The sequence below is a fragment of the Glycomyces lechevalierae genome, from assembly GCF_027622945.1.
In the GTDB taxonomy this organism is placed as follows: domain Bacteria; phylum Actinomycetota; class Actinomycetes; order Mycobacteriales; family Micromonosporaceae; genus Glycomyces; species Glycomyces rutgersensis.
Window position 1 is genome coordinate 1 of sequence record NZ_JAPZVQ010000019.1, and the last position, 55,066, is coordinate 55,066.

The 55,066-nt window shown below is 69.7% G+C and carries 54 protein-coding genes and 3 pseudogenes; 20 read left to right on the forward strand and 37 right to left on the reverse strand.

What is annotated here, in order from left to right; genetic code table 11:
• The first annotated feature begins 102 nt into the window (after positions 1–102).
• On the forward strand, positions 103–561 hold the full coding sequence (locus tag O2L01_RS22225) for a DUF2871 domain-containing protein (protein ID WP_270124222.1): 459 nt from the start codon (positions 103–105) through the stop codon (positions 559–561).
• 39 nt (positions 562–600) lie between these two features.
• Here O2L01_RS22225 and O2L01_RS22230 read toward each other — a convergent pair whose 3' ends face one another.
• Positions 601–1,548: an NADP-dependent oxidoreductase gene (locus O2L01_RS22230; RefSeq protein WP_270124223.1), complete on the reverse strand. Its 948-nt coding sequence runs from the start codon at positions 1,546–1,548 to the stop codon at positions 601–603.
• Positions 1,549–1,776: 228 nt separating this feature from the next.
• On the opposite strand from O2L01_RS22230, the gene O2L01_RS25795 reads away from it, so the two are divergent.
• Positions 1,777–2,343 (forward strand): cellulose binding domain-containing protein, encoded by a 567-nt coding sequence (locus O2L01_RS25795; RefSeq protein WP_374727661.1) that lies wholly within the window; start codon positions 1,777–1,779, stop codon positions 2,341–2,343.
• A 9-nt stretch (positions 2,344–2,352) separates the two neighbouring features.
• Here O2L01_RS25795 and O2L01_RS25800 read toward each other — a convergent pair.
• From O2L01_RS25800 to O2L01_RS22245, 4 genes and pseudogenes are all read right to left on the reverse strand, one after another.
• A pseudogene (locus O2L01_RS25800) lies at positions 2,353–2,811 on the reverse strand (OsmC family protein); the annotation flags it as partial.
• Positions 2,812–2,955: 144 nt separating this feature from the next.
• Positions 2,956–3,993 (reverse strand): annotated as a pseudogene (locus tag O2L01_RS25805) (winged helix DNA-binding domain-containing protein); the annotation flags it as partial.
• A 4-nt stretch (positions 3,994–3,997) separates the two neighbouring features.
• A complete protein-coding gene (locus tag O2L01_RS22240; protein ID WP_270124225.1) occupies positions 3,998–4,822 on the reverse strand; it encodes an NAD(P)H-binding protein in 825 nt (274 codons plus the stop codon).
• Between the two features lie 206 nt (positions 4,823–5,028).
• Positions 5,029–5,361: an SRPBCC family protein gene (locus O2L01_RS22245; protein WP_270124226.1), complete on the reverse strand. Its 333-nt coding sequence runs from the start codon at positions 5,359–5,361 to the stop codon at positions 5,029–5,031.
• Between the two features lie 143 nt (positions 5,362–5,504).
• Here O2L01_RS22245 and O2L01_RS22250 point away from each other — a divergent pair, with 143 nt between their 5' ends.
• The 3 genes from O2L01_RS22250 to O2L01_RS22260 all read left to right on the forward strand — a co-directional run bounded on the left by O2L01_RS22250 (position 5,505) and on the right by O2L01_RS22260 (position 7,661).
• Positions 5,505–5,867, forward strand: a complete 363-nt coding sequence (locus O2L01_RS22250) for an effector-associated constant component EACC1 (RefSeq protein ID WP_270124227.1) — start codon at positions 5,505–5,507, stop codon at positions 5,865–5,867.
• A complete protein-coding gene (locus tag O2L01_RS22255) occupies positions 5,868–6,986 on the forward strand; it encodes a caspase, EACC1-associated type (protein ID WP_270124228.1) in 1,119 nt (372 codons plus the stop codon).
• Positions 6,987–7,079: 93 nt separating this feature from the next.
• Complete coding sequence (locus O2L01_RS22260) at positions 7,080–7,661, forward strand: pyridoxamine 5'-phosphate oxidase family protein (protein WP_270124229.1); 582 nt, start codon at positions 7,080–7,082, stop codon at positions 7,659–7,661.
• A gap of 52 nt (positions 7,662–7,713) precedes the next feature.
• Here the strand turns inward: O2L01_RS22260 and O2L01_RS22265 are convergent, their stop codons facing one another.
• Positions 7,714–8,838, reverse strand: a complete 1,125-nt coding sequence (locus O2L01_RS22265) for an FAD-dependent monooxygenase (RefSeq protein ID WP_270124230.1) — start codon at positions 8,836–8,838, stop codon at positions 7,714–7,716.
• A gap of 161 nt (positions 8,839–8,999) precedes the next feature.
• Between O2L01_RS22265 and O2L01_RS22270 the strand changes: the two genes are divergently transcribed.
• On the forward strand, positions 9,000–9,944 hold the full coding sequence (locus O2L01_RS22270; protein WP_270124231.1) for a GntR family transcriptional regulator: 945 nt from the start codon (positions 9,000–9,002) through the stop codon (positions 9,942–9,944).
• Positions 9,945–9,948: 4 nt separating this feature from the next.
• Here the strand turns inward: O2L01_RS22270 and O2L01_RS22275 are convergent, their stop codons facing one another.
• Positions 9,949–10,539, reverse strand: coding sequence for a TetR/AcrR family transcriptional regulator (locus O2L01_RS22275; protein ID WP_270124232.1), 591 nt, complete (start codon positions 10,537–10,539; stop codon positions 9,949–9,951).
• Positions 10,540–10,604: 65 nt separating this feature from the next.
• On the opposite strand from O2L01_RS22275, the gene O2L01_RS22280 reads away from it, so the two are divergent.
• From O2L01_RS22280 to O2L01_RS22295, 4 genes are all read left to right on the forward strand, one after another.
• Positions 10,605–11,528, forward strand: a complete 924-nt coding sequence (locus tag O2L01_RS22280) for an NAD-dependent epimerase/dehydratase family protein (RefSeq protein ID WP_270124233.1) — start codon at positions 10,605–10,607, stop codon at positions 11,526–11,528.
• A gap of 75 nt (positions 11,529–11,603) precedes the next feature.
• Entirely contained in the window at positions 11,604–11,915 is a 312-nt protein-coding gene (locus O2L01_RS22285) for a DUF4190 domain-containing protein (RefSeq protein ID WP_270124234.1), read from the forward strand.
• A 33-nt stretch (positions 11,916–11,948) separates the two neighbouring features.
• Positions 11,949–13,100: a trypsin-like serine peptidase gene (locus O2L01_RS22290; RefSeq protein ID WP_270124235.1), complete on the forward strand. Its 1,152-nt coding sequence runs from the start codon at positions 11,949–11,951 to the stop codon at positions 13,098–13,100.
• Positions 13,101–13,112: 12 nt separating this feature from the next.
• Positions 13,113–14,126: a hypothetical protein gene (locus O2L01_RS22295; RefSeq protein ID WP_270124236.1), complete on the forward strand. Its 1,014-nt coding sequence runs from the start codon at positions 13,113–13,115 to the stop codon at positions 14,124–14,126.
• A 43-nt stretch (positions 14,127–14,169) separates the two neighbouring features.
• Here O2L01_RS22295 and O2L01_RS22300 read toward each other — a convergent pair whose 3' ends face one another.
• The 6 genes from O2L01_RS22300 to O2L01_RS22325 form a co-directional block, all read right to left on the reverse strand.
• Entirely contained in the window at positions 14,170–14,886 is a 717-nt protein-coding gene (locus O2L01_RS22300; protein WP_270124237.1) for a polysaccharide deacetylase family protein, read from the reverse strand.
• A 98-nt stretch (positions 14,887–14,984) separates the two neighbouring features.
• Entirely contained in the window at positions 14,985–15,776 is a 792-nt protein-coding gene (gene proC, locus O2L01_RS22305) for a pyrroline-5-carboxylate reductase (protein ID WP_270124238.1), read from the reverse strand.
• A gap of 57 nt (positions 15,777–15,833) precedes the next feature.
• On the reverse strand, positions 15,834–16,343 hold the full coding sequence (locus O2L01_RS22310) for a DUF1990 family protein (protein WP_270124239.1): 510 nt from the start codon (positions 16,341–16,343) through the stop codon (positions 15,834–15,836).
• Between the two features lie 2 nt (positions 16,344–16,345).
• On the reverse strand, positions 16,346–16,870 hold the full coding sequence (locus O2L01_RS22315) for a GNAT family N-acetyltransferase (RefSeq protein ID WP_270124240.1): 525 nt from the start codon (positions 16,868–16,870) through the stop codon (positions 16,346–16,348).
• 584 nt (positions 16,871–17,454) lie between these two features.
• Entirely contained in the window at positions 17,455–17,970 is a 516-nt protein-coding gene (locus O2L01_RS22320; protein ID WP_270124241.1) for a GNAT family N-acetyltransferase, read from the reverse strand.
• Between the two features lie 41 nt (positions 17,971–18,011).
• Positions 18,012–19,007 carry a hypothetical protein gene (locus O2L01_RS22325; RefSeq protein ID WP_270124242.1) on the reverse strand — a complete coding sequence of 332 codons (996 nt, stop codon included), beginning with the start codon at positions 19,005–19,007 and terminating at the stop codon, positions 18,012–18,014.
• A 178-nt stretch (positions 19,008–19,185) separates the two neighbouring features.
• Between O2L01_RS22325 and O2L01_RS22330 the strand changes: the two genes are divergently transcribed.
• Together O2L01_RS22330 and O2L01_RS22335 are read left to right on the forward strand one after the other, a co-directional pair.
• Complete coding sequence (locus O2L01_RS22330; protein WP_270124243.1) at positions 19,186–20,292, forward strand: sensor histidine kinase; 1,107 nt, start codon at positions 19,186–19,188, stop codon at positions 20,290–20,292.
• Entirely contained in the window at positions 20,289–20,957 is a 669-nt protein-coding gene (locus O2L01_RS22335; RefSeq protein ID WP_270124244.1) for a response regulator transcription factor, read from the forward strand. Before O2L01_RS22330 ends, O2L01_RS22335 begins: the two co-directional genes overlap by 4 nt.
• An 842-nt stretch (positions 20,958–21,799) precedes the next feature.
• Here the strand turns inward: O2L01_RS22335 and O2L01_RS22340 are convergent.
• Positions 21,800–22,495 carry a class I SAM-dependent methyltransferase gene (locus tag O2L01_RS22340; RefSeq protein WP_270124245.1) on the reverse strand — a complete coding sequence of 232 codons (696 nt, stop codon included), beginning with the start codon at positions 22,493–22,495 and terminating at the stop codon, positions 21,800–21,802.
• 207 nt (positions 22,496–22,702) lie between these two features.
• Between O2L01_RS22340 and O2L01_RS22345 the strand changes: the two genes are divergently transcribed.
• The 4 genes from O2L01_RS22345 (at position 22,703) to O2L01_RS22360 (ending at position 27,631) form a co-directional block, all read left to right on the forward strand.
• Positions 22,703–24,433: an ABC transporter transmembrane domain-containing protein gene (locus tag O2L01_RS22345; protein ID WP_270124246.1), complete on the forward strand. Its 1,731-nt coding sequence runs from the start codon at positions 22,703–22,705 to the stop codon at positions 24,431–24,433.
• Positions 24,430–26,190 (forward strand): ABC transporter ATP-binding protein, encoded by a 1,761-nt coding sequence (locus O2L01_RS22350; protein ID WP_270124247.1) that lies wholly within the window; start codon positions 24,430–24,432, stop codon positions 26,188–26,190. The genes O2L01_RS22345 and O2L01_RS22350 overlap by 4 nt, the downstream gene beginning before the upstream one ends.
• Before the next feature lie 172 nt (positions 26,191–26,362).
• On the forward strand, positions 26,363–26,818 hold the full coding sequence (locus O2L01_RS22355) for a hypothetical protein (RefSeq protein WP_270124248.1): 456 nt from the start codon (positions 26,363–26,365) through the stop codon (positions 26,816–26,818).
• Between the two features lie 99 nt (positions 26,819–26,917).
• Positions 26,918–27,631, forward strand: coding sequence for a MerR family transcriptional regulator (locus tag O2L01_RS22360; RefSeq protein WP_270124249.1), 714 nt, complete (start codon positions 26,918–26,920; stop codon positions 27,629–27,631).
• Positions 27,632–27,897: 266 nt separating this feature from the next.
• Here O2L01_RS22360 and O2L01_RS22365 read toward each other — a convergent pair whose 3' ends face one another.
• On the reverse strand, positions 27,898–28,311 hold the full coding sequence (locus O2L01_RS22365; RefSeq protein WP_270124250.1) for a hypothetical protein: 414 nt from the start codon (positions 28,309–28,311) through the stop codon (positions 27,898–27,900).
• A gap of 293 nt (positions 28,312–28,604) precedes the next feature.
• On the opposite strand from O2L01_RS22365, the gene O2L01_RS22370 reads away from it, so the two are divergent.
• A complete protein-coding gene (locus tag O2L01_RS22370; protein WP_270124251.1) occupies positions 28,605–29,849 on the forward strand; it encodes an endo-1,4-beta-xylanase in 1,245 nt (414 codons plus the stop codon).
• A gap of 49 nt (positions 29,850–29,898) precedes the next feature.
• Here the strand turns inward: O2L01_RS22370 and O2L01_RS22375 are convergent, their stop codons facing one another.
• The 4 genes from O2L01_RS22375 to O2L01_RS22390 all read right to left on the reverse strand — a co-directional run bounded on the left by O2L01_RS22375 (position 29,899) and on the right by O2L01_RS22390 (position 34,986).
• On the reverse strand, positions 29,899–30,228 hold the full coding sequence (locus O2L01_RS22375) for a TfoX/Sxy family protein (protein ID WP_270124252.1): 330 nt from the start codon (positions 30,226–30,228) through the stop codon (positions 29,899–29,901).
• 68 nt (positions 30,229–30,296) lie between these two features.
• Positions 30,297–31,991 (reverse strand): hypothetical protein, encoded by a 1,695-nt coding sequence (locus O2L01_RS22380; RefSeq protein WP_270124253.1) that lies wholly within the window; start codon positions 31,989–31,991, stop codon positions 30,297–30,299.
• A 187-nt stretch (positions 31,992–32,178) separates the two neighbouring features.
• Positions 32,179–33,879, reverse strand: a complete 1,701-nt coding sequence (locus O2L01_RS22385) for a hypothetical protein (RefSeq protein WP_270124254.1) — start codon at positions 33,877–33,879, stop codon at positions 32,179–32,181.
• Between the two features lie 228 nt (positions 33,880–34,107).
• Positions 34,108–34,986, reverse strand: coding sequence for a 5'-methylthioadenosine/S-adenosylhomocysteine nucleosidase family protein (locus O2L01_RS22390; RefSeq protein WP_270124255.1), 879 nt, complete (start codon positions 34,984–34,986; stop codon positions 34,108–34,110).
• Positions 34,987–35,093: 107 nt separating this feature from the next.
• On the opposite strand from O2L01_RS22390, the gene O2L01_RS22395 reads away from it, so the two are divergent.
• Positions 35,094–35,783, forward strand: a complete 690-nt coding sequence (locus O2L01_RS22395; protein WP_270124256.1) for an NUDIX hydrolase — start codon at positions 35,094–35,096, stop codon at positions 35,781–35,783.
• Here O2L01_RS22395 and O2L01_RS22400 read toward each other — a convergent pair whose 3' ends face one another.
• On the reverse strand, positions 35,784–36,116 hold the full coding sequence (locus O2L01_RS22400) for a TfoX/Sxy family protein (protein ID WP_270124257.1): 333 nt from the start codon (positions 36,114–36,116) through the stop codon (positions 35,784–35,786).
• A 45-nt stretch (positions 36,117–36,161) separates the two neighbouring features.
• Positions 36,162–38,084, reverse strand: coding sequence for a glycoside hydrolase family 127 protein (locus O2L01_RS22405; protein WP_270124258.1), 1,923 nt, complete (start codon positions 38,082–38,084; stop codon positions 36,162–36,164).
• A 307-nt stretch (positions 38,085–38,391) separates the two neighbouring features.
• Between O2L01_RS22405 and O2L01_RS22410 the strand changes: the two genes are divergently transcribed.
• Positions 38,392–40,494, forward strand: coding sequence for a PhoX family protein (locus O2L01_RS22410; protein ID WP_270124259.1), 2,103 nt, complete (start codon positions 38,392–38,394; stop codon positions 40,492–40,494).
• Between the two features lie 56 nt (positions 40,495–40,550).
• Here O2L01_RS22410 and O2L01_RS22415 read toward each other — a convergent pair whose 3' ends face one another.
• From O2L01_RS22415 to O2L01_RS22430, 3 genes and pseudogenes are all read right to left on the reverse strand, one after another.
• Positions 40,551–41,048, reverse strand: coding sequence for an anthrone oxygenase family protein (locus O2L01_RS22415; protein WP_270124260.1), 498 nt, complete (start codon positions 41,046–41,048; stop codon positions 40,551–40,553).
• Positions 41,049–41,053: 5 nt separating this feature from the next.
• Positions 41,054–41,631: pseudogene (locus O2L01_RS22425) on the reverse strand (dihydrofolate reductase family protein).
• 5 nt (positions 41,632–41,636) lie between these two features.
• Entirely contained in the window at positions 41,637–42,221 is a 585-nt protein-coding gene (locus O2L01_RS22430) for a dihydrofolate reductase family protein (RefSeq protein WP_270124263.1), read from the reverse strand.
• An 83-nt stretch (positions 42,222–42,304) separates the two neighbouring features.
• Here O2L01_RS22430 and O2L01_RS22435 point away from each other — a divergent pair, with 83 nt between their 5' ends.
• Positions 42,305–42,880: a TetR/AcrR family transcriptional regulator gene (locus O2L01_RS22435; RefSeq protein WP_270124264.1), complete on the forward strand. Its 576-nt coding sequence runs from the start codon at positions 42,305–42,307 to the stop codon at positions 42,878–42,880.
• Positions 42,881–42,889: 9 nt separating this feature from the next.
• On the opposite strand, the gene O2L01_RS22440 is transcribed toward O2L01_RS22435, so the two are convergent.
• The 13 genes from O2L01_RS22440 to O2L01_RS22500 all read right to left on the reverse strand — a co-directional run bounded on the left by O2L01_RS22440 (position 42,890) and on the right by O2L01_RS22500 (position 54,995).
• A complete protein-coding gene (locus tag O2L01_RS22440; protein ID WP_270124265.1) occupies positions 42,890–43,489 on the reverse strand; it encodes an ADP-ribosyltransferase in 600 nt (199 codons plus the stop codon).
• Positions 43,489–43,749: a hypothetical protein gene (locus tag O2L01_RS22445; RefSeq protein ID WP_270124266.1), complete on the reverse strand. Its 261-nt coding sequence runs from the start codon at positions 43,747–43,749 to the stop codon at positions 43,489–43,491. The genes O2L01_RS22440 and O2L01_RS22445 overlap by 1 nt, the downstream gene beginning before the upstream one ends.
• Positions 43,736–44,548: a hypothetical protein gene (locus O2L01_RS22450; RefSeq protein WP_270124267.1), complete on the reverse strand. Its 813-nt coding sequence runs from the start codon at positions 44,546–44,548 to the stop codon at positions 43,736–43,738. Before O2L01_RS22450 ends, O2L01_RS22445 begins: the two co-directional genes overlap by 14 nt.
• Positions 44,541–45,032, reverse strand: coding sequence for a WXG100-like domain-containing protein (locus tag O2L01_RS22455; RefSeq protein WP_270124268.1), 492 nt, complete (start codon positions 45,030–45,032; stop codon positions 44,541–44,543). The genes O2L01_RS22450 and O2L01_RS22455 overlap by 8 nt, the downstream gene beginning before the upstream one ends.
• Before the next feature lie 38 nt (positions 45,033–45,070).
• On the reverse strand, positions 45,071–45,388 hold the full coding sequence (locus O2L01_RS22460; RefSeq protein ID WP_270124269.1) for a WXG100 family type VII secretion target: 318 nt from the start codon (positions 45,386–45,388) through the stop codon (positions 45,071–45,073).
• Between the two features lie 11 nt (positions 45,389–45,399).
• On the reverse strand, positions 45,400–45,804 hold the full coding sequence (locus tag O2L01_RS22465) for a hypothetical protein (protein ID WP_270124270.1): 405 nt from the start codon (positions 45,802–45,804) through the stop codon (positions 45,400–45,402).
• A gap of 44 nt (positions 45,805–45,848) precedes the next feature.
• The gene (locus O2L01_RS22470; RefSeq protein WP_270124271.1) at positions 45,849–47,894 is read right to left on the reverse strand and encodes a hypothetical protein; all 2,046 of its coding nucleotides are present in this window, start codon (positions 47,892–47,894) and stop codon (positions 45,849–45,851) included.
• Positions 47,895–47,945: 51 nt separating this feature from the next.
• Positions 47,946–48,269: a hypothetical protein gene (locus O2L01_RS22475; RefSeq protein ID WP_270124272.1), complete on the reverse strand. Its 324-nt coding sequence runs from the start codon at positions 48,267–48,269 to the stop codon at positions 47,946–47,948.
• 359 nt (positions 48,270–48,628) lie between these two features.
• Positions 48,629–49,507 carry a carbohydrate ABC transporter permease gene (locus O2L01_RS22480; RefSeq protein ID WP_270124273.1) on the reverse strand — a complete coding sequence of 293 codons (879 nt, stop codon included), beginning with the start codon at positions 49,505–49,507 and terminating at the stop codon, positions 48,629–48,631.
• Positions 49,504–50,442 (reverse strand): carbohydrate ABC transporter permease, encoded by a 939-nt coding sequence (locus O2L01_RS22485; protein WP_270124274.1) that lies wholly within the window; start codon positions 50,440–50,442, stop codon positions 49,504–49,506. The genes O2L01_RS22480 and O2L01_RS22485 overlap by 4 nt, the downstream gene beginning before the upstream one ends.
• Positions 50,439–51,788 (reverse strand): ABC transporter substrate-binding protein, encoded by a 1,350-nt coding sequence (locus O2L01_RS22490; protein WP_270124275.1) that lies wholly within the window; start codon positions 51,786–51,788, stop codon positions 50,439–50,441. Before O2L01_RS22490 ends, O2L01_RS22485 begins: the two co-directional genes overlap by 4 nt.
• Before the next feature lie 55 nt (positions 51,789–51,843).
• Complete coding sequence (locus O2L01_RS22495; protein WP_270124276.1) at positions 51,844–52,887, reverse strand: LacI family DNA-binding transcriptional regulator; 1,044 nt, start codon at positions 52,885–52,887, stop codon at positions 51,844–51,846.
• Positions 52,888–52,973: 86 nt separating this feature from the next.
• Entirely contained in the window at positions 52,974–54,995 is a 2,022-nt protein-coding gene (locus O2L01_RS22500) for a glycoside hydrolase family 31 protein (RefSeq protein WP_270124277.1), read from the reverse strand.
• Positions 54,996–55,066: the final 71 nt, after the last annotated feature.

Consider the following 55,066-nt stretch of genomic DNA (forward strand, 5'->3'; position numbering starts at 1 on the left):
CCCCCCCGGGGGGGGGGGCCCCCCGCTTCCCGGAGGCTCGGGGAGCGCTACGGTGATCCCGCAACTCCAGCATCATCCGCCCCCGAGCCCCCGAGGAACCCCGTGAAACTGCTCTTCCACACCGCGAACATCTACATGATCCTGGGCCTGGTCAGCGGCCTGTACTACCGCGAGCTCACCCACCTCACCGAGTTCGAGGGCGAGACGCGCCTCAGCGTCGTCCACACCCATGTGCTCGCGCTGGGCATGCTGTTCTTCCTCATCGCCCTCGCGCTCGAGAAGGTCTTCGCGCTCAGCGAGAGCCGCCTCTTCAAGTGGTTCTTCTGGGTCTACAACATCGGCCTGATCATGACGGTCGGCGTCCTGACCCTGCGCGGGACCCTCACCGTGCTCGACAACGAGCCGACCGGCGCCGCCGACTCCGCGCTCGCCGGCATCGCCGGGCTCGGGCACGTCGTGCTGACCGTGGGCCTCATCCTGTTCTTCCACACCATCGAGAAGCGCATCAAGGCCGAGAAGTCCGAGAAGGCGCCGGCCGAGACCGAACCGGCCGCGGTGTGAGCGGACGGGGCCGGAGGCGAGCGCCTCCGGCCCCGCTCGCTATGCGGCCTCGATGGTGAGCACGGTCTTGCCACGGGACTTGCCGGCCTTCAAGCGCGCCAACGCTTCCGCGGCGTCCTCGAGCGGGACCTCGTAGTCGATGCGCAGCCGCAGCTGGCCCAGCTCGACCGCTTCGGCGAGGGACGCGAGCGTCGCCGGCCTCGCGTTCGCGTAGAGGTTCGCGCCGCGCAGGCCGCGCGAGGCGAGCACTTCGGCGTCGACCGCGCCGTTCGAAGAGACGATGACGCCGTTCGGCTTGAGCAGCGCCGCGATCGGCTCGATCTCGCCCGGACCAGAGATGAGGTCCACAATGGCGTCGATGCCGCCGGGGTGGGCGAGGCGCACCTGATCGGCCGTGGGGCCGACGGTGAAGTCCACGGTCTCAGCAGCACCCAGTTCCCGCAGGTACGCGGCGGTCTCGGGGTCGGTCGTGCCGATGACGCGCACCCCCTGCGCGGCGGCGAGCTGCACGGCGGCCTGGCCGACCCCGCCCGAAGCGCCGTTGATGAGGAGCGTGGCGCCCGGCCCGATGCCGGTGCTCTCCACGAAGTCGTGGGCGGCCGCGCCCGCCGTGGGCAGCGCGGCGGCGGTGTCGAACGGGAGGTCGGCGGGCAGGCGGGCGAGCTTGGCGGCGTTCGTGATCGCGTACTCGGCGTAGGAGCCGCGGCCGTGCCGCACGTCCATGAACTGGCCGAAGACCCGCTCGCCGGGCTCGAACTCGACGCCCTCGCCCACGGCCGCGACGGTCCCCGCGCCGTCCGAGCCGAGCACGAGCGGGAAGGCGTGCTCGACCGAGTCGCGCATCGCGCCCTCGACGACCTTCCAGTCGAAGGGGTTCACACCGGCGGCGGCGAGCCGCACGAGCACTTCGCCCGGGCCGGGTTCAGGGACGGGCAGCTCGGCGAGGCTCGGTTCGGTATCGAAATCGGTGATTACGACGGCACGCATGGACATCCCTTCCGTTCCGCCCGAATCTACACCGGTCGTGAGTGCGGTTCAGGCGTTCGGCCCCGCGCCGCGCGGCCTTGTACGCTTCATCCTGGCTCTGCACAATAGAGCCTGGCACCCCAGGCCAGAGGCCGCAAAAGCCTCGAATGCCCGATCCCCTTGGAGGAGTTCACCATGCGCCCATGGATGGACCGCGCCATGCTGCGCGGACGAATCCACGGCCGCCTCATGCTCGTGCTCGTCGCGGTCGCCGTCCTCGTCTCGGCCCTCGCGGTCTGGCAGTTCAGCACCCTGCGCGACGACCACGACCCCGACCTCGCGCAGTTCGAGAACCAGGAGACCGCCGCCGCGGCCGCGAGCGACGCGACCGACCCGGACGCCGCCGAGGCGGCCACCCCGGACGGGCCCTCCCCCACGACGAGCGAGTCGCCCTCCGAGTCGGCGTCGGCGAGCGAGTCCGCGAGCGAACCGGCGGGGACCTCGGAGGCCGCCGCCAACGGTCCACAGTGCACGGCCTCGCTCACGCTCGACAACGAATGGGACCAATCGGTCTCGGTCACCGTGACCGTGGCCAACACCGGCGCCGACCCGATCGACGGCTGGGAGGTCCAGATCGGGATCAAGCACCTCACGGTGACCACGACCTGGGGCCTCTCCCACATCGAGGGCGAACGCTACGGCGACATCCTCCTCAACGCCGCCCTCGACACCGGCGCCAGCGTCGACGCGAGCTTCCAGGCGGACGTCCAAGGGCGGTACGAGATCCCGGAGACCGTGCCCTGCACGCCCGTCTAAGCCCGCGAGGATCGTCGGGTTGTGGTGCACGGGGAAGTTCACCGAGTTCGCGATGAAGCAGTCCCTGTTCGCGTCGTGGTGCAGCGCCATCGCGCGATCGGCCTTCTCGGGGTCGGCGATCGTCACCACGGGAGCCAGCGTCACCTCCGTGAAGCGCCCGCCGTTGCCGTCCTGGAGTATCGTGCCGGTCGCGGTGTCCTCGTACGAGATGACGACGATGCGTTCGAGCGCGCACAGCGCCAGGTACGTGAGCATGTGGCAGTCCGCGAGGCTCGCGACCAGCAGCTCCTCGGGGTTCCACCGCTCGGGCTGACCCCGGAACGCCGGGTCGGCGCTCGCCTGGATCACCGGCTTGCCCTCCACGACGAGGTCGTGGTCGCGCCCGTATTCGCGGTAGTTCACCGTGCCCTTGCCGGTATTGCCGGTCCAGCGCATCGTGACCTCGTAATGGTGCTCGCGGCCGCTCATGGCGCGCTCCTTCCGATCGCGGGGGTGGAGCCGAAAGCCTAACCGAGCGGCGAGCCGCACCGTCTCGCCAGCGGGCAACCGCTTCCACCAGTGGTGGTAGCGGCCGTACACCGCGGGGTCGCGGTCGGCGAGGAACGCCGCCAGCGCCTCGGCCTCGGCGGCGAGCCCGGCCCAGTCCTCGTCCGTGAGCGGCCGGAACGCGGTCGCCTCGATGCCTTCGGCGGTGGCGCGCCAGACGCCGGCGGCGCGGCCGTCGACGAGGATCATCGGCAGCACGTCGCCGTTGTTGCGGATCAGGGTGGTGCGCAGGTCGGCCGGGACGGTCCGGCTGCGGTCGAAATAGGCGAGGAACACGTTGTCCCACATGGCCATCAGGCGCGGCGGCGCGGGCGTCTCCGGGTCCGGGACCGTCGCGTCGGGCAGGTCGTAGAGCTTCTCGCCGTTCGGGCCTTCGTGCCGCTGCAGCCGGTCGCCGAGGGCCTTGACCGCGTGCGTCACCCTGCCGCGCTGGACCATCGCGAACTGGGCGACGTCCGCCACCGAGGCCGGGCCGAACCCGGAGAGGTAGCGCAGGATCAGGTTCTCGAGCGCCGCGTCGGCGGCGTCCCGGTCGCCGAGCGCGGGCCGGTCGGGCGCGGCGAGGTAGGCGACCTTCTCGTTGAACGTCCACGGGCCGCCGAGCGGCACGCGAAGCAGCGGCGCGTACTGGCGGATGCCCGGCCACACGGCCTTGGCGGTCTCGGCCCCGAGCCGGTCGGCGAGGCGGGCCTCGCAGTCGCGGGCGGCGCGGACCTCGGCGGCGAACTCGAGGATGTCGTCCGCGTACACGGCGGCGTCCTTCGCGGCGATGCCGGAGTCGGCGATGCGGCCGCCGAGCTTCGCGGCGTAGAGGGACGGCTCGGTGGCCTCGCGGAACGGACGGTACTCGTCGGCGGCGACCGCGTGCAGGGTCATGCGGATCGGGTTGCCGCGCACCAGGTCGTACGAGGTGAACGCGGCGTCGAGCTCGGTCGGGTCGAACCCTTCAACGCGGTTCCACAGTCCTATGTAGGGGGACGCGGGCGACTGGGCCTGGACGGCGACGGCCGCGCGCACGGCGGCGACGACGTCCCCGGGCTTGCGGCGCAGGAGCGACTGCCGGTCGAGGGTCGCCCGGTTCAACTGATCGGCGGTGAGCTGCACGGTGTCAGCGTCGCAGGTACTCGGCGAAGGACATCGGGGGCGTCCCGGTCAACCGCTCGACATCGCCGGGCGCGGCGGCGAAGCGGCCTTCGCGCACGGAGCGGAACATGCTGGCGTAGGCCTCGATCAGCCATGCCGGTTCGCCGTCCGCGGCGAGCATGGCGCGGTAGTCGGCGTCCTCGATCGGCCTGTACTGCAACGGTGTACCGAGCGCTGCGGTCGCGGCTGCGGCGATTTCGCCCCCGGTGAGGGCGGCGGGTCCGGTGAGGTCGATGACGCCTTGAGTGCGGGCGATCGCGGCCGCCGCCAACGCGCGGGCGACGTCGTCACGGGCGACGAGCGACGTGCCGGGGGCGCCGTCGCCGAGAGGGAGGGCGAGTTCGCCGGTGCGGGTCGCGTCGGCGAGCCAGGTCGAGGCGAAGAAGTCGGCGAAGACCGAGGTGCGGACAAGGCAGTGCGGGCGGTCGGCGAGGAGGGCTTCGGTCTCCTGGTGGCCGGGCGAGTAGTAGAAGCGCGAGTCGGGGGCGATGTCGAGGATGCTCGTGTAGATGATGTGGACGTCGGGTCCGCAGGCGGCGATGAGGTTGCGGTGGTGGCGGGCCATGGTCTCGGCGGTGCCGTCGCTGGAGACCATCACGAGCGTGTCCAGGCCGCGCAGGGCGTCGGCGAGGGACGCGGGGTCGTCGTAGTCGGCGCGGCGGGCGGCGACCCCTGCCGGGACGGCTTCAGGCCGGCGGGCCAGCGCGGCGACGTCGTCGCGTCCGGCGGCGAGAAGATGGCGGATCACGCCCGAGCCCACGCCGCCGGTCGCTCCCGTTATGCCGATCATGCCGTCTCCGTTCAGTGTTGAGTCCGGGTGCAAGTGTGCCCGGACGCCGGAGCCGGCATCGGCGGTGGGGGTCGGGGCCGGATCCTGGTAGTCCGACCCCGACGCCTCCGCGGGGATCAGGCTTTCGCGAGGTAGGCGAGGCACGAGTCGAGCAGCATCTGGCTGCCTTCCTTGGCCATGTCGTGCTCCTCTTTGGTGGCGCAGGTCTACGAGACGGTGAGCCGGGTGCGGCCCTCGCCGAGGTCGACCAGGTCCAGGCGCATGACCTCTTCGCCGCCGCCGGGGGTGTCCATGCCCATGACGAGCAGTTCGTTCTCCACGACCTCGATGTACCGGCCGGTGATCGGGAACTCCTGGCCGTCGGGGGTGACGACGGTGGCGGTGTATCGGCCGTCCGGCTTCGGGTCCATCGACACCGAGCCGGGCTTCGAGTAGCTCCACGCCTCGTAGGGCGCGTCCTCGGTCCACGCGGCCCAGACGGCGGCGACGGGGGCGTCGGCTTCGGCGGTGAGGCTGTAGGTGAGGTCGTCGGCGCTCATGGCTCGCTCCTTGGTTCGTGTGCTGCGGTGTATGCCCGTATAGACGAGCGGCCCGCGCTTGATTCATCGCGGCCGCCGAAGGAGTTTTTCGCGATCCCGGGGAGTGGTGCCCGTCTGGGAGAATCGGAGGCGGAGGTGCATCGATGGACGTCGAGATCACGATCAGCGGCACGGAGGACGCCCGCGGCGAGCTGATCGCGTTGCGGCAGTGGCTGATCCGGGAGGACGAGTACCGGGGCCGGGTCGACTTCGCGTCCGCGCAGCCCGAGGACGGCGAGCTCGGGGGCTTCCAGGAGCTGCTGCTGGCGGCGATCGCCGCCGGCGGGCTCGACGCCCTCGGCCGGACCATCGGGGTCTGGCTCCAGACCCGGAGGTCGGACATCACGGTCTCGCTGCGCGCCGACGGCACGGTCGAAGAGGTCAGCGCCAGCGGCCCGGCCGCGAGGATCGTGGCCGAAAGGCTCTTCGGGGACGCGGGGCCGAAGCCGATCGCCAAGGACGAGTAGGTGCGCTTTCCCGACGGCGCGAAGTCCCGAGCGCTGCTCATCGGCACCGCGACCTACTCGCATCTGGCCGAGGTGCCCGCTGTTCGCAACAACCTCCGCGACCTCAAGGCCGCGTTCGAGACGCACACCGGTCTGCGACCGGAGCACTGCCGACCGCTGCTCGATCCGCCCGATCTCCCGACCGTCGGGAGTGCGATCGACGCGGTCGTGCGCGAGGCCGAGGACCTGCTGCTCGTCTACTACAGCGGCCACGGCCTCATCGATGTCGACGGCTCGCTCCACCTGGCGCTGCCGCAGAGCGCCCAGGACGTCCTGCCCTGGATCAGCCTGCCCTTCGCGCATGTGCAGCGCGCGTTCCGGCAATCGCGCGCGAAGACGCGGGTGCTCATTCTCGACTGCTGCTACTCGGGCACGGCGACCGAGATCATGAGCAGTGCCGAGGAGGTTCTCAAGCGCCAGCTCAGAGTGGCCGGCACCTACACGCTGACCTCCTCGCCCGCCAACTCCCCGTCGCTCGCGTTCGCGGGCATGGACCACACCGCGTTCACCGGCGGACTCCTCCACCTGCTGAACGAGGGCAGCCCCCGGCCGGTGGACCTGCTGACCCTCCACGACCTCTATTACGACCTGGTCGAATACGCGGAGGAGAACGGCCTCCCCGAACCGCAGAAGCGCGGCACCCACACCGCCGACCGGCTCGCCCTCGCCCGGAACCGGCGGCGCTCGTCCCCGGCGCCTTCGGCCCTCCCCGGTTCCGCTCCCGTTGCGCGGCAGTCGGTGACGGACCAAGCGGTCGAACTCCCGCGGGCCCGGCCGGCCGCGAACCCGGTCATCACCTGGCAGGAGGTCCTCGAATCCAAGTTCACGACCGTGCGTCTGACCGAGGGGTACGACGAGGACGAGATCGACGAGTTCATCGACAAGGTGGTGGACGCCCTCGCGAAGGCCGAGCACGGCCCGCTGCCCGTGTCGGCCGACTTCGTCAGGAGCGCCGAGTTCACGACGACCCGCTTCAGGGAGGGCTACGACGTGAAGGAGGTCGATGCCCTCCTCGATCTGGTCGAGCTCGAATTCGCACGGCTCCAAGGGCTCAGCGACGAAGGCGGCCTAACCGCGTGAGGTGTGACCGGCTGGCGGGAAGGCGGTTGCACCGCGAGGCGGGGCGGGCGTAGGTTCGGGTTCGTCCATTGCATGGGAGTGGAGGTTCGGAGTATGGGAAAGACGTACGAGGCGATCGACGGCCGCCTGCGCGAGTTCATCGAGGCGCAGCCCGTCTTCTTCGTGGCGTCCGCGCCGCTCGCCGCCGACGGGCACATCAACCTCTCCCCCAAGGGCCACAACGGATCGCTGCAGGTGCTGGACGACCAGACCGTGGCGTACCTGGACTTCGGCGGCTCCCACGCCGAGACCCATGCGCACCTGCGCGAGAACGGGCGCATCACCCTCATGTGGTGCTCGTTCAGCGGCCCGCCGAACATCGTCCGCGTGCACGGCGACGGCGAGGCCGTGTACCGCGACGACCCGCGGTTCGAGGAGCTGATCCCGCTGTTCGCCGAGGCCGACGGGCCGGGCGTGCGGGCCGTCATCATCGTGCGGGCCAAGCTGATCACCGACACGTGCGGCTTCTCCGTGCCGCTCATGGACTACCGCGAGGAGCGGCCGCTGCTGCGGGAGTTCCTGGGGCGCAAGACCGATGAGGAGTTCGCCGCGTACTGCGAGTCCAAGGAGCACAACGCCACGAGCATCGACGGCCTGCCCGCGCTGCCGCTCCCGCTGCCGCCGCGCAAGAGCTGAACGACGCCGCAGGGCCGCACCGGATTCCGGTGCGGCCCTGCGGCTTTCACGCCTAGTCGACGATCGCGTCCAGGTCGATCGCGTCCTTCGCGGCGTCGGTGCGCGCGGTGCGCTCCTCCGGGGGCGTGCTCTGCGGGTCGAGCAGGGCCAGCGCCTGGTTGACCTCCACGAAGGGGCGCATGCGCCGCTCGTAGCGGGCGAAGGCCAGCTCGTGGTCCTCGGTGCGGCCGAGTTCGAGGGCGAGGACGTAGGCGCCGACGAGGGCGAGGCTGGTGCCCTGGCCCGAGAGGGGCGCGGCGCAGTGGGCGGCGTCGCCGAGGAGGGTGACGCGGCCTTCGGACCAGGTGTCCATCTTGATCTGCGCCATGGCGTCGAAGTAGAAGTGCTCGGCCTTCCACATCCGCTCGATGAAGCCGGGCACCTCCCAGCCGAAGCCGGTCAGGTGGTCGGCGATGAGCTGCTTCTGCGCGTTGACGTCCCGGTAGCCGTACTCGATCGGCTCGGGCGAGGCGAAGCCGAGGTAGATGCGCAGTTCGGCGTTCTCCCGCACCGTCATGACGGCGCCGCCGTCGGTGCCGTCGTTGAACCAGGTCTGCCAGTGGTCCATGCCGAGGTAGTTCTCCTCGGTGAAGACCGAGAGGTAGGTGCCGAGGTGGTGGCTGTACTGGACCTCGGGGCCGAAGACGAGCTTGCGGGTGTTGGAGTGGAGGCCGTCGGCGCCGACCACGAGGTCGAAGCGGCGCGGGGCGGCCTTCTCGAACTCCACCGTGACGCCGTCGGCCTCTTGGTGGACGGCGGTGATCGAGTCGCCGAAGAGGTATTCGACGCCTTCATTGCGGGCGTGGACGAGGTCGACGAGGTCTTCGCGGAGGATCTCGATGTCGTCGGAGTCGAGGCTGCCGGAGGAGAGCGCGAACTCCTCGGAGCGGAAGATCTCGTTGCCTTCGGGGTCGAGCATGTTCATGCCGTTGCTGTGGTTGGCGAGGGCGCGGGCCGAGGTCTCGAGTCCCATGCGGCGCAGGACAGTGAGGGCCGCGCCGCGGACGTCGATGGCCTGGCCGCCGCGGCGGAGCTGCGGGGCGCGTTCGACGACGACAGGGGTGAGGCCCTGTTCGCGGAGCCAGTAGGCGAGGGCGGTGCCGGCGACGCTGGAGCCTGAGATGAGGACGGTGGTCATGGGGTTCCTCCGGGATACGTTGTACTTGGCTGTCTGGAACCAACTTAGAAAACTTGGCCCTGACCTGCAAATACGTCCTCGAACTGCCCTAGTACAGGTGCCGCGCGGAGGAAGCTCCGGGGCTAGGATCTGTCGTAGTACAGACCGAGGAAGGGGCCGCAGTGCCTGAACCGACCGAGCCGCCTACAGCGCCTCCTTACGTGCGCATCGCCGCCGAGCTGAGCAGGCGGATCACCGACCGGGAGCTGGCTCCCGGCGACAAGGTGCCGTCGACGAGGCAGGTCGCCCAAGAATTCGGTGTGGCGCTTGCCACAGCGACGAAGGCGTTGGACGTGCTGCGGGCCGAGGGACTGGTGATCACACGTCCGCGCTCGGGCACGGTGGTCGCGCCGAGGCGCGGCAAGGCCGGCGAGCCGGCCGCGGAGCTCACCCGCGAGCGGGTCCTGGCGGAGGCGACCGCGATGGCGGATGCCGAAGGGCTGGAAGCGGTCTCGATGCGAGCGGTGGCGGGCCGGTGCGGCGTGGCGCCGATGTCGTTGTACCGCTTCGTGGAGGACAAGGACGATCTGGTGACCGCGATGGCCGACGCCGTGTACGGCTCGGCGGTGTTCGAGCGCGAACCGAACGCGCCGTGGCGGTCTCAGGTCGAGGCGTTGTGCCGCGAGCTGTGGCGGCTGCACCGCGCCCACCCGTGGCTCGGCCGCACCCAGCCGCTCACCCGGCCGCTGCCCCTGCCGAGCGTGATCCGCCTCGGGGACCGGCTGCTCGGCGCGCTCGAAGGGCTCGGCCTGCCGCCGAAGCTGCACTTCGACGTGCATGTGCTGCTCTTCAGCCACATCGTGGGCCTGGCCGCGAACTTCGAGGCCGAGGACGTGGCCGTCTCCGAGACCGGCCTCTCCTCCGAGGAGTGGACGGACCTCCACTACCAGCCGCGCATGGGCGACGACGCCTTCATGGCCGAGCACCCGCACTTCGCGAAGCTGTTCGGCCACTTCGGTTCCCTGCCGGACGGCTACGACCTCGACCTCGAAGGCCTCTTCGAGATGGGCCTCAGTCTGCTCCTGAACGGCGTGGAGATGATGGCCCGCCGCAACGGCGAGGTCTGACGGATCAGGCGAGTCCTTTGAAGAGGGACGCGTACGCGCGCTTCCAGTGCGCGTCCGCCTCTTCGACGTCGCCGAGCGCCCCGCGCAGTTCGAGGCTCGCGAGGCCGTGGGCCATCGCGTTGAGCTGCACGGCGATCGCGTACGGCTCGGCGGGGGCGAAGGCGCCGGCTTCGACGCAGCGGGCGCAGGCGGCGATGAGCGCGTCGAAGGTCGGCTGAATGCGGCGCCCGGCCTCGGCGTCCGGCCGGAACTCGGGCACCGGGCGGCCGAACATGAGTTCGTACAGGTGCGGATTGTCGCGCGCGTTGGCGCGGTACGCGTCGCCGAGGGCGAGCAGGTCCGCGGCGGGGTCGCCGGTGCGCGGCACGGCCGCGAAGGCCGCGGTGAGGCGGTCGAAGCCCTCGAGGAACATCTCCCGCACCAGGCCCGCCTTGTCGCCGAACAGGTTGTAGACCGCGGTGGTCGAGGTGCCCGTGGCCTGCGCGACCCGCCTGGTGCTGAGCGCGGCCGGGCCCTCCTCGGCGAGGAGCCGCCCGCCCGCGTCGATGAGTTCGCGGCGCAGCGTCTCGTAATCGCGTTTTCTCGGTCTCGGCATGTTGACAAGCGTATCGTAACGTGGTTACATAACAGTGTTACTAAACCAAGGAATTGGAGCACCCCATGTCTGAACTGCACGTCGTCCTCGGCGCCACCGGCGGCATCGGCAAAGCCGTCGTCGCCGAACTCACCGCCCGCGGACACGAAGTGCGCGCCGTGAGCCGCAACGCCGAAGGCCCGCAAGGCTTCAGGGCCGACATCACCACCGCCGAAGGCGCCCAGGCCGCCTGCGAGGGCGCGGCCGTCGTCTACCAATGCGCGCAGCCGCCCTACGCCGACTGGGCCGCGGAGTTCGTGGGCTTCACGGACACCGTCCTCACCGCGGTCGAGAAGTCCGGCGCGCGGCTCGTCGCGGCCGACAACCTGTACATGTACGGCCCGGTCGAAGCGCCCATGACCGAGGACATGCCGTACGCGGCCGCATTCCCCAAGGGCCGGGCCCGCGCCCGCGTCGCCGAGATGATCCTCAACGCCCACAAGGAGGGCCGCGTGCGCGCAACCCTCGGCCGCGCCTCCGACTACTTCGGCCCCGGCGGCGTCAACACCACCCTCGGCGCCACGGTCTTCGCCGCCGCCGCGGCCGGCAAGACCGCCCGCTGGCTCGGCGAGCCGGACGAGCTCCACACCGTCAACTACCTCCCCGACCTCGCCGCCGGCCTCGTCGCGTTGGGCGAGAACCCGAAGGCCGACGGCTACGCGTGGCACCTCCCCGTCGGCCCGCCCCTCACCGGCACCGAGTTCCTGGCGCTCGTCTGGCAGGCCGCCGGCGGCAAGCCGAAGAGCGCCTCGCTCGGCCGCGGCATGCAGCGCCTCATCGGCGCGTTCAACCCGATCGTCAAGGAGCTCGGCGAGACCTGGTACCAGCGCGACCGCGCCTTCGTCGTCGACGACACCGCGTTCCGCGCCGCCTTCCCGCAGCACGTCAAGGTGACCCCGCACGAGCGGGCGATCGCCGAGACCGTGGCCTGGTTCAAGCGACAGGCCTGATTCCCCCGAAACGCCCCAGACCGCCCGAATCCCTTCATAGACTGCGCACACTCACCGTCTGCATTGGAGGGGTCAATGACGCAGGACTACGGACCGGGCGCGCAGGTCACCATGCCCAGGGAGATGAACGGGGTCGCCATCGCGGCCTTCGTGCTCGCGATCGTCGGGCTGTGCAGCCCGCTGGGGATCCTCGGGCTGATCCTCGGCTACGTCGCGAAGAGCCAGATCAAGGCCCGCAACAACTCCGGCAGCGGCCTCGCCACCACGGCGATCGTCCTCGGCTGGATCAGCATCATCGCGTTCGCCGCGTTCATCATCGCCCTCATCGCGGGCGGCTGGGACGCGTGGATGGACCGCATGGACGACTACAAGAACGAATACAACTAGGACCGACCGACGCCACGAACCGAAGAGGTCCACTTGCAGACGCAACGCGCCTTCGCCAAGTCCATCACCGGCACCGCCACTGCCGCCACCGTCGCCGCCGCACTGCTCGCCTGGGCGCCCCAGGCCGCCGCGAACGAGACCCCGCAGTACCGCGCCGACCAGATCGCCCAACGCGAAGCGGCCGACGTCGTGCTCGTACCGGGCGAGACGAGCACGGTCGCGCACGCCGAGGCGGCCTTCATCAAGGTCCACTTCGACCGCGTCGCACTCGGCGAGCGGGACGCGCTCACCGTCGCGAGCCCGGACGGCGGCGAGTCCCACGAGTACGGCGCGGCCGACGTCGCGGACGGTGAGCTGTGGGCGCTCTCGATCGAGGGCGAGACCGCGGAGGTCACGCTCCACGACGCGGCCGACGGCGTCGCCGCCGCGGCTCACATCGCCGAGTATTCGCGCGGGCTCAACGACGCCCAGCTCGCGAGCCGCCCGAGCGAGACCCGGGCCGAGAGCATCTGCGGCGTGGACGACACGCGGAACGCCGTGTGCTACCGGGACTCCGACCCGGTCGCGTACGGCGCGAGCCATGCCGTCGCGCGCCTCATCATCGCCGGCGAGTCGTACTGCACCGGCTGGATCGCCGGGGACGACCGGCTCCTGACGAACAACCACTGCTTCGAGAACTCGGCCGAAGCGCGTGTGACCGAGGTGCAGTTCGGGTACGAGTGCGTCAGGTGCGCGGGCGGCAAGGTCCGCAAGCCGCTCAAGGTGAGCGGCGACCGGGTCCTGGCGACCGACTTCACGCTCGACTTCACGCTGTTCACGGTGGCCGAGCCGGAGCGGATCGCGCACCTGCCCGCGCTGCCGCTCAGTGCCGATCCGGTTGGGCTGCACGACAAGATCTACATCCCGGAGCACCCGGGCGGGAAGCCGCTGCGGATCGCCTCGTCCAGTACGTCCGAGCCGGACGGGCTCGGGTCCCGCTGCGTGGTCGGGGACGAGCGGCACCGAGGACGCGGCGCGGGCACCGATTTCGCGTACCTTTGCGATACCGAAGGCGGTTCGTCGGGCTCACCGGTGATCAGCCGGGCGACGGGGAAGGTGGTGGGCCTCCACCACTTCGGAGGGTGCCCGAACCAGGCGGTGCGGATGGATCGGATCTATCCGCTCATCGCGGCGTATCTGACCTGATGGGAGCCGAGCGTGGCCGAGGACCACACCGAGGAGGCCGCGCCTCCTGAGCGGCGCGGCGGCGCACTGCGCCTCGTGCGATGGATCGTGGCGCTGCTCGCCTGCGTCCTCGGGGTCGTGGCCGTCACCGGTGCGGTGGCGGCCTATTACGCGCGCCTGGAACTGCTCGACACGGACCGGTTCACCGAGCTCACTGCCGATATCGCCGAGGACGAGCAGGTCCAGGCCGGGATCGCTTCGCTCATCACCGCGCAGATCGACTCGGCGCTCGACGTGGACAAGATCGAGGCGGACGTGAGCTCGTCGCTCGGCACCGGGACGCCCCCGGCCGCGATCGAGTCCTTGGTGGACTCGGCGGTGGAGACCCTGAAGGGGTACATAGCGAGCGAGGTCGAGAAGTTCGTGGCGAGCCCGCAGTTCCTCGAGGTGTGGGACGCGGCCGTGAGCGAGGCGCACAGCTCGCTCGTCTCCGCGCTCGAAGGCGAGAACAGCGGGGCGCTCAAGGCCGAGGGGAACACGCTCACGCTGGACCTGGGGCGGGTCGTGGCGATCGTCAAAGAGCGCATGGTGGACGCCGACGTGAAGCTGGCCGGGAACATCCCCGAGGTCGAAGCCGATTACGTGCTGGTCGACTCGGAGCAGGTGCCCGAGCTGCAGAGCTATGTGGACCGGCTGAACCGGGCCGCCGACTGGCTGCCGTGGATCGCCTTGGGGCTCTTGGTGGTCGCCTTCGTGCTCATCCCCCGCCGGTGGATCGCGGCGCTGGTCGTCGGCGCACTCGGCGCGGTCCTGGCGGGCGCGGCGCTGTGGGCGATCGGGGAGGGCAGGACGGTGTTCGTCTCGCGGGCGCGCGATGCCGCGTTCGCGCCGGTCACGTACGACGCTTTCACCGACCAGCTCACGGCGACGTACGTCGTCATGCTCGGGATCGCGCTGGTGCTGGCGCTCGTGGCGGTCGGGGCGCTGCTGCTGCGCCGCAAGCGCACTCGGGCGCAGGGCACTGAGGTTTCAGGCACTGAAGCGTGAGTTCCCCTTGCCCCGCATGTCGCCGCGGGGCAAGGGGAGGCCTTTAAGCGGCGGGGCTGCACTTCGGAGTGATGCCGAACTTGTAGCCCTTCGCGGCGAGCTGCGGCAGCGCGATCTCGAGCGCCCGCACGGTCTGCGAGCGGTCGCCGCCGCCGTCGTGCATCAGCACCACGTCGCCGGGGGTGGCGCCGAGCAGGACGTCGACGATCGCGTTCACGCCGGGCCGGGACCAGTCCTTGGTGTCCTCGTTCCACATCTGCCGCTGGAGGCCCGCGGCGGTGATCGCGCTGGTCACCTCGGCGTTGTAGGCGCCGTACGGCGGGCGGAAGCAGTTCACTTCGGCCCCATAGCTTTCCAGCAGGTTCTGGGTGGAGTTGATCTGCGCGTCCATCTGGGCGCGGGTCAGGGTGGTCATGTCCGGGTGGTCCCACGAGTGGTTGCCGAGCGCGTGGCCGGCGGCCAGGACGGCCCGGGAGCGGGCGGGGTCGCGCTGGGCGTTCTGGCCGAGCTCGAAGAACGTGGCCTTGGCGTGGTTCTTGGCGAGGACTTCGAGGATCGCGTCCGTGTAGGAGCCGCCGGGGCCGTCGTCGAAGGTCAGGAAGATGGTGCCGTTCCAGGGGTCGTCGGCCTGGACGGCCGCTTGAGCGTCGGCGCCCTGGGTAGCCGGGTCGGTGGCGTCCCGTGCCGCAGCCGGGGCGGCGAGGAGGAGGGAGCCGAGGACCGCCACTGCGGCGGTCGCCATGAGGCGAAGATGTTTCATCCGCACATCGTGGCGTGGAATCCCTTGTGGTGCAACGAGGGAATTCTCACCTAAGCGGCTTGTGCCCCAAGGCAACCGATCTGCGGGCCAAAGGCGTATCAGGCCCCGGGGAGCTCCCCGCCCCGCTCGGCCGCGGCGGCCACGGCCGCGCGGATCGCCTCGTCCACATTCGACTCGTCGAGCGATTCGAGCGCGGCCTCGGTGGTGCCGCCGGGGGTGGCGATGCGTTCGAGGAGCGCGCCGGGCGGCTCGTCCGAGTCCTGCAGGTGGAGGCAGGCGCCGAGGAGCATCTGGTCGACCAGGACGCGCGCGGCGACCGGTTCCATGCCGCCGTCGATCGCGGCGTTCGTCATCGAGTCGGCGAGGTAGTAGAGGAACGCGGGGCCCGAACCGCCCACGGCCGTAATGAGATCCATCATGGACTCGTCCGCGATCACGGTGACCCCGATGCGGTCGAAGAGGTCCTCGATCTCGGTCAGGTCGGTGCCCTCGGGCGCGGCCAGCGCGGTCGCGGCCTGGCGGGCGCGGGCGGCGATGTTCGTCATGGCGCGCACGGCGGTGATCCCCTCGGGGAGGCGTTCGGCGAGCTTGGCGAGGGGGACGCCGGCGGCGAGGGAGACGACGACCGTGTCCGGTTCGAGGTGGGGGCCGATTGCGGAGAGGAGGGGGCCGACGGCGACGGGCGGGACGGCGACGAGCACGACGTCGGCTTCGGTGACGGCGTTCTGGTTGTCCGTGCCGACCTCGATGCCGTAGGCGTCGGCGAGGTGGGCGGCGCGTTCGGCGGGCAGGGCGGTGGCCCAGATCTGGGCGGGCGGGAGCCCGGAGTCGATGAGCCCGGCGAGCACGGCCTCGCCGAGATGGCCGACGCCGAGCAGCGCGATGTCCATGTCCTCACCTCCGTGTCAGCGCCTCACAGCCCGAAATCTACGGGCCGAGCCGAAAGGCTACCGGGATTCGGGAGGATTCGCTCCTCCGCAGGCGTCCCGCATGACCGTGAGGTACCGGTCGTTGGCGCGGGTCTGGAGGAACCGCGTGACGGGCGCGCCGAGGCGGGTCACGAGCGTGCCGGGGACTGAGAAGGAGCGGACGGTGAACCTGGTGCGGTTCGGGCCGAGCGGTTCGAGCAGGAAGGACGCTTCGCCGCGTTCGAGGTGGCCGGGCCGGGTGCCGTAGCCGAAGCCGACGAGTTCGGGGGTCTCCTCGGTCCAGACGACCTGGCAGGGCAGGCGCACGCCGAGGTACCGGAGGGCGAATTCGGCGCCGGGGGTCGCGCGTGGGACGTCCGATTCGGGGCGCAGGCCGCAGCGGGCTTGGAGTCCGAAGGTCATGACGATCTCGGCCGCCGTGGCGAGCGGCGTGTCGAGGTCGGTGGTGAGCTCGAGGTGGCGGTAGCCGGCCGGGAGGTCGCCGGTGCGGGTCGCGCCGACTTCGGGGTAGTTGACGCCGAGGTCCACGGTCAGTCCATTTCCGGGTTGAGGGCCTGGAAGAGCAGGTGGTCCTGCCATTTCCCGGCGATCTTGAGGTAGGCGGGGGCCATGCCGATCGGCTCGAAGCCGTTGCGCTGCAGGACTTTCTGCGAGGCGTGGTTGTGGAGGAGGGTTTCGGCCTGGACGCGGAAGAGGCCGAGCCGTTCGAAGGCGACCGCTTTGGCGAGGCGCACGGCCTCGGTCGCGACCCCGCGCCCGGCGGCGGACTTCGCGACCCAGTACCCGGTGCTGCAGGAGCGGAAGTAGGGGCCGCGCACGATCGAGTTGAGGAAGATCTGGCCGACGAAGCGGCCGTCGTCCTCGATCGCGTAGGTGAGCCCGGTGCCCGCATCGGCGCGGCCGAACGCGGCCTCGATCTCGATGCGCACGCCCGCGGCGGTGTACGCGGCCTCGCCCCGGTCGGGCTCCCAGGGGGCGAGGTAGTCGCGGCCTTCGCGGCGCAGGGCCGCGATCGGTTCGGCGTCGGCGAGCGCGATGGGGCGGATGGTGATCATGGCTTGATTCTGCCGGGTCGCGCGCGCCCGATGGGTACAGGTGTCGGATATCGACCGACCCCGATGGGAGCGCGTTTGCGGCATACTGATCTGCATCCGCACCGGAACCACCCTGCGACGACACCCTCCACGGCGACAAGGCAACGGAGCCTCCAGGGCTCGACGACGAATCTCCTCCGCCCGGCTTCTCCGCTGCGCCGAACCACTCCGGACGGCACAGGAATGAGGACGTCCTCAGGCGCCGCAGGGTGAGCCGGGCACTCGTCGGCGGGGAGCCGGCGGTCCTCCTCATGGCCTTCGCCGCCGGGGTGGTCGTCGAACGGCATGAGAAGCCGGCCGGGTGCCCCGATCCGGTGGAGCTCACGGTGCTCGTGCCGGTCGACGGCGCAGCGGGGTTCCAAGCGGCCGTGGACGAGTTCAACCACGATCGGGTCGATCCTGCGGCGCAACGACGAGTTCGCCCCGGGCATCGATGCAGCTCGCCTCGTACGAGGGCTTCACCGTGAACGGCTGGAAGTACCTGCCGGCCAACGGGATCGCCTCGAAGCCGGACGAACCTCCGAACGACTGAGCCGCCGAGTGCCTCAGCCGCGCAGGTCGAGGGTGTGCCAGTCGAGGACGCGGCCGTCGGGTTCGCTGCGGCACTGGAGGAACGTGAACCCGGCGCGGGCCGCGACCGCCGCCGAGCGGGTGTTCTCCGGCTCGCAGCGGATGACGGCCTCGGTGCAGCCGATCGAAGCCGCGTACGCGCAGGCCAGGCGTACCGCGCGTGTGGCCAGGCCCCGGCCGCGCCACTGCGGGTAGAGCCCGTACGCGAGGTTCGTCTGGCCCTCGCGCAGGTAGTACATGTCGGTCTGGACGTCCACGGTCCCCGCGAGTTCGAGGGCCGGGCCGACGCGGATCCCGAAGTTGTGGAAGGGCCCGCCGGCGCGCCACCAGCGCGCGCAGCAGTCGAGGTAGTCGCGCAGGCCCTCGGGGGTGGCGGGGTCGCCGCTGAGCCAGCGCACCAGCTCCTCGTCCTCCCCCGCGTAGTGGTCCGCGAAGTCGGCGGGCCCAAGCGGGGAGAGCGTGACCGTGCCGTCGGTGAGCGCCTCGTCCATACCCACCAGCTTTTCGCAGTCCGAGCCCTCCCGCAACGGATTCAGCGGGTGCGGCGCAGCGCCCACCAGCCCAGCGCGACGACCAGGAGGGTCGCGGCGGTGTTGTGGGCGTACTTGGCGAACGGGTCGACGTCGCCGATCGGGATCGCGAGGAACCCGGTGAGGGCCTGCGAGAGCAGCGCCCCGACCGCGAGCGCGGTGACCTGGCGGCGGCCCCACGCGGTCGAACGCGCGAAGTACGCGGCTCCGAAGCCCATGGCGCCCAGCACGATCACGGTAATCGCGACGCCGGTCCAGGTCTCGTACAACCCGAACGAGAACACTGCGACCGCCGAGGCCGCGACGATCGACCACACAGGAGGAATGCGGCGTTCAATGCTCGCCGCCTTCCTGCGGCCGAGCAGGAACGCGAACCCGATGAGGACGAGAGCGACCGCACCGGCGCCCGCGAGCTGCCCGGCCGAGGCGTGATCGGTCTCGGTCTTGTAATGCCAGGCGAGGACCGTCCAAGCGCCCGCGGCATACAAGACCACCGTCACAACCAGGCCGAACGGCCGCAGCCACGGGCGGTCGGCGAGGCGCGGGGCGAGGCCTTCGACGAGCGCGATCGGCGCGGTGAAGCTCATGATCATGTGCCCGAGCACGAACGTCAGCGCCGACGAGGCCGCGAGCCCGAACGCGGGGATCCAGGTCGACCCGACCAGGTCCTGCCAGTAGTCGATGTCGCGGTAGTCCTGGGAGAACATCGACTGGTCGATGATCCCCGCCTGCAGGACGCCGAGCGCGGCGGCGACGGCGAGCACGCCGCCCCAGCCGAGGCCGAAGCGGCGCGCGGCCTCGCGCAGGAGCAGCGCGGGCGCGCCGTACAGCGGGATGAAGATGAAGAGCCCGGAGAGCAGCGCGAGCGGGTCCCCGGTGGTGTCGTCGTAGCCGACGAGGCTCTCGGCCGCGATCGGCGAGAACACGAGAAGGGCGAGCACGGGCAGCAGCCGGACCGGCCCGAGCCGCTGCGGCGCATCGACAGTGGTGGTTTCCATGCCTTCGACGCTAAGTCCGCAGGCGAGCCCGGCGCATCAGTGCAAGGTCGCGAACGACGAATCCAAGGCATCGCATTGCGCTCCGCTTGCCCGACCGAGGGACCGACCAGGCTGACGAAAGTATCGGATCGGGCGGCGCTTGTCGCCTCTCGACTCCTGAGCGGATAGGTTCGGGCCCATGAGCGGCGAAGGAACGAGGCGCGGCGCGCGCGGCCTGGCGGTGGACCTCGGCGTGCTCGCGATCGGCGTGTTCGCGTGGCTGTCCATCGCCGGGGAGCGCCTGAACGGCCAGATGCCTTCACCGCCTTGGCTGTTCGACCTGGACATGGCCACCGGTCTGCTCGCGCTGCCCCTGCTGTGGCTGCGGCGACGCTGGCCGACGCAGGCGGCCGTGGCGCTCATCGTCGCCTCGACGTACGCGGAGACCGTCGCGTTCCCGCTGGTCGTCATGCTCTTCTCGGTGGTCGTGCGGCGGTCCCTGCGCACGGCGGCGTGGGTGTTCGCGGGCGCGTTCGCCGCCGGGGTCGTGTACATGTTCCTGCGCCCCGGCGAGATGAGCGTGCCCGGTTCGCTCGGGTTCTCGCTGGCCCTGCTCGCGGCGACGGCGGGCTGGGGCATGTTCGTGCGGTACCGCCGCCAACTGCAGGCCCGTGCGGCCCAAGCGGAACGCGACGAACGCGAACGGGCCCGCCAGCGGGCGCGCGACGAACTCGCGCGCGAGCTGCACGACATGCTCGGCCACCGACTCTCCCTCCTCAGCCTCCACGCGGGCGGCATGGAGTACCGCCCCGACGCTCCCGCCGAGGAGCTGACCCGCGCGGCCGGGGTCGTGCGCGAGCAGTCCCAGCTCGCGATGCGCGATCTGCGCGAGATCATCGCGATCCTCCGCGCCCCGATCGGCGAACTCCCGCAGCCGACCATGGCCGACCTGCGGGCCCTCGTCGAGGAAGCCCGGCCCGCGATGCGCATCGAACTGCACGAACGAGTCGAAGGCGAGGTCCCCGAGCGCTCCGGACGCACGGCCTACCGCATCGTGCAGGAGGCATTGACCAACGCCCGCAAGCACGCCGAAAATGCACCCGTCGAGATCACTGTGGACGGCCAGGCCGAGGACGGCCTCAACATCACCGTCGTCAGCGGCTCCGGCCGCGACACCGGGCCCGGCTCGGGCCACGGCCTCATCGGCCTGGAGGAACGCGCCGCGCTCGCGGGCGGGCGACTCGAATACGGTTCGACGGCCGATGGCGGCTGGCGGGTCCACGCGTGGCTACCCTGGACCGCATGAGCGAACAGCCCTCCGTGAAGATCCTGGTCGTGGACGACGATCCACTGGTCCGCGCCGGACTCCGGATGATCCTCGGCGGTGCCGGAGACCTCGACGTGGTCGGCGAAGCCGGCAGCGGCACCGACGTCCCGGCCCTCGTGGCAAGGCTGCGGCCCGACGTGGTCCTGATGGACCTCCACATGCCCGGGGTCGACGGTCTGACCGCGACCGAGCGGCTGCGAGCGGTCCCGAACGCACCGGAAGTCCTGGTGCTCACGGCATTCGAGGCCGACGGCCACGTTCGCCGCGCCCTCCGGGCCGGCGCGGGCGGCTTCCTACTCAAGGACACCCCGCCCGCAGAGATCGTGGCGGCGGTCCGGCGGGTCGCCGCTGGCGAGCCGGTCCTATCGCCGGAGGTGACGCGGCGACTGATCGGCATCGTCACCGACGGAGCGCCGACCGACAAGCGCGGCGAAGCCCGGAAACGCCTGGGCGCGTTGAACACCCGGGAGACGGAGGTCGCGATCGAAGTCGGGCGAGGCAGCTCGAACGCGGAGATCGCCGCGGCCCTCCATCTGAGTGTCCCGACCGTGAAGACCCACGTCTCGGCGGCGCTCAGCAAACTCGACCTGAACAACCGAGTCCAACTCGCACTCCTCGTCCACGACGCGGGCCTCGCCGATTAGAAGCGACGCAGCTTCGGCACCTACCAGTGCTCCTTCCATTGCACCTCCTTTCCGATACAGCAGCGACTGGATCGCACTGACAACGGGTGTGCCCCAACCAGACAAACACCCCGATCACTCCTCCCCTCCGGTCGATGGTCTCGTTGCCCCCCTGCGGAACAGCATTCCAACAGAGCGATCCTTGCAATGCGGACTGGCTGTGGGGCGGTCCGCATTCGACTGGTCTCCCGCGCAGACCTCGACGGGTCTCGCTCAGGCCTACGCAGGCCTCGACGGTCGCTCCAATCGTCGTCGTGTGCCTCGTTCCGGACACTGTCGCGGCCGAGGTGATCCCGACCAACGATCTCCCACCCAGCACGCCCCCTTTCGCAGGGCCGTGGTCCGCTGTGGAACCCGATAGCACGAAGAGACTGAGCTGACGAGACTCGGGAAAATCATCCGGTTTGGGTTTCGGCCAGAGGCTTGGCGTAGTCTGCGTGCACCTACTCGCCACCTGTACGTTTTCCGTATCCCTGTGCGTACATCAATCATCCCCCGCACAGCCCCAGGCCGTCATCACCCACAGGGGTACAAGACCCTCACATTAGCCCCAACCCCACTGCACCCCAAGGGAACAGCCAACACCGGCCCCCGCGGTCGGGAGTGTCGCCCACCCCGCCCCGCGCCGCCCCGCCCCGCCCCGCCCCCAACCAACCTCGCTCCGGGCATGAACCGTCCCCGAGTCCCACCTCTTCGCTGCCCGGTTTGACCTGAAGCAAGACAGACCCGGCCGCCAATCCGGCCTGGGTCCAGAGCCGGCGCAGGCGACCCTCGGCCTAAGGCCGGCGCAAGCGGGCCGGGGCCTAGGGCCGACGCAGCCGGGCTGCAAGGAATGAAGGCCGGTCGTTGAGCCTCGCGAACGCCTCCGGGTCGACCGTCTCGAGTTCGGGCACCGGGCGGGGCTCGACCAGCTTCTCAAGGCTGAACCCCGCCTCGAGCAGATCGCCGATGAACCCTTCAACCGTGTTGCGCTGGAAGTGGATCGACGGCAGATCCCCGGTCAGATGAAGGTCGACCCACTCCTCCGAGAAGTACGAGCCGCCGAAGTGCTTCCAGTCGGCGGCAGGGTGCGTGGTCGAGATCAGGAAGCGACCGCCCGGCTTGAGGACCCTGAAGATCTCGTCGAGGAGGCCGGCACGGTCGCGGATGTGGTGGACGACGAGGGCGCTGAGGACCGTGTCGAAGGAGGCGTCCTCGGCGAAGTCGAGCGGCAGTTCCAGATCATGGACGCGCAGCTCGGCACGGTCGCCGACCCGCTCCTTCGCGTGGGCGATGAGCTCAGCGCTGCCGTCGACGCCCACGACCTCGGCGCCCCTTTCAACGAGCGCCGCCGCGTAATGCCCTGGGCCGCAACCGACGTCGAGGAGGCGCTGCCCCGCGACGTCACCGGCGAGGGCGAGCATGGCGGGCCGGTCGATGTAGGCGTTGTACGCCCCGGTCGCGGAATGGGCGGCGAAGGCGTCGCCGAGCGCGCCGTGGTAAGCGGTGTCTCGAGGCATCCGGACAGTATCCGGGGACCGGGCCGCGCCGCGCCACCGCTTTCCGAGCACCTGCATCCGGCCTCGCCGTGGTCGCGGGGCCGTCTCGCCCCGCCTTCGACCCCGGTGACCGGGACATTGTCCAACCGGTGGAAAAAGGGTTTGGTCTGGCCGCCCGGGGCCGGTAGCGTTCACACGCGCATTCCCCCATACCGAAAGAACCAGCTGATGGCACGCTTCACTCCCCCTCGGGACCCGGGCGGGCCCCTCGCACACCCGAAACCGGCCGTCGCGGTCATCGGCTGGCTCTTCCGGTCGCAGTGGCGGATGCTCGCGATGAGCACGCTCGTCTCGTTCGCGTTCCTCGGCGGCCAGCAGTTCGTGCCCTATGTGGTCGGACGAGCGGTGGACGAGGGCCTGGTCGGCGGCGACCGCGCCGCGCTCTACTGGTGGTCGGCGGGGCTCATGGCCTGCATCGGGCTCGCCACGGTCACCGGCGTCGCCAGCTTCTACTACATGATGTACACCGCCATGGACACCGACTTCCGGGTTCAGCGGCGTCTCGTGGACACGGTCGTCGCGGTCGGCTCGCGCATCAAGTCCCGGGCGGACGCGGGCGAGCTCGTGGCCATCTCGGCGGCGGACGCGAACGCGCTCAGCTCGGTCTCGATGATGTTCGGCCGCTTGGCGTCCGCGCTCCTCGCGTTCATCCTCGCCCTCTCGATCCTCGCGACCCTCTCGTGGTGGTTCGTGCTCGCCGCCGGCGTCGGCGTCCCGGCCATGTTCATGCTCCTGCGCCCGCTGTTCCTGCGGCTCGAAGCGCGCGGGCGCGAGTTCCGCTCGCGCATCGGCGAGCAGACCGGCATCGGCACGGACGCCGTCGCGGGCCTCCGGGTCCTGCGCGGCATCGGCGGCGAAGCGCACTTCATCGACCGGTACAAGACCGCCTCCCAGGCCTCCCGCGACGCCGGGGTCCGGGTGCGCCGCACGGCCGCCGGGCTCGAGTTCGCGCGCCTCGCCCTCCCTGGCACGCTGCTCGTTCTGGTCCTGTGGATGGGCGCGGAGATGACCCTCAACGGCACCATCACCGCCGGCGAGTTCGTGGCGCTCTTCGGCTACCTCGTCGCCCTCACCCGCCCCCTCGGCTACACCATCCAGGGCGTCGACGCCCTCACCCGCGCGATCGTCGCCTCCGGGCGGTTCCAGAAGCTCCAGGACGAGCACCCCGAGCCCGAACCCGAGGACGAGACCCCTTGGCCCGCAGGCGAGACCCTGCACGACCCGGCCAGCGGCACCACCATCGAACCGGGCCTCATCACCGGGATCGTCATCGGGGACGGCAAGGGCGCGACCGAACTCCTCGACCGCCTCGCCGGCTACTCGGAGACCGGCGAACCCGCCCGCATCGGCTCGATCCCGTTGGACGCCTTCAACACCGCCACCGTGAGGCGGCACGTGCACCTCCTCGAAGCCCGCGCGCAGCTCTTCAGCGGTCCCCTCCGCGACCAGCTCGACGTCGACGGGCGCCGCACCGACGCCGACATCATGCACGCCCTCCACACCGCCTCCGCGGTCGACATCGTCGGCGTCGACCCCTCCCTCATCGAGAACGACGAGGTCCCCACCAGCGGATACGACCTCGAAACCGTTGCGGGCGAACGCGGCCGCAACTTCTCCGGCGGCGAACGCCAGCGCCTCATCCTCGCCCGCGCCCTCCTCGTCGACCCCGAGATCCTGGTCCTCGACGACCCTGCCAGCGCGTGCGACGCGCAGACCGAGGCCCGCATCGCCGACCGCCTCGCCCGGCACCGGCGCGGCCGGACCACGGCGATCCTGACCAACTCCCCGCAGCTCCTGGCCGTCTGCGACCGGGTGCAGTTCCTTGGTGAAGACCTCGCCACCGGGACGCACGCCGAGCTGCTGCACCAGGCCGAGTACCGAGAGGCGGTCACCCGATGAGCCGCGCGACCCTTCCCATCGCCACCCCGGCCGAGACGCGCAGGTATCTGCGGGAGCTCGTGGGCCGTCACCGTCTGCGCTTCAGTCTTGTTGTGGCCCTGACGATCGGCGCGGCACTTGCGGGCATGTCGACGCCGTACATCGTGGGGATCATGACGGACGCGTTCGCGTCCTGGGCGCGCGACGGCGCCGGGGACCCGGGCGCGGACCTGCGCTGGCAGATCCCGTTGATCCTCGCGGCGGTCCTCGCGCAGGCGGCGCTGACGTGGGCCTCGTACCGGAACCTCGCGGTGCTCTCGGAGCAGATCGTGGCGGACGTGCGCGAGGAGTTCATGGAGCGCACGCTCGCCCTCCCGCCCGGCCAGGTGGAGGCCGCCGGGACCGGGGAGTTGCTGTCCCGCACGAGTCTCGACGTGAACCAGGTGCAGTACTCGCTGGTGCAGGCCGCGCCGCAGTTCTTCACGGGCATGGTCACGGTGCTCGTGTACGTGGCGGGGGCGTTCCTGGTCTCGCCGGTGCTGGGCGCGGCGATCCTGGTGGCGGTGCCGCCGATGATCCTGATCCTGCGCTGGTATTTCAAGCGCGCGTTCAACATCTTCCATGATGTGCAGGCTGCGAAGGCCGATATGACGTCGGCGGTCGCCGAGACCATCGACGGGGTCAAGACCGTCGAAGCGCTGGGATGGCAGTCCCGCCGGGTCGCGCACACCGACCGCGCGGTGGACCGGCTGTTCGGTGCGCAGATGCGGTCGATGCGGTTGCGCGGCACGCTGTTCCCGGTGCTGGACTTCTCGGCGTTCCTGCCGTGCTTCACGGCGCTGCTGCTCGGCGGCGTGCTCACGGCGACGGGCTATCTGACGATCGCGCAGACGACCACGGTCGTGCTCATCATGCAGCTCGCGGTAGCGCCGGCGATCGAGATGATCCTCTCGCTCGAGTGGGTGCAGAACGGCACGGTGTCGCTCGCGCGGCTCATCGGCGTGCGCGGCGAGCAGGCCGAGGGCGGGGACGCGAAGCCCGACCGCGAGGAGGACGCGATCATCGAGCTTAAGGGCGTGAATTTCGGTTACACGCCTGAGAAGCCGGTGCTGAGGGACGTCGACTTCGCGCTGCGGCGGGGCGAGCGCCTGGCGCTCGTGGGCCCGACCGGCGCGGGGAAGTCCACATTGGCGCGGCTGATGGCGGGCATCCACCAGCCCGACGAGGGCACGGTCCGCGTGGGCGGCGCGGAGACGCGCGAGATCAACGAGACCCTGTTGCGGCGCTTCGTGATCCTCGCGACCCAGGAGTACCACCTGTTCAACGACACGCTCGGCTCCAACCTCCGCCTCGGCGCGCCCGGGGCCACCGACGAGCAGTTGCAGGAGGCCCTCGACGTGGTCGGCGCGGGCGATCTCCCCGACCGCCTGGAGGACGGCCTCGACACGGTGGTCGGCGGCCGCGACCACGCCCTCACCCCGGCCGAGGTCCAGCAGGTCGCGCTCGCCCGCGTCATCTTGGCCGCGCCCGAGGTGATCGTGCTCGACGAGGCCACCTCGATGCTGAGTCCCAACGCCGCCAGCGACATCGAGCAGGGCCTCAACCGGATCCTCGCCGGCCGAACGGTCGTCAGCATCGCCCACCGCCTCAACACCGCCCACGACGCCGACCGCGTCGCGGTCGTGGAGCACGGCCGCATCACCGAACTCGGCTCGCATGACGAACTCCTCGAGAAGGGCGGGGCCTACGCGGCCCTCTGGCAGCGCTGGCACGGGTGATCCGCCGCTCGTGTCGCATTCGAGTTCATGCCTGAGCGGGTGCTCACCGAGCGGGCGCGGGAGATGACCTCCCCGCTTCGCATGAGGGTCTCCGCGGGCTGTCGCGAATCGACGGATTCGTCTAGTCTGGATCGACTGCAGCCCAACGCAACTCGATGAAGGAGACCCCCTGATGAAACTTCGACGCGCCCTCGTCGGCGTCCTAGTGGCCCTGCTGGGCGCGGTGGCCAGTCTGGCCGTCGTCTCCCCCGCTCAGGCCGTGCAGGAAGTGTGCACCCGCAACGGCTACACGAACGGCCGGGTCGCGCGCACGGACAACGACAACAACGGCGGCGGGGCCTACGTTCTCGCCGACGTGTGCTGGAAGCCGCTCGGCAACGGCTACTACTCGACGTACGTCTACTTCTACGTCGCGGACACCGCGGCGAACGACGCGGGCGCGGCCATCCGCATGGAGTGGACCGGTATCGACGGCGAGACCCACTACGACGTCGCGGACCCCCGCGCCTGGGCCTCGGGCGAGCACGCCTGGGGCGACTGGAGCAAGAGCTACATCAAGAACCTCTATGTGCGCGCCTGTCTGACCAACGCGGGAAGCGAAGGCCACCACTGCGGGCCGAGGGCTTAGACCTCCACCGGTTCAGACGCCCTGCCGTTCGCTGTCGCGTCGAGAAAGTTCCGACGAAAGGTTGACCCTCAGGTAACCGGAGCTCATAGCGTTGTGGGCATGAGTCACCGCGAACTGCTCAGTATCGGCGAGTTCTCCGTCAGGACGGCCCTGTCGATACCGGCGCTGCGCCACTACGACGAGGTCGGGCTGCTGCGCCCGGCCCGGGTCGACCCCGGCACCGGATATCGGCGCTACCGGCTCGACCAAGCGCCGCAGGCAAAGCTGATCCGCCATCTGCGTTCGGTGGACCTGCCCATCGACCAGATCCGGAGGGCACTGGCCGACCAGAGCGGTCGGGACGCCGCGGCGGTGCTGCAGCTGCACCGCGAACGGCTCCTGGAGCGTGCTCATGCCATCGCACAACTGGCCGAGACGCTCGGTCGGCACTTCGACGAAGGGACAGAAGACATGGACGTCGCGAAAGAAGACCGGGTGGTCCAGGTGACGGTTCCAGCCCGGAACCTCGATGCGACCGTCAGGTTCTACACCGAGGCCTTCGGCCTCGAATACGACCAGAGCATCGCCTCGTTCCAGTTCGGAGCCTGGGAGACCGACTCGTTCTTCCTGCTGACGCTCGACGCCTCCGCGGACCGTGACGGGACTGCTCCCGCGAGGTTCGGGCTCTATGTCGACGACCTGGACGCCGCGCACACGGCCGCACTCGCCGCGGGCGCCGCACTGCTCCAGTCGCCCAAGGAGACCGATTACGCGCCCCGCAGCTCCGTGATCGCGGACCCGAGTGGCAACCAGATCTCGCTCTACCAGCGATAAATCGCGTCGCTGGAGGAAGCCTGACCGCCTTCCTCCAGCGCCCGGAGCACTCGAGTCCGCAGCGCCCTCGTGCGCACCGCACCGTCTCACCGCCGGCCGGCGCCAAGGCCGGGCGGGGGCCGGCGGATGGAGCGCGGTCCACCGCGCTTCCGTCCGGATCGTGCACGCATAGGGTTCGCACGATCGCCGCCCATCCGACTCCAGAGCCTGCGGGCGCACGAAGACGGCGCGCCGGCCCTCGCGGGCCGACGCGCCGGGTGCCTCACTCAGACTCGGGTGGTCCACCAGTCGGAGCAGTCCCATCCGTTGGCGGAGTCCCAGCAGACGCTCCACCTGATGTCGTGGCCGTCGGTGAAGTCCTTGTTGCAGTATGTCCACGCCTTGGCCTGGCCGAGGTTGTCGATGCATTCACCGGTGCGGGTGCCGTCCTGGTCGTACCAGCGGAGCTTGACGCCGTAGCCGTTGGCCACGTTGTCCTTGACCCACAGGTCGTCGCCGTTCGACTGGACGCAGCCGTCGACGTTGGGGGTGTACCGCGGGCTGGCGCAGGAGCCGGTCCAGTCGGCGTCGACCGCGTAGTTGGTCTCGGAGGCGGCTGCGGCCGGGGAGGCGATCCCGAAGCCGGCGAGGAGTGAAACGGCGAGCGCTGCCAGTGCAGCGGCGATCCGCTTTCGCATCATTGCGTTCCCTTTCTTGACTAAGGCTCCCACCACAGTCGGCTACTGAGCGGGTTGTCGCAGATACGCTGCGCTGCAGAGGGATCCGCATCACACGACGTTGCCGCACTGTAAACGCGCATGGGTGTACGGGAGGTTGCTCAGGATCGGGAAGTTTTTGGTATCGATCCCACGGCTCGAGAGCCGGAAAGAAACCTCACTTGACTGCGCCTCGATCCGCCTTGACTCCGCCTTGACTCTGGGGCTCCGGACTGCTGGAATACATGGTTGAAACTTCCATGGAAAGTAGCAATGAAATGACTGAAACTTTCAGTGACGATCGGATCAGGCAGCACCGCAGCGCCGACGCGACGGTCACCCTCACCCTCGACGGGGCGCCGCTCGCCGGGCGGGAGGTCACGCTCGAGCAGACCAGGCACAAGTTCCTGTTCGGCTGCACCGGTTTCGAACTGATCGACCTCGCCAACGGCACGTCCCAGGACCCCGAGGCCGACGCCCGCAACGCCGAGCTGTGGGAGGGCCTGTTCAACTTCGCCACGCTGCCCTTCTACTGGGGCCGTTTCGAACCCGAGCGCGGCAAGCCCGCCACCGAGCCGCTCCTCAAGACCGCCAAGTGGTTCGCCGACCGCGGGCACCCCGTCAAGGGCCACCCGCTCGCGTGGCACACCGTGAGCGCCGACTGGCTGCTCGACCTCGAGAACGAGGAGATCGCCCGCGTCCAGGTCGAGCGCATCAAGCGCGAGGTGGGCGACTTCGCCGGCGTCATCGACATGTGGGACGTCATCAACGAGGTCGTCATCATGCCGATCTTCGACAAGTACGACAACGGCATCACCCGCATCTGCCGCGACATCGGCCGCATCCCCATGGTGCGCATGGTCTTCGACGCCGCCCGCGAGGCGAGCCCGAACGCGACGCTGCTGCTCAACGACTTCGACATGTCCGCCGCGTACGAGTGCCTCATCGAGGGCGTGCTCGAAGCGGGCATCAAGATCGACGTGCTCGGCCTCCAGAGCCACATGCACCAGGGCTACTGGGGCGAGGAGAAGACCGAGGCGATCCTCGAGCGGTTCTCCCGCTACGGCCTCCCGATCCACTTCACCGAGACGACCATCGTCTCCGGCGAGATCATGCCGCCCGAGATCGAGGACCTGAACGACCACCAGGTCGACTCCTGGCCCTCGACCCCCGAAGGCGAAGCGCGCCAAGCCGACGAGATCGAGCGCCACTACAAGACGCTCCTCGCCCACCCCTCGGTCGAAGCAGTCACCTACTGGGGCATGAACGACGCCGGCATGTGGCTCGGCGCCCCCGGCGGCTTCGTCGGCCTCGACGGCACCCCCAAGCCCGCCTACGACCGCCTCCACCACCTCGTCAACGACGAGTGGGGCACCCCGGCCACCACCGTCGCCACCGACGAGGACGGCCGTCTGCGCTTCAACGGCTTCCTCGGCGACTACCGCATCACCTGCGACGGCCGCCAGGTCGACTTCAAACTCGAAGAGGCCGGCACCGCCCGACTGGACATCGCCCTCGACTAGGACAGCGGGGGCCGCGCACGCGCGGCCCCCGCTCCGGAAACTCAGGCGATCACTTGCGGGGCAACGACTCCGCGTAGGCGAGACCGCGCTCGACCCATTCGCTCAGATCGTCCGAGGCGCACACGTCCTCGTCGACGCGGATCCAGGTCTTCGACTCCCGGCCGCCCATGATCATCGGCTCGGCACCAGGCTCCAGCAGCAGGTCCGCGAAGTCGTCGTGCCCGACGCGGATCATCGCGCCGCCCCCGCTCAGCACGGCGGCGGCCATGTTGCCGTGCGCGAACCAGCACGGACCGCCGAACATCACCCGCTCGGTCACGTACGGCCGGTTGTCCATGAGGTCGCGCACGCGGTCGGCCAGCGCCTTGTCGTAAGCCATGCGGCCAGGTTGCCACACGACACCGACAAGGCGCGGGCGAACGAATCGACGAGTCCCGCGGATCCGGCTCACGCCTTGCCGTGGCTGTTGTCGCCGATCGAACCGACCTTCGCACTCGACCCGGCGCCGGCCGCGCCGGTCTGCATCTTGCCGTAGTTCATGACGCCGTTGTTGACGATCGCGAAGACCCGCTGCTCGAACTCGCCGAGGTCCACATTGTTCTCGCTGAGGTAGGAGCCGATCGCGTCGAGGATCTGCTTCTCGAGGATGCCGATGTACTTGATCTGGTCCCGATACTGGAAGTAGTCGTTCCAGTCGTCGCCGGCGCCGAGCTCCCGGATGCCGACGCGCGCGCCGTAGTCGACCGGGGCCGCGTTGAACAGGCGGGTCCCGCGCCAGGCGTTGCGGATCGCGCGGCCCAGCGCGCGGCTCACGTGGTACGGGCTGCGCACCAGTCGGCCGGGCATCGAGGCGAATCCTTGCAGCGCGCCGAGGAACAGGGTCCCGGTCTTCATCGGCCGCTCGCCGTACACGTGGTAGCGCCAGATCGTGGGCGGCAGAAGGTGGCTCGAGCATTCGACGTACAGGCTCTCGCCCTGCAGCGCGCAATGGACGAAGACGGTCGCGACCAGTTCGCCGCCCCACGAGTCGGTCTGGCAGCGCAGGTAGTGGCGGGCGGGGGTGCGCGGGTCGCGCTGGAACTCCTCGACGGTCCGGTAGCCGTAGCCCGCGGCGCCGAACTCCTCGGGCTTGCGGAACGGGCCGGAGACGGCCAGGCCCGAGACGAGGAGGTGGTCGCTCAGTTCGAGGTTCGGCACGCTCGTGGTGACCGGGGAGTCCGAACGGAGCTGCTCCAGGCGCTCCCGGACGGCCCGGTTGAGGGCGACCGGGTCCACGGTCATCCCGGCCTCGCCGTCCTCGCCGCGGTCGGCCGGGCGCAGCGCGATCGCGAGCTCCCAGGTCTCGACCTCCTCGCCCGCGCCGATGAACGGCCGCCTCGAGGCATTGTGGACGATAACGGGAGCGTCCTGCGCCTCGGCGATGTAGGCGACCCGCTCATCACGCGGGAGTCCTGGCGCGGTCTCGTCTGGAATCGCGTTGATCCCCTTGGCGCGCAGGTACCCGCACACGGCGCAGGCCACGCCGAGCGTCGCGAGGGTGAGCGCCGCGGTTGCGATGTCGTTGCGGCGGTCGGGCCCCTGCGGGAGGTAGATCCCGGCGCCAGACGACTCGACGAAGACCCGCGTCAACTGCGGCAGCGCGAGGAGTGCGACCGCCGCCATGACCACGGCGACGGCGGTGACGAGCCCGACCACCAGACGCGGATTCAGGTAGCGGCGCGGCCGCGCTCCGGCGGTGGAGGTCAGCGACCGCGATTCGAGCGCTGAGATCGGCGCTCCGAGGCAGGCCCAGATCGCGAGGTAGAGCATCACGAGGAAGACGCCGGGGCCTGTGAGGATCAGGGCCACGAAGCCGCCGAACAGGATCCCGCTCTCGGCCAGCGCGATCGCGTGCGCGCGGAAGACGTGTCGCATGACGGTGACCGGCTCGATGCCCGGGTTCGGTGCGACGGCGCGGTTGGGGCGGTGGTAGACGTCGTCGAGCACGCGGTCGCGGAACCCGCGGCCGACGTAGGCCGCGGCGGACAGGTGCATCGTCGCGGTGTATTTGAACTCGGGCCGCCAGCCGCCGGGCGGCGCGTACTGGGTCGTGGCGGGTCCGGATTGGGGCGGCGGTTCGGCGTCGGTGGGGACTGCGTTCATGGGGTGCGGCCTTTCTTCGGAGGGGCGGGCTCACTTTCTGTGATCGATTGTGATCCGTCGATGCGAGTTGCATTCGGTCGCAGGCGTATTGGTTTCGCGGGCGCGCGAGTGCTCGATGGGTCGGCGGACGGCTCGCGGACGAGCTGCCTACACGGTCGGGTCGCGGAGTCGGTGGTTGCACGGCGGGTCACCCGGCCGATCCGCGGCTCTGGTCGCCGATCGAGCCGACCTTGGCACTCGACCCGGCCCCTGCCGCGCCGGTCTGCATCTTGCCGTAGTTGATGACGCCGTTGTTGACGATGGCGTTGGTGCGCTCGTCGAGCTCGCTGACGTCCACATTGTTCTCGCGGAGGTAGTCGAGGAGTGCGTCGAGGATCTGGCGCTCCAGGATCTCGACATACTTGACCGAGTCGCGGTACTGGAAGTAGTTCTGCCCGTGAAGGTCCGTGCCGAGCTCGCGGATGCCGGCGACCGCGCCGTGGTCCCCCGCGCCGACATTCGTGCCGCCTCTCGCGGTCCCGGAGACGCTGCGCGCGATCTCGCGGATCGAGTCGAACGGACTGCGCAACAGCTCGAACGGCAGCGCGGCGATGCCGCGCACGACGCCGAGGAAGATCGCCTGCTCTTTCGACACGCCGCTGCCGAACACGTGGCACCGCTCAGGTGTCGGCGGCAGCACGCAGCTCGTGAACTCGACGTACAGGGTTTCGCCTTGGAGCGCGCAGTGGAGGAATACGGTCGTGATCAGTTCGCCTCCCCACGAGTCGATCGTGCAGCGCAGGTAGTGGCGAACCGGGGTGGTCGGATCGGCTTGGATCTCTTCGACGGTCGCGAACGGATAGCCTGAGCGCCGCAGTTCATGGGGATGGAACACCGGCACGGCCGTGTCCCGCCCAGAGATGTAGGCGTGGTCGCTCAACGCCAGGCCCGGCAGTCGCCTGGTGACCGGCGAATCCGCCCCCAAGCGTTCGATCCGGGCCTTGACGTTTCGATTGAGTCCGACCGAATCGATGGTCATCGCAGTCCCGCCGCCGGCGGACATGTCGGCTGGACGCAGCGTCATCGCGAGCTGCCAGGTGGCGAGCGGAAATCCGGAGCCGACGAACGGCGCCCTGCCGGAGTGGTACGTGACCACGGGCGCGTGCTGCGCCAGGCCGATGAAATGGGTCCGCCGGTCGCTCGTCCCGGCCGGTTCGAGTTCGGCCGGGATGGACATGAGGCTGTGTGCGCGCAACCCCCCGCAGACGGCCGGAGTCGCGGCGATGAGCAGCAGGCAGAGGACGAACACCGCCTGCGCCGAGGAATTGCCCGAGGAAGTGCCCGAAGAGGCGACCGGGGCTGACGCACTGCCCGCGCGGTCCGCTTCCGGCTCAGCGGATGCGCCGGTGTACTGGTCGGGAAAGAGCATCTCGGACAGGCGCGTCTGAAGGTACATCGTGACGATGAGCAGGACCACCAGTGTCGCCACCGCGATGAGGCCGACGCGCACCCAGTTGACCCGGGTGACCGCGTTGGCCGAGAGGGTCCCCGTCGGCGTCGCCGAGCGCGCTTCCGCGAGGAGTACAGGCAGGCCGATCGCCGCCCAGATGAACAGTGTGAAGAAGAGGAAGAACGAGGCCATGAAGAACATGCAGACCAGCAGCAGGAGAATCACGGCCAGGATGCCCTGCTGGGCGATGTCGATCGTGCGGGCCTTGACGATGTGCCGGAGGACCGGGACCGCGTCGGTGCCGGGGTTCGGCGCGATGGCCCGGTCCGGGCGGGCGTAGACCTCGTCGTATACCGCGTCGCGGAAGCGCCGGTCGATGTAGGCGGCGGCGCAGAGGTGCTGGGTCGCGGCGTTCTTCGGGTACCGGCGCGGCGGTGGCGCCGCCTGCGGCGGCTGCATCGGCGGCGGTCCGGCGGGCGCGAAAGCGTTCGGCGGCGGTGCGGAAGCGGATCCGTCGGGCGGGGGCGCGGAAGGCGAACGGGTCGGCGGAGTTCCCGGCGCGGAGGTCGAGTCATTCCGCGGCGGCGCGGAAGGCGGACCGTCCGTTGGCGTTTCGTTCGGTTCGGGCTGCGGCGAAGGCGGTGTGCTCATGGGAGGTGACACCTCTCTGAATGGGTCGGTTCGGGTTCACTTCCGGTTGTCGATGGTGATGTGGCCGTGGGCGTTGTCGCCCATGGCCGCGATGTTCGCGGTGGCGCCGTTGCCGAGCGCGCCGATGTACGTCTTGCTCACGCCGCCTGAGAGCGGCCTGATGTCGGCCTGCTTCGGCTTGGAGCGGCCGATGAGGGTGAGGGCGAAGGCCGCGGCGTTGCGGGCGGCGATGGGCTGCCTGCGCTTGTCGGCCTCTTTGGTCTTGTCTCCCAAGAGGTCTGAGATGCCGCGCACGACGAAGGCCTCGACGGCCGGGCGGCGTTCGGCGGCGGCCATCGCGCCGTAGCTTTCGGTGTCGACGGCCTGGGCGTCGCCGCTGTGGCGGGCGATGTGCGCGGCGGAGGCCGAGGCGTTGCCGGTGATGACCTTGGAGCCCGAGGCGATCGGGCGGTGGAAGACGCGTGGCGCGCCCTCGAGGCCGTCGGCCCAGCTCCGGTCCTCGGCGATCAGTTGCGCGCGTTGGTGGAGCGGGAACGAGGTCGACAGCGACTCGGGGCGCGGGAGCAGGCCGGCGTCGGTGTCCTGGCCGGACTCGTAGCCGTAGACCTTGGTGGCGGCCACGACGTCGCCGACGCGGGCGTCGCGTAGTCCTCCGGCGATGCCGCAGAGCACGAGGATCTGGGGGCGCCAGGTGGCGATGGCGTGCTCGACCGAGGCGGCGGCGCGTTCGTTGCCGCGTCCGGCCATGGCGAGGACGAGACGCCAGACGCCTTGGGGGCCTTCGTACTCGGTCTCCCGGTACACGGTGCCGCCGATCTCGTGGTCGGTGAACTCGTGCTTGGGGAGGAGGTCGAGCACGGCGCGGCGCTCGATGTCGATGGGCGTGCAGAGGACGGCGGTCGGCTGGTCGGTCATCGCGTCTCCAGGGGGTGTGGCGGAGCCTCGGTTATTGTTGATATAACAACAAGAGGAGCGTAGCCCGCGCCGCCGTTAATTGTCAAGACGTCAATAAGGGGACCACCTTGAGCGACAGCACGAACCCGCACAGCTTCGTAGCCGCTGACGTGGCGATCCTGACGATCCGCGACGGCGCACTCGCGGTCCTGCTCATCAAGCGCGCCAACCCGCCGCACCAGGGCAAGCTCGCGCTCCCCGGCGGGTTCGTGGAGCCCGACGAGACCGTGGAGCGCGCGGCCGCGCGCGAGCTGTTCGAGGAGACCGGCATCCCGAAGTCCGCGTCGCGGCTCGAGAGCATCGGGGTGTACTCGGAGCCGGACCGCGACCCGCGGAGGCGCGTCATCAGCGTCGCCTTCGCCGCACTCGTGCCCGACCCCGGGGAGTCCCGCGCCGGCGGCGACGCGGCCGCCACCCAGTGGCTGCCCGTCGACCGGGCCCTCAAGGAGCCCTTGGCATTCGACCACGTCGACATCCTCGGACGCGCCGTCGAGCACGCCCGCAGGCAGCTCGAGTACACGACCGACGCGACCGCGTTCTGCAACCCGGAGTTCACCATCGCCGAACTGCGGCGCGTCTACGAGATCGTCTGGGAGACCAAACTCGACCCGGGGAACTTCCACCGCAAGGTCACCCGCATCGAGGACTTCCTGCGCCCCACCGGCGAGACCACCACAAGGGACGGCGGGAGGCCCGCCGCGCTCTACACCGCGGGCGGCCTCAAGCGCCTCCCGCTGCCGCTCTCGCCCGGGAGGTGATCACTTGGGCGGCAAGGACTCCGCGTAGGAGAGGCCGCGCTCGACCCACTCGCGCAGACGCTCCTCCGAGCCGGTCACCTCATCGTCGAGGCGGATCCAGCCGCGCATCGGATGGTCGTGCATGACCATCTCCACCGCGCCGGGCTCCTCCAGCAGCGCCTCGTACTCGTCCTTGTCGACGCGCGCCATCGCGCCGCCGTGGCCGAGCGCCGCGAACGCCATGTTGCCGTTCGCGAGGAAGCCCAGCCCGCCGAACATCTTCTTCTCGGTCACGTACGGCCGGTTGTCGATGATCTCGCGCACCCGGTCGGCCAGCGCCTCGTCGTAAGCCATGCGGCCAGGCTGCCACACGACACCGACAAGGCGCCGGCGAACCGATTACGGGGTCTCGCGGACCCACACGGCCATGGTGCCCTTGCCGCGGTTCGCCCACGCGTAATACGGGACGGTGCGGATCGCGGTCGGCTCGGCCGCCGGGGGCTCGGTGGCGTACAGCGAGTCGGCGGCGGGGGCGTCGACCAGGCCTTCGGCGATGATCGAGTCCTGGCCGTCGGCGTGCTCGGTGCGGAGTTCGCCGCTGCGGGCGATCACGAGGCGCGGCACGGGGGCGGCGTTGTCGATCTCCTCCACGCAGTGGACGATCGGGCCGCGCTGCACCGCGACCTTGCCCACAGTGGACAGGACGCGGGGGTCGGCGCGGACGAGGGCCGGGGCCATCGGGAGGTGCAGTTCCACGCGGTCGCCGGCGGTCCAGGTGCGGTCGAGGACGGCGTAGCCCTTGTCGGTGGTGTACGGCAGGACGGTGCCGTTGACGCTGACACGGGCCGGGCCGGTGGCCCATTCGGGCAGGCGCAGGCGCAGCGTCATGGGAAGGGGCGCTTCGGCTTCGGTGATCTGGAAGGCGATCGCGCCGTCCCAGGGGTAGCCGCTCTCCTGCGTCACGGTGACCCGCTGGCCGCCGTGGGCGAAGCGCGCCGAGCCGGTGACGTAGAGGTTGACCCAGAGGCCCTCGGCGTCCGCGACGTAGACGTACTGCTCCAGGGAGGTGAGGAGCCGGGCCAGGTTGGGCGGGCAGCAGGCGCAGTCGAACCAGTCGCTGCGCTCGACCGTGCCGTCGCTGGCGAGCGGGTTGCCGTAGAAGTACTTGGTGCCGTCCGCGGAGGCGCCGGAGAGCACGCCGTTGTAGAGGGCGCGCTCGAGGACGTCGACGTACTTGGCGTCGCCGGTCAGGAGCATCATGCGGTGGGCCCAGAAGACGAGGCCGATCGCGGCGCAGGTCTCGGCGTACCCGGTGTAGTCGGGGAGGTCGTAGGGCTTGCCGAAGCCTTCGATGGAGGGGTCGGAGCCGAGGCCGCCGGTGACGTAGAGCTTGGTGGAGACGAGGTCGTCCCAGAGGCGTTCGCAGGCCGCGCGCAGGCCCTCGTCGCCGAGTTCGAGGGCGAGGTCGGCCATGGCGCAGTACTGGTACATGGCGCGCACGGAGTGGCCGACGGCGGCGTCCTGCTCGCGCACGGGCGCGTGGGACTGGGCGTACTCGCGGCCGCGCTGGTCGCGGGGGTTGAAGGGGCGCTGCTCGCGGCCGCCGAAGTAGCCGGCGTGGCCGCGGCGCTCGCCTTCGACGTCGAAGTAGAACGGCTGGGTGCCGCGGTTGTCGATGAAGCGCAGGGAGAGGTCGAGGTAGCGGCGCTCGCCGGTGGCGCGGTGGAGCTTGACGAGGGCGAGCTCGATCTCCTGGTGGCCGTCGTAGCCGCCTTCGCAGGAGCCGCCGGGGCCGAACTCGCGGTCGATGAGGTCGGCGTAGCGGCGGACGATGTCGAGGAGGCTGGTCTTGCCGGTGGCCTCGTAGTGGGCGACGCCGGCTTCGATGAGGTGGCCGGCGCAGTAGAGCTCGTGGGCGTCGCCGAGGTCGGTGAAGCGCTTCCCGGGCTTGACGGCGGTGAAGTAGTTGTTGAGGTAGCCGTCCTCCTGCTGCGCTCCGGCGAGGAGGTCGATCGCCTTGTCGACGGCGCTGTTGAGAGAAGCACTGTCGAGTTCGGGGTCGTCGGCGGTGGCGAGGACGTAGCTGGCGGCCTCGATCCACTTGGCGACGTCGGACTCCCAGAAGATGGGGAAGAGCTCGCGGTCGTCGTCGTCGTGGCTGCGGGGCTTGAGGAGCAGCGCCTCGAACTGGCCGCCTTCGCGCAGGCGGGTCTCCTGGTGCGGGATGGTCCGGGTGCGCACGGTCTCGCGGCGCGGGGACCAGAACTCGTCGGCGATCGCCACGTCGGCGATGTGGAGGGAGGTCCGGTGCGGAGCGGGCATGGCGGTTCCTTCTGGCGTGACGGAGGTCGGACGGAAAAGGTTTTCGGACAGGCTACCCAACCCGTCGATTTACCGATACAGCAGTCCCACGCAGCGGAACGCCGTGTCGTCTCGTCCGCCCCGAAAACGTTTCCGAAAAACGGAGGCGGGTGCGCAATCCGAGAGCGCCCCTTCACCTTTTGTTCACTTATGGTTGGCGGCAGGGGTACCCGCGGCGCATAGCCTCCGGAATCGGAACGCGTCGATCCGCCGCCCCGAACCGCGCATCGGCGATCCTGTTCCGGACGTACTGCCATAGGAGTCCCAAATGAATCGTCGTGACGCCGCCAAGCGGCGCAAGCTGCCGCTCCTGTCCGACCACATCGGCGGCCGCTCGCAGCTCACCTGCCTCTACCGCTGCGGCGACGCCTGCAGCCACCCGGTGCCGAACACCTCGGACAACCCGTACATGGGCGACCTGATCGCCTCCGCCGTCTCCCGCCGCTCCCTGTTCAAGGCCGGCGCGGTGGTGACCGTGGGCGCCGGCGCGGTGGTGACCGTGGGCGCCGGCGCCGCGGGGGCGCTCGGCGCCCCGGCCTACGCCTCCGAGGACGAGGCGCGCGCGGCGGCGTTCTGGGGCTCGACTCCGCGCGGCCTGCGCTTCGACGCCGTCGCACCGAACACCGAGGACGCCGTCACCGTCCCGGACGGGTACGAGCAGCAGGTCGTGATCCGCTGGGGCGACCCGATCCTGGACGGCGTCAACGAGTTCGACCCCGCCGCGCAGACCCCCGAGGACGCGGCCGGCCAGTTCGGCTACAACAACGACTTCCTGGCGCTGCTCGAGCTCCCCGGCGAGCGGCACCGCAAGGTGCTCGTCTCCAACCACGAGTACACCAGCGAAGAGATGATGCACTACGGGTACGACTCGGCCGCGCCCACGCGCGAGCAGGTCGAGATCGGCTGGGCCTCGCACGGCCTCTCCGTCGTGGTCCTCAAGGAGGACAGGGACACCGGCGCGCTCACCCCGATCGTGGGGCACGAGCTCAACCGCCGCATCACCGCCACCTCCGAGTTCGTCCTCTCTGGACCGGCGGCCGGCAGCGACCTGCTGAAGACCACCGCCGACGCCGAGGGCACGCTGGCGCTCGGCACGCTCAACAACTGCGCCGGCGGCGTCACCCCGTGGGGCACCATCCTCTCGGGCGAGGAGAACTTCAACCAGTACTTCGCCAACGCCGGGCAGGTCGCGGACCCCACCGCGAAGGCCCGCCTCGCCCGCTACGGCCTCTCCGGGAACGCCAGCGAGCGCAAGTGGGAGCAGTACGACCCGCGCTTCGACGTCCTCCAGGAGCCCAACGAGCCCCACCGCTTCGGCTGGATCGTCGAGCTCGACCCGTACGACCCCGACTGGACCCCGCGCAAGCGCACCGCCCTGGGCCGCTTCAAGCACGAGGGCGCCGGGCCGCGCGTGGACCGCCAGGGCCGCGTGGTCGTGTACATGGGCGACGACGAGCGCTTCGACTACATGTACAAGTTCGTCTCCAAGAACAAGATGAAGTCCGGCACGAGCCGCAGCGCGCGCGAGCACAACCGCACGCTCCTCGACGAAGGCACGCTCTACGTCGCCAAGTTCACCGGCGACAGCCCCGGCGAGATCGACGGCACCGGCGCGCTCCCCGAGGACGGCGCGTTCGACGGCTCCGGCGAGTGGATCAAGCTCGCCAGCGGCGACGAGTCCTTCGTGGACGGCATGACCGCCGAAGAGGTGTACGTGTTCACGCGCCTCGCCGGCGACAAGGTCGGCGCGACCAAGATGGACCGCCCCGAGGACGTCGAGGTCAACCCGAAGACCGGCCGGGTCTACGCGGCCCTCACCAACAACTCGCAGCGCGGCACCGCCGGCAAGGCCGCGGCTGACGAGGCCAACCCGCGCAACACCAACAAGCACGGCCACGTGCTCGAGCTCGAGGAGAAGCACGGCGACGTCGCCGCCACGACCTTCGGCTGGCGCCTGCTGCTCGTCTGCGGCGACCCCGAGGACCCGAGCACGTTCTTCTCGGGCTACCCGAAGGACAAGGTCAGCCCGATCTCGTGCCCCGACAACGTCGCGTTCGACCCGCAGGGCAACCTGTGGATCTCCACCGACGGCAACGCCCTGGGCGCCAACGACGGCCTCTTCGGCGTCTCGCTCACCGGCGCGACCCGCGGCCTGACCAAGCAGTTCCTCACGGTGCCTCACGGCGCCGAGACCTGCGGCCCGGTCGTCCAGGACCGCCACATCCTGGTCGCCGTCCAGCACCCCGGCGAGATCGACGGCGCGAGCGCCGAGGCCCCCGCCTCGCAGTGGCCCGACGGCCCGAACGGGACCCTCCCCCGCCCGGCCGTGGTCAACGTGGTCACGGACCGCTTCGGCAGCATCGGCTGCTAAGCGGCGCAAAGCGAAACGGGGCGGCCAGCGCTGGCCGCCCCGTTCTTCGTGTCCGCTCAGGAGTTGCGGCCGTGGACGACCAGGGCCCAGGCCAGCGCCAGCAGCGACAGGACCGAGGACACGCCGCGCACGGTGTTCCAGGCGATCCACCGCGACTCGATGCTCGCGCGCAGCGCGGCCGGGTCGGCGATCGAGGCGGGATCGCCCGCGGCGGCGAGGCGGTCGTTCATCGGCACGTTCACGGCGCTCGTCACGATGAACATGAACAGCGCCAGCAGGAACGCGGCCAGGATCCACGGGGACGCGGAGCGGTCGCCCGAGAACCAGTTCAGCGCGAGCGCGGCGGCCGTGAACAGCACGGAGCCGAGGAACGCCGGCAGGAACCAGCCGTTGAGGATCACCTTGTTGATGTGCTGCATCCCGGCAATCCACGACCGGTCGTCGAGGATCTTCAGGCCGGGCATCACCGCGTACGAGAACCCGGCGAAGAGCCCGGCCATGAGGCCGACGCTGAGGGTGGACGCGAGGAGCGCGAGGAGTTGGAGGAGTCGCAAGGGGGCTAGGCCTTTCGGTAGGTCTGGAGCACCGCGCCGGAGGGGAACGTGCGGTGGTCCGCGAGGGTGAAGCGGGTCGGCCGGTACGAGCCGGCGAGCATCGGAATGCCGCCGCCGAAGAGTACCGGGTACCGCTTCACGACGATCTCGTCGATCTCGTCGATGAGAGCCCCGCGAGCTTCCCGCCGCCGCAGAGCCAGATCCCTTTGCCCGCTTCCTGTTTGAGTTCTCGCACCAATGTCGCCGGGTCGGCGGCGGTGAAGGCGACGTCCTCGGCGAGGGCCGGGTCGAGCGTGCTGGAGAAGACGTACTGCCGCAGGTGGGCGTACGGGCTGGGGTGTCCCTCGTTCAGGCCGGGCAGGTAGGTGCCCTTGCCCATGAGGACGGTGTCGTACAGGCGGTTCGGGGCGTCGGCGATGCCTGCCGGCTCGCGGTAGGCGGTCGGCACGGTCTCGGGCCGGGCTTCGAGCATCGCGTCCCTGACGTCCGGCGGAATGGGGAAGGCGTCGAACGCTCCGTCGGGAGCGGCGATGTACCCGTCGATCGACGCGGCGATGTAGTAGGTGAGTTCGCGGCTCGCCAAGGGGGCTAGGCCTTTCGGTAGGTCTGGATGGACGCCCCTGATTCGAGGGAGCGGTTGGAGACGAGGGTGAACGCCGTGGGCCGGTAGGGGCCGTCGAACATCGGGATGCCGGTGCCGATGAGGACGCGGTAGCGCTTGACGATGATCTGGTCGATCTCCTCGATCAACTGTCCGGCGAGCTTGCCGCCGCCGCAGAGCCAGATGCCGCCGCCCTCTTGGGCTTTGAGGTCGCGCACGAAGGCGAGCGGGTCGGTGTCGACGAAGGTGACGTCCGGGTCGGTGTCCGCGCCGAGGGTGGTCGAGACGACGTACTGCCGCAGGTGGGCGTAGGGGCTCGTGATGCCGAGTTTGAGGCCCGGATCGTAAGTGCCCCTTCCCATGATGAGGGCGTCGTAGTGGCGGTTCGGGGCGTCGGCGAGACCGAGCGGTTCGCGGAGGTGGGTCGGGATGGTCTCGGGCCACTCCTCCTTGATGGTGTCGAGGAGGTCCGCGTCGAGCGGGAAGTCCTCGACCTGGTGCTCGGGTCCGGCGATGAAGCCGTCGATGCTCGCGCCGATGTAGTAGGTGAGTTCGCGGTTCTGCTTGCGCATACACACTCCGATTGAAGTACTATGACTGAAGTGGTTTGAACTTACCACTACACATGAAGTGGTGTCAACTGGAGGGCGGATCCATGCGCCAGAACCCCGAGCGCCGGACGGCGCTCATCGACGCGGCCATCGAAGTACTCGCAGATCAGGGGGCGCGCGGGCTCACGTTCCGGGCCGTCGACACGCAGGCGGGTGTGCCGATCGGCACTGCCTCGAACTACTTCGCGAACCGCGATGCCCTACTGACGCAAGCGGGTCAGCGGGTGTTCCAGCGGCTCGACCCGGGCGCCGAAGTGGTCGGCGAAGCGCTCGCGCTGCCGCGCACGCGCGCATCGGTGGAGCGGCTCATGCACGAGATGGTCGGGCGCATCACCGCGTTCCGCTCCGGGTTCCTCGCGATGCTCGAACTGCGGCTCGAGGCCACCCGCCGCCCGGAACTGGCGAAGGTCCTCACCGACCAGATCCGCGCGAACCTGCAGGAGAACATCGACTTCCACCTGCAGTCGGGCATGCCCGGGGACGCCGAGACGGTGGTGATGCTCTACCTGGCCCTGAACTGGCTCATCGTGGAGCGGCTGACGCTCCCGGAGGTCTTCGGGGACGAGCGCACCAAGGAGCTCGTCACCGCGGCGGTGAACCAGATCGTCCCGCCGCGGTGACGGCGCAGGCTACATCTCCTCGAGGAAGATCTTGTACTGGTCGCTGGACTTGTCGACGTCCGTGACCTTGAACTTCGAGTTGCGGTCGAAGACGACCTCGTCCTGGCCCTGGAACTTGGTGTAGCTCTCGATCGAGCGGCCGTTCTTGCCCTTGATCTCCATGATGGCCCCGTCCCACTTGGCGAACTGCTCCGCCTCGGTGCGGTCCTTGGAGCTGCTGGTGAACGCCTTCTCCTCGACCACGTCGCCCTTGTTGTATAGGTCCCTGGCCTTGTTCGAGGTGCCGCGGTAGGTGGTCCCGTCGTAGGTGTCCATCTTGTTGAGCGCGTTGGAGATCTTGGCGGCCTGCGCGTCGTACTCGGCCCGCTGCCGCGGGTTCTTCACCGAGTCCGGGTCGCGCAGGTACTTGTTGAGGTCGCGGAAACCGGGCCCGGAGTAGAACGCGATGGCGTCCTCGTCCTGCTTGTTGAACTCCTGCTTGCTCGCGTCCGGCCGGGTCTTCTGCTTCCCGCCGGGGAGCTTGGAGCCCTCCACGAAGGTCTTGTCGTCGTCCAGGATCCCGGAGAGGAGCTTGGCGCCCTTGGCGCCCTTCTTCTTCTTGGGAGGCATCAGCGGCCCCGCTCGGCCTGGCGCCGCAGCTTCTCGGCGAGCATCGCCTCCGCTTCCTCCTGCGGCACTTCGACATAGTCGAAGTCCATGTGGCCCAGGCGGTACTTGTCGAAGAAGTCGGTCTCGGTCCAGCGGTGCAGCCGGAAGTTGTAGACCTCGTCGCGCCCGGCGCCCTCGGCGGTGTACCGCCGCATGATCCCGGCCGGGTTCGAGCGGCCGCGGTCCTCGTCGGTCTTGAAGTAGTACTTAGCGTTTTCCATCCATCCACCTCAGACTCTCGACGCCGTCGGGCAGCTTCACCGCGCCGAACGTCTTGTCCTGCTCGGCCTGCAGCCGCTTCCAGTCCGAGCCGCCCCACTCGACCAGTTTCATCTGGTCGTACAGGTCGTGCGTGCTCTGCTTCGCCGCGAAACTGTCCGGCGTATGGTACTGGACCTCGAACTGGGTGCCGGTCTGCGGATCTTTCCAAGTGGTGTTGATGCCCTTGTAACCAGGGCCTTCGTCCCAGTTGAAACGGCCGCGGTCCCCGACGGGCTCGAAGCCGTCGCGGCGCAGCGAATTGTGCACGTTCTCCGCGCCCTTGGCGTACTTGCCCTCGTCGAACTCCACGGTGTACCGCACCGAGTCGTTGACCTTCTTCAAGGCGCCGTCCACGTCGAGGTCCGGGTCCTCGTCGAGCATGTTGGCCACCTTGAGCTTGAGCGAGTCCTCGCCCTTCAACCGGTAGTCGAGGCCCAGCGGGCGGCCGTCGTTCTCGTCCATGGCCTTCAGGATCGAGGGCGTCGTGCGCTCCTCGGCCTTGCGGGCGTCGTCGAGGAACTTGTCCACGGCCGCGTTGTCGTCGCGGGACAGCGCCTTGTCCGGGTTGTCCGGGTGCTTCCATGCCGCGTCGCCCGGGAGGTCGTCAGGGGTGCGGTCCGGACTCCCGCCAGGTGTGCGGTCGCCGGAGGGGAGACCGTCCCCCTGGCGGAAGGACCGGCCACTGCGCAGCACGCCGGAAAGGAGCTGCGCCCCAGGGGCATCGCCGTCCGAGGAGTCTGAGCGTTTGCGTTTAGCCATTCAGGATCCGGTTGGTGGCCATCTCCATCAACTGGTCGATGATGGTGCCCACGATCTTCTTGAAGATCGGGATCTGCGCCAGCGAGGCGCCGAACGTGACGGCCGCGAACGCGATGGCCTGCGCGATCTGGATCGCCAGGATCACGAGCTGGATGATGATCTGGATCTTCAGGGCCAGCACGAGACCCGCGCCCACCGTCAGCCCGATGTTGATCACATTGGACGGATCGCCCGCGTCGGCGAGGTTCCGAGCGGCCGACTCCTCGGCGTCCCAACGGGTCTGGAACGCGTCGATGTCGGCCCCGGCGTTGTTCGCCGGCACCGTGCCGGCCGCCTGCTGGAGCTGCTCGATGAGCGGCTGGAGCTCGTCGGCCATCGCCGTCCACTCCCCCGCCAGTCGGAACATCGACTCCTCGTCCGACTCGGGCCAGGTGGAGCCGGTGACGGCGCTCAGGAGCCCCGCTACCTCAGGGGGCAGGTCCATGCCCATGTGCGTCTCGCCTTCCTCTGCAACGGGTTCCGCTACCGGCCGAGCTCACCGAGGAGCTGTTCGAGGCCCTTCGCGATCTCGTCGTCGGTGGCCTGATGGCTGTCGGCCATCTCGCGGATGTTCTGGCCGTATTGGACGAGCTCTTCGATGTTCGTGGTGAAGCAGTCGTTGAGCGCGCCGGTGCAGGCCTCGTGCGCGATCCCGAGCAGCGACCCGATCTCGTCGCCGCCGAACGCGTCCGCGTACTCCTCGACCTTGCCGTTGAACTTGTCGATGAGCGCCTGGATCTGGTCCTTGACCGCGTCCATGTCCGTCGCCGACTTGTGCATCGACTCGGGCGTGATCTCCACTCCGGCCACGGCTACCCGGCCCGGTTCTGGAGCTTCGCCATGGTCTCGCTGATCTGCTGGCTCATCGCCGCGAAGTTCCGCAGCGACCGGTCCTGCATCTCGGCGAACCGCTCGTTGAGGGCGTTGAGGTCCGGCACCGGCTCGTCCGTGACAGCGTGCTCGCGGTGCTTGTCCAGCGCCTCGTTGATCAGGCGCATCAGCTCCGGGCCGAGGTCGTCCGAGCCGTCGCGGATCGCCCTGGCGCTCACCAGGAGCTCGGACAGGCGGCCGTCCGTGCCCACGGTGATGCGGATGCGGCCCTTCTCGTTCTCCACAGTCACCGGCTCGGGCGGTGCCGCCGCCTGCACCTCGGCGGCCGCGCTCAACTCCGCGCGAGCCGTGGCCAACTGCTCCGCGATCTTGTCCTCACCGAACAATTCGGGCTCCGGTTTCTCTTGTGTCGGAATGGATGTCAGCGGCCCTACGCGTAAGGGTCCTCTTCTTCGTCTTCGGGACCGCCGCCCCAGACGTCCTCGTCCTCGGCGATCCAGAACTGACGCTCGAGCTCCTTGTCCCCCTCGCCGTTCGGGCGCTGACCGCCCGCGACGCCCGGGGCCATCGTGTGGCCCGCGCCCGCGCCCTTGCCTCCGGTGCCCGGGGCACCGGCCGCACCGGCGCCCATCCCGCCGCCGAGGCCGCGCCCGGCGCCCGAACCGAGACCGCCGCCGCGACCGCCCGAACCGGGCGGCGTGCCACCTCCGCCGCCGGAGCCGCCGAGGCCCTTGCCGGAGAGGCCGGAGGAGCGGCCCGAGTCGAGTTTGCGTGGGCCCGTGCCCGAACCGGTGCCCAGACCGGTGGTCCGGCCCGAGTCGAGCTTGCGCGGCCCGGACGAGCGCGGCGGCGTGATGCCGCGCGTGCCCGTCGGCGCGGGCGTGACCATCGCGGGCGGCAGGTGGCTGCTGCTCGGGCCGAGACCGGTGCCGCCGATGTTGCTGGGCGGCAGCGAGGTCGGGCCGCCCCCGGCGAGACCGCCGGAGACGTCGTCGGGGTCCGGGGCCGAACTCCACGGGTTGTCGTCGAGCCCGTTCAGGCCGTTCCCGCCCGAGTAGTCCGTCGGCGGGAGACCGCCGGCGTTCGGGCCGAGCCCGTTCCCGCCGTTCAGCGAGTCGAGGCCGTTGCCGCCGTTGACACTGCCGGGGAGATTGGCGCCGTTGCCCGTGAGGTCGTCCGGGTCCGTGCTGGCGCTGAACGGGTTCTCGTCGTTCAGTCCATTGAGATCACTCGCGGAGTTGACGCTACCGGGCAGGTTCCCGCCGGCCGGGCCGTTCAGGCCGTTGCTGTTGAGGCCGTTCTCGTTGAGACCGTTCGCGTTCAGGCTGTTGGGGTCCGAGCCGCCCAGGCCCTTCAGGTCCGCGGGCGGGGCCTGGCCGTCCATACCGGCGCCCTCGAGGTCGGGCATGCCGCCGCCGTCGCCCGCGTCCAATTCCGGCGGGTCGAACTTGTCGGTCTCACCGTCGTTGAAGGTGGTCGGCTCGCTCTTGCGCACGTCCGGAGCGATCTCCTGGACGTGGGCCTCCACGTTCGCGTGCCGCTCGGTCACCTCCTCGTTGACCCGCGCGGCCTCCTCCTCCAACTGCTCCGAACCCTCGGCGCCCAAGGAGATCAGCCGCTCGTCGGCGTACTCGTCCGCCTTCTTCCGCGCCAGCTCCTCGCCCTTGAGCCCGTCCACCTCGTAGTCGGGGTTGGCGTTGACGTACTCGATCCACCGGTTGTACGTGGTCTCGCGGCCCTCCTGGACCTCGTCGATCACCGTCGGGTCGAACCCGGCCAGCTCCACGGCCTTCGCGATCTCGTCGTTCTTGTGGATCTCGCAGTTCTTGAAGAACGGCGGTCGAATGTGGATCTGGTGCGAACCGCAGCTCGTGCCCTGCATGTAGAACTTCGGCGCCGGGTAGACGCACGAGGTCCCGCCCTGCTGCTCGTAGATCTCGCTCTGCTTGTCGTCCAAGAGCTTCACCACGCCGCCCTTGCCGTCGTCGCCCGCGATGTCCCCGCTGACCTTCTTGCAGTTCTGGAGCACCGTCTCGGTCTGCTCCTCGAACCCGTCGAAGTCGGTGCCCTTCCAGAATCCCGAGAGCGTCGACAGGCCCTCCTTGAGCTTCGGGGCGATCGTCGCGAACTCGTCCGCGAACTCGACCCACTGGTCGCGGATGGTGTCGAGCGCGAAGTCGGCCTCCGGCTGCGGCCGGATCGAGGCGACCATGCTCTTGATGGTCTTGCCCTCCGGCAGCATCATCGTGCCCTCGCGCGCGGCCTTGAGGCTGTCGATCTGCGCCGCAACAGGCACCGCCGACATGAGCTTCACCCAGGCCGGCTCGGCCGGGTCCTCGACGGCGTTCGTGCACTCGTCGTGGCTGCACTGGGGGCTGACCTTCAGGTCGTTCTGCGCGGTCGTGAAGTCGGCGCCGCTCTGGCCTTCGGAGAGCTTCCCGTAATCGGTGCGCTCGAACTTTTCCTCTTCGGACACGGCTACTCGCTCTCTGCCTCAGTGCTGGCGTGGATCTCGGGACGCGGCGGTTCAGAGCAGGTCGGCATAGCCGTCCATCTCGCCCTCGGTGGTCGTGTCCGCCTCTTCGGCCAGGTCGGCGGAGTCGTTGAGGGTCTTGATCATCCCGTGCAGGGCCTCGCGCAGGTCCTGGAGGTTGTCCCAAGTGGTCTGGTGGAAGGTCTGGTAGTTCGTGCGCGCGGTCGCGGAGGCGTCGAGCTGCCCGAACGCGGGCAGGAGGCCCAGGCGCTGGCCGTTCTCCATCCGCGGGATCAGGGATTCGAGGTGGTCGAGCTGCTCGCGGACGAGGGTCCGGTACTCCTCGAGCGCTTCGGTGTCGATAACGCGTTCGGCCATTGTGGTCGCCTATCCGTCGGTGAGCGGCGCTCCCGCCCAGTGCCGGTATTGGTGGTGGGTGAGCGCTCTCTGAGACGCACGCCCGCAAAGGGATCGACTCGGTTGGCGCGCGCTAGGAGCGGAGATGGCGCCAATGATAAGCACACCTTTCCGAAAGCCGGGGTTCGGCACCCAGCGCGCCGAATGTACGTAATCGGCCGGATACCAACAGATTTCGATGTCCGCGACTGTGTTGAGCAGCGAGGACGCGAAACCGCCGCCCGCGCTGCGGCGGACGGCGGCTCCGGGATCCCAAGGAGTGCTTACGGATTCGTTATGAGAACTTCACATTCGAACGAGTTCGGTTCATTGCTCCGGCACTACTTCACCGCCCCCGCGACGAGACCGGACTGCCAGTACCGCTGCAGGAACAGGAAGGCGATCACGAGAGGGATGATCGACAGCAGCGAACCGGTGATCACCAGCGGGATCAGGTCCCCGCTCGCGCCGCCCGCCGCCGCGGCCTGGCCCTGCCAGCGCGCGAGCCCCACGGTGATCGGGTACAGCTCCGGGTCGTTGAGCATGATCAGCGGCAGGAAGTAGTTGTTCCAGGTGTGCACCAACGCGAACAGCAGGACCGTGGCGAAGCCGGGCGCGAGGAGGCGCAGCACGACCTGGAAGAAGATCCGGAACTCGCTCGCGCCGTCGATGCGGGCGGCCTCCAGGAGGCTGTCCGGGACCGCGGCCTCCACGTAGACGCGCATGAGGAGGAGCCCGAACGGGTTCACGAGCGAGGGCAGGATGATCGCCCAGGGCGTGTCCGCGAGGCCGATCTCGCTGAAGACGAGGTAGGTCGGGATCGCGAGTGCGGTGGTGGGGACCATGACCGCGCCGAGCACGATCATGAACATGGTGCGGTTGCCTTTGAAGCGGTACTTGGAGAAGCCGTACCCGGCGAGGGCGGCCAGGAGCGCGCCGCCGCCCGCGGCGGTGACCGCGTACAGGAGCGTGTTCCACAGCCACCGCAGGAAGACGCCGTCGTCCTGGGTGAGGGTGAGCCTGATGTTGTCGATCAGGTGGAAGTCGCCGGAGAACCAGAGTCCGAAGGTGGAGAACAGGTCCTGGCTGGTCTTGGTGGAGGCCACGAAGAGCCAGAAGAGCGGCAGGAGGAAGTAGGCCGCGGCGGCGAGCATGCCGATGGTGAGGACCGTGCTGCGCTTGGGCTTGTGGCGGCGCGGCTTGAGCGTGGTGGTGGTCATCGCCGGCTCCTGCGGTTGGTGGCGAACATGAACGCGTACGAGCCGGCCAGGATGACGAGGCCGAGCACGAACGAGACGGCGGCGGCGTAGTTGTACTCCTGGCCCACGAACGCGAGGTTGTAGGCGTAGAGGTTGGGCGTGTAGGCGTCGTCGATCACGGTGGGCGCCAGGGACTTCATGAGCTGCGGTTCGTTGAAGAGCTGGAAGCTGCCGATGATGGAGAAGATCATGCAGACGGCGAGCGCGCCGCGGAGTGCGGGGATCTTGATGCTCCAGGCGATGCGCCACTGCCCGGCGCCGTCGACGGCGGCGGCCTCGTAGATCTCAGTGGGGACCGAGCGGAGGGCGGCGTACAAGATGACCATGTTGTAGCCGGTGAACTCCCAGAACACGATGTTGGCGAGGGAGCCGAGCATGAGGTGCTGGCTGAGGAAGTCGGGTGCGCTGAGGCCGATCTTGTCGGCGAGTTGCGCGAAGGGCCCGAAGTCGGGGCCGTAGAGGAAGCCCCACATGAGGGTCGCGATGACGCCGGGGACGGCGTAGGGGACGAAGATGCCGAGCCGGGTCGTCCTCTTGAGACGGGTGAGGCCGGTGTCGAGCGCGAGCGCGAAGGCGAGCGCGGCGACGAGCATGATCGGCACCTGGATGAGGAAGAACAGGCAGACGCGGCCGATGCCGGTCCAGAGCTGATCGTCGCCGAACGCGCGGGAGTAGTTCTCGAGGCCGACGAAGACGTTGCCGCCCACGAGCTGTTCGCGGAAGAGGCTGAAGTACGCGGCGTAGAGGAGCGGGACGAGGAACATCGCGACGAACACGATCATGAACGGGGCCACGAACATGTACCCGGCGACGAGCCGGCCTCGGCGATGCCTGTGAGCCGTGAAGGTGCGCGGGCTCGTGCCCTGCCGGCGGCGGTCTGCGGTCGTGGTGGTCATGGCTGCCTCACCGTGAATCCCTGGTACTTGGCGTACTCTTCGATGCGCCGCTGCCAGTCCTCCATGGCGGCGACGGCGTCGGTCTTCTCGGCGACGGCCGTGCCGACGGTGGCGGTGAAGTCGGCGTAGACCTTGTCCTGGAACGGGGCCCACTGGAAGTCGGGGGCGACGGTGGCGCCGATCTCGGCGAAGAGGCCGTTGACCTCCTGGCCGCCGTAGAACTCGACCTTGCTGCCGGTGAACGCCGGGTCCTCGAGGATCGCCTTGGTGGGCGGGTAGAGGGACTGCTCGTCGGCCATGGTCTGCGTGGACTTCGGGTCGGTGTTGATGAACTGGGCGAAGACGGCGGCCGCGATCGGGTTGCGGGTGGTGGCCATGACGGCGGAGGTGGAGCCGCCCCAGTTGGACGAGATCTGCTGCCCCGCTTCCCATTGCGGGAGAGGCGCGACGCGCCACAGGCCGGAGGTGGAGGCCGCGGCGGACTGGAGGAAGGTCGGGGCCCAGGCGGGGGCGATCCAGGTGGCGTACTTGCCCTTGTTGAGCGCCTGGTACCACTGGTCGTTGAAGTCGGCGTCGACCGCGATGAGGTCCTGTTCGGACAGATCGCCCCAGTAGCGGGCGACTTTCTGCGCTTCGGGCGAGGTGAGGTCGACGTTGAGGTCGGGGCCTTCGGAGCCGCCGAACGGGTCCGCGCCGGCCTGCCAGAGCATCGCGGCGAAGAACGCGCCCTGGGAGGGCGAGAAGTTCGTCAGGAACACCTCGGGGTCGGCCTCGTGCAGCCGCTTCGCGGCGGCGGCGAAGTCGTCCCAGGTGGCGGGCACGTCGATGCCGTGGGCCTGGAAGAGGTCCTCGCGGTAGAGCATCCCCATGGGGCCGGTGTCCTGCGGGACGGCCCAGACCTCGCCGTTCGGGCCGCTCACCTGCGACCACGCGAACTCGACGAACCGGTCGCCGATCGCGGAGGCGCCGTAGGGGCCGAGGTCGAGGAGGTCCTCGGTGATGACGAAGGACGGGATCATCTGGTACTCGAGCTGGGCGATGTCGGGGGCGCCGTTCCCGGCGCGCAGCGCGGTGCGCAGCTTGGCGTAGTGCGGGTTGCCCTGGCCGGCGTTGACGACGTCGACCGAGATGGCCGGGTAGGCGTCCTGGAAGAGCGCCACTTCCTTCTCGATGTCGGGCACCCAGGTCCAGAAGTTCAGTTCCGTGGGGGTGCGCATCGCCTCGTCGATCTCGGCCTGGGTCACGCTCTTCGGCGGGTCCACAGTGTGTCGTCCGCAGGCGGCGAGCGCCAGTGGGCCCGCCAAGGCGGCCGCGAGGCCGGTCCTGCGACTGAAACGGGGATTCATCCGAGTCGGTCCTTTCCTGTTGCGCGCCAGTGCGATTCAGGAGCGTCCGCTGGCACTACTCATGTGAGAGGGGCGGTGCGGTCGAGGAGCGGACGACGAGGCGGCGGCGCGGTGCGGCCCCCTTCGCCTCGGGCTCCGGCGGAACGGCCCCGGGCAGGAGCCGCATGAGGACGTCGAGGGCGTGGGTCGCATCGCCTTCGAAGTCCTGCTGGACGGTGGTCAGCGGGGGCGTGAGGTAGGCGGCGGCGGGGATGTCGTCGAAGCCCACGAGGGAGACGTCCTCGGGGACGCGCCGTCCGGCCTCGTTGAGGGCGCGGGAGAGCCCGATCGCGGTGTCGTCGTTGGCGCAGAACACGGCCGTGGCCTCGGGCGGGAGTTCGAGTCCGGCCGCGTAGCCGCCGGCGGGCGTCCAGTCGCCTTGCAGCGGAGGGGGCGGTTCGATGCCGCGCGCGCGGTGGGCCTCGGCCCAGCCTTCGAGGCGTTCGCGCCCTTCCCACCAGTCCAGGGGCCCGGCGACGTGCCAGACCTTCGCGTGCCCGAGGTCGAGCAGGTGCTCGACGGCCTCGCGGCAGGACGCGGCGGTGCGGCCGCGGCTGAGGGCCACCTGGGACTCGGGGAGGTCGGCGGCCTGGCCGAGGCTGACGATCGGCACGCCGGCGGGGCGCAGGTGCTGGCCCTCGTCCTTCGGCTCGGAGAGGAGGATGCCGTCCACCCCTTGGGCGAGCAGCCAGTCGACGGCGTCCTGGATCGCCTCCGGTTGCCCCTCAGGCGTGTTGGCGACCATGAAGGAGAGCCCGGCGGCGCGGGTGGCGCGCTCCAGCGCGACGAGCATCGAGGCCGGGCCGTAGAGCGCGGAGCCGAGCGAGACGACGCCGATGCGCTTGAAGCGGCCGGTGATGAGGGCGCGGGCGGCGGTGTTGGGCCGGAAGCCGAGTTCGGCGGCGGCGCGGAGGACCTTCTCGCGCGCCTCTTCGCTGACGTAGCGCTCGTTGTTGACGACGCGGGAGACGGTCTTCTGGGAGACTCCGGCCAGGCGCGCCACATCGGTCATGCCGGGCGGCCTGCGCCGGGCATCATCGGAGGCGGCATGGGAGGTCATAGTGCTCCAGATCGTTTCTGACTACGTTGTCAGACGCAACCTACGCCACGTTCCGGAGCCCTGTCAAGGTATTGCGGGAGTCGCGATCAGATCGTACCGACCAATTCCGGCAGTGCGCCGTCGCGGGCGAAGACGGGGATCACGTCGATCGGCGCCGCAGCGTCGATCCACTGCCCGCCCTCATGAACGGCTCCAGAGTGGAGGTCGGTCCACGACGCGCCCTCGGGGAGATAGACGCGGCGGCCGGTCGCGTGCGCCTCGACGACCGGGGCCACGAGGAGATCGGGGCCGAACATGTACTGGTCCGCGAGGTCCCAGCAGACCGCGTCCCGCGGGAACTCGTGGAACACGCCGCGCATGACCGGCTGGCCCGACTCGTGCGCCTCGGCCATGAGCCGGCGCGTGTACGGCCGCATCGCCTCGCGCAGGCGCACATAGCGCACCAGGATCTCGTAGACCTCCTCGCCGAAGCTCCACAACTCGTTGGGGGCGCCCGAATTGCAGCGCGCCGAGCCGTCCTCCGCGATCACGCGCTCGCTCGGCTGCCGGTCGCCGTGCATCCGCATCACCGGGCAGAACGCGCCGAACTGGAACCAGCGCACGAGCAGGTCCCGGAAGTCCGGGTCCTCGATGTTCCCGCCGCCGAAGCCGCCGATGTCCGTGGTGAACCACGGGATTCCCGCGACTCCCATGTGGAGGCCCGCCGTGATCTGCCGCCGAAAGTCCTCATAGGAGGAGTGGATGTCGCCGGACCACACGAGCGCGCCGTAGCGCTGGGAGCCGGCCCAGGCGCAGCGCACGAGGTTCACGATCCCCTCCTGCCCTGCGGCCCTTTGGCCTTCGTAGAACATGCGGGAGAACGCCTGCGGGTAGACGTTGCCCACCTGCGCGTTCGGGCCGATGTGGTACCGGTAGTTGTCGAAGTCGTAGACCCCGTACTCCGGTTCGGCCTCGTCCAGCCAGAACACGTTCACGCCCAGGTCGTGGTAGTTCCGCTTGAAGATCTCCCAGGCCTTCTCGCGGGTGCGCGGGTTGGTCGGGTCGAGGAACATGCTCGGGCCGAGGAAGCTCATCTGCACCTCCAGCCCGCGCTCGGTGCGCACGAGCAGGTTCTCCTTCTTGAGCGCCGCGAAGTTCTCGGACTCGAGCGAGACCTGCGGCCACACCGAGACCATGAGCTCCACGCCCATCTCCTTGAGTTCGGCGACCATCGCCGCCGGGTCCGGCCAGAACTCCTCCTCGAAGCGGAAGTCGCCCATCTTGGGCCAGTGGAAGAAGTCCGCCACGATCACGTCGAGCGGCAGGCCGCGCCGCTTGTGCTCGCGGGCCACCTCGAGCAGCTGCTCCTGGTTCCAGTACCGCAGCTTGCACTGCCAGTACCCCAGGCCGTACTCCGGCATCATCGGCGCGTGGCCGGTCGCGGCGGCGTACGCGGCCGTGATCGCAGCCGGGTCCTCCCCCGCCGTGATCCAGTAGTCGAGCTGCTCGGTGGCGTCGGCGATCCACTCGGTGCGGTTGGCGGCGAACGTGGCCGAGCCGATCGCCGGGTTGTGCCAGAAGAAGCCGTACCCGGCGCTGGAGAGCACGAACGGCACGCTCACCTGCGAGTTGCGGTGCGCCAGTTCGAAAGTGGAGCCCTTCACGTCGAGGATCGCCTGCTGGTACTGGCCCATGCCGTACAGCTTTTCGCCCGCCACGGGCTCGAACGCGGCCCGCAGGCGGTGCGCGCCGCCCGGCAAGGGCCGGAACTCGCGGGCCGTGCGCTTGAGCGCGCCGCCGCTGCCCAGCTCCTTCAGGAGCGTCTCGCCGTCCGCGTCGCGGAACTCCAGCGCGCACCCGAAGCGGTCGTAGCCCGTCTGCCAGTCGAGCCCGCCCCAGGCCGTGAGGACGGCGGTGATCGCGCCGTTCGTCAAGGCCGCCGTCTCACCATCCACAGTGATCTGGACGTCGACCGGTTCCGGTTCGAGGAGCGCGAAGTCGGTGTCCAGCACCTCCCCCGCGCGGGTGCTCCGCACCCGCAGCGAGTCCCGGCCCCAGGCCTGCACGACCAGGGTCTCGCCGTCGCCGCGCCAGATGATGGCGTCCTTCGCCGTCTCGAACGTGTCCATGGGGGCGCTCTCTCCTTCGGCCGACGGCCCGAAACAACTGCGAACCGGTTCGCCGGAGATCATGCCAAGAC

What these genes read in the sequence shown, in the direction of transcription:
- O2L01_RS22230 (WP_270124223.1), bottom strand. Translation starts at nt 1,548, where the DNA reads ATGCGTGCCGTCGTAATCACCGATTTCGATACCGAACCGAGCCTCGCC.
- O2L01_RS25795 (WP_374727661.1), top strand. Translation starts at nt 1,777, where the DNA reads ATGCTCGTGCTCGTCGCGGTCGCCGTCCTCGTCTCGGCCCTCGCGGTC.
- O2L01_RS22240 (WP_270124225.1), bottom strand. Translation starts at nt 4,822, where the DNA reads ATGATCGGCATAACGGGAGCGACCGGCGGCGTGGGCTCGGGCGTGATC.
- O2L01_RS22245 (WP_270124226.1), bottom strand. Translation starts at nt 5,361, where the DNA reads ATGAGCGCCGACGACCTCACCTACAGCCTCACCGCCGAAGCCGACGCC.
- O2L01_RS22250 (WP_270124227.1), top strand. Translation starts at nt 5,505, where the DNA reads ATGGACGTCGAGATCACGATCAGCGGCACGGAGGACGCCCGCGGCGAG.
- O2L01_RS22260 (WP_270124229.1), top strand. Translation starts at nt 7,080, where the DNA reads ATGGGAAAGACGTACGAGGCGATCGACGGCCGCCTGCGCGAGTTCATC.
- O2L01_RS22265 (WP_270124230.1), bottom strand. Translation starts at nt 8,838, where the DNA reads ATGACCACCGTCCTCATCTCAGGCTCCAGCGTCGCCGGCACCGCCCTC.
- O2L01_RS22275 (WP_270124232.1), bottom strand. Translation starts at nt 10,539, where the DNA reads ATGCCGAGACCGAGAAAACGCGATTACGAGACGCTGCGCCGCGAACTC.
- O2L01_RS22280 (WP_270124233.1), top strand. Translation starts at nt 10,605, where the DNA reads ATGTCTGAACTGCACGTCGTCCTCGGCGCCACCGGCGGCATCGGCAAA.
- O2L01_RS22285 (WP_270124234.1), top strand. Translation starts at nt 11,604, where the DNA reads ATGACGCAGGACTACGGACCGGGCGCGCAGGTCACCATGCCCAGGGAG.
- O2L01_RS22300 (WP_270124237.1), bottom strand. Translation starts at nt 14,886, where the DNA reads ATGAAACATCTTCGCCTCATGGCGACCGCCGCAGTGGCGGTCCTCGGC.
- proC (WP_270124238.1), bottom strand. Translation starts at nt 15,776, where the DNA reads ATGGACATCGCGCTGCTCGGCGTCGGCCATCTCGGCGAGGCCGTGCTC.
- O2L01_RS22315 (WP_270124240.1), bottom strand. Translation starts at nt 16,870, where the DNA reads ATGATCACCATCCGCCCCATCGCGCTCGCCGACGCCGAACCGATCGCG.
- O2L01_RS22320 (WP_270124241.1), bottom strand. Translation starts at nt 17,970, where the DNA reads ATGGACGAGGCGCTCACCGACGGCACGGTCACGCTCTCCCCGCTTGGG.
- O2L01_RS22325 (WP_270124242.1), bottom strand. Translation starts at nt 19,007, where the DNA reads ATGGAAACCACCACTGTCGATGCGCCGCAGCGGCTCGGGCCGGTCCGG.
- O2L01_RS22330 (WP_270124243.1), top strand. Translation starts at nt 19,186, where the DNA reads ATGAGCGGCGAAGGAACGAGGCGCGGCGCGCGCGGCCTGGCGGTGGAC.
- O2L01_RS22335 (WP_270124244.1), top strand. Translation starts at nt 20,289, where the DNA reads ATGAGCGAACAGCCCTCCGTGAAGATCCTGGTCGTGGACGACGATCCA.
- O2L01_RS22340 (WP_270124245.1), bottom strand. Translation starts at nt 22,495, where the DNA reads ATGCCTCGAGACACCGCTTACCACGGCGCGCTCGGCGACGCCTTCGCC.
- O2L01_RS22345 (WP_270124246.1), top strand. Translation starts at nt 22,703, where the DNA reads ATGGCACGCTTCACTCCCCCTCGGGACCCGGGCGGGCCCCTCGCACAC.
- O2L01_RS22350 (WP_270124247.1), top strand. Translation starts at nt 24,430, where the DNA reads ATGAGCCGCGCGACCCTTCCCATCGCCACCCCGGCCGAGACGCGCAGG.
- O2L01_RS22355 (WP_270124248.1), top strand. Translation starts at nt 26,363, where the DNA reads ATGAAACTTCGACGCGCCCTCGTCGGCGTCCTAGTGGCCCTGCTGGGC.
- O2L01_RS22360 (WP_270124249.1), top strand. Translation starts at nt 26,918, where the DNA reads ATGAGTCACCGCGAACTGCTCAGTATCGGCGAGTTCTCCGTCAGGACG.
- O2L01_RS22365 (WP_270124250.1), bottom strand. Translation starts at nt 28,311, where the DNA reads ATGATGCGAAAGCGGATCGCCGCTGCACTGGCAGCGCTCGCCGTTTCA.
- O2L01_RS22370 (WP_270124251.1), top strand. Translation starts at nt 28,605, where the DNA reads ATGACTGAAACTTTCAGTGACGATCGGATCAGGCAGCACCGCAGCGCC.
- O2L01_RS22375 (WP_270124252.1), bottom strand. Translation starts at nt 30,228, where the DNA reads ATGGCTTACGACAAGGCGCTGGCCGACCGCGTGCGCGACCTCATGGAC.
- O2L01_RS22380 (WP_270124253.1), bottom strand. Translation starts at nt 31,991, where the DNA reads ATGAACGCAGTCCCCACCGACGCCGAACCGCCGCCCCAATCCGGACCC.
- O2L01_RS22385 (WP_270124254.1), bottom strand. Translation starts at nt 33,879, where the DNA reads ATGCAGCCGCCGCAGGCGGCGCCACCGCCGCGCCGGTACCCGAAGAAC.
- O2L01_RS22390 (WP_270124255.1), bottom strand. Translation starts at nt 34,986, where the DNA reads ATGACCGACCAGCCGACCGCCGTCCTCTGCACGCCCATCGACATCGAG.
- O2L01_RS22400 (WP_270124257.1), bottom strand. Translation starts at nt 36,116, where the DNA reads ATGGCTTACGACGAGGCGCTGGCCGACCGGGTGCGCGAGATCATCGAC.
- O2L01_RS22405 (WP_270124258.1), bottom strand. Translation starts at nt 38,084, where the DNA reads ATGCCCGCTCCGCACCGGACCTCCCTCCACATCGCCGACGTGGCGATC.
- O2L01_RS22410 (WP_270124259.1), top strand. Translation starts at nt 38,392, where the DNA reads ATGAATCGTCGTGACGCCGCCAAGCGGCGCAAGCTGCCGCTCCTGTCC.
- O2L01_RS22430 (WP_270124263.1), bottom strand. Translation starts at nt 42,221, where the DNA reads ATGCGCAAGCAGAACCGCGAACTCACCTACTACATCGGCGCGAGCATC.
- O2L01_RS22435 (WP_270124264.1), top strand. Translation starts at nt 42,305, where the DNA reads ATGCGCCAGAACCCCGAGCGCCGGACGGCGCTCATCGACGCGGCCATC.
- O2L01_RS22440 (WP_270124265.1), bottom strand. Translation starts at nt 43,489, where the DNA reads ATGCCTCCCAAGAAGAAGAAGGGCGCCAAGGGCGCCAAGCTCCTCTCC.
- O2L01_RS22445 (WP_270124266.1), bottom strand. Translation starts at nt 43,749, where the DNA reads ATGGAAAACGCTAAGTACTACTTCAAGACCGACGAGGACCGCGGCCGC.
- O2L01_RS22450 (WP_270124267.1), bottom strand. Translation starts at nt 44,548, where the DNA reads ATGGCTAAACGCAAACGCTCAGACTCCTCGGACGGCGATGCCCCTGGG.
- O2L01_RS22455 (WP_270124268.1), bottom strand. Translation starts at nt 45,032, where the DNA reads ATGGACCTGCCCCCTGAGGTAGCGGGGCTCCTGAGCGCCGTCACCGGC.
- O2L01_RS22475 (WP_270124272.1), bottom strand. Translation starts at nt 48,269, where the DNA reads ATGGCCGAACGCGTTATCGACACCGAAGCGCTCGAGGAGTACCGGACC.
- O2L01_RS22480 (WP_270124273.1), bottom strand. Translation starts at nt 49,507, where the DNA reads ATGACCACCACCACGCTCAAGCCGCGCCGCCACAAGCCCAAGCGCAGC.
- O2L01_RS22485 (WP_270124274.1), bottom strand. Translation starts at nt 50,442, where the DNA reads ATGACCACCACGACCGCAGACCGCCGCCGGCAGGGCACGAGCCCGCGC.
- O2L01_RS22490 (WP_270124275.1), bottom strand. Translation starts at nt 51,788, where the DNA reads ATGAATCCCCGTTTCAGTCGCAGGACCGGCCTCGCGGCCGCCTTGGCG.
- O2L01_RS22495 (WP_270124276.1), bottom strand. Translation starts at nt 52,887, where the DNA reads ATGACCTCCCATGCCGCCTCCGATGATGCCCGGCGCAGGCCGCCCGGC.
- O2L01_RS22500 (WP_270124277.1), bottom strand. Translation starts at nt 54,995, where the DNA reads ATGGACACGTTCGAGACGGCGAAGGACGCCATCATCTGGCGCGGCGAC.